We start from the raw sequence: 57,671 nt of genomic DNA on the forward strand, positions 1-57,671 counted from the left end.
CCCATGCCGAACTCAGAAGTGAAACGCCGTAGCGCCGATGGTAGTGTGGGGTCTCCCCATGCGAGAGTAGGGAACTGTCAGGCATCAAATAAGCAAGAACCCCAGTCTGACGACTGGGGTTTTTTGCGTTATGGCCCCTGAAAGCTGGTTAATACCAGCTATGCAGTATTTTTGCTGGGGCGGATGCAGCCAGTAGGTATCAGGACAAAAGACAGGAAGAATGGCGGTAGTGCGATAGTCCCGCAGCGCCATGCTGTACCCAGAAGTGAAACGCCCCGACGAAGGGCAGAGTAGGGTCTCCCCATGTGAGAACAGCGAACAATCTGGCATTATATAAGTAAGAACCCCGGTCGAAAGACCGGGGTTTTTTGCGTTATGAAGACATAGAATGCTCCAGATGGCTGTGCTGATACCCGTTACCGGGAAATATATTCAGCATCAGTATACGAAGCCAGCACAGAACCAGAGGACATCATGCATCAGATTAAGCAGAACCCCGGTCACAAGATAGTTTTTACATCTGGAATGAAATAATGGATGACTCACTCTGAACGTCATTCAGTCAGGTTTCACTGTTCGATACACATGAAATCAGGCGTCTGAAAATGACAGGGCTGGTTTGATGAAATACGTCATTATTCACCTGGCTGTCATCCTGTCCATAAGGGCGAGTGAATCGCTGAGAATGTCCTGTATTCTTGTTTTATTCCTCTTTCATAACAATTTAACACTGAGATGTGAAATTACTTTTATAAGAAAATGGCTATTTTTATCATAAAAAACATATTGATATAAATCATTCTTGTATTTATTCAATACGCTGAATTTGTGATGACTCAACTTTTAATGTGAAATTGTTATGAGTAGACTATTTAACCACAGAGAAGCAGTAGGCGGAGGGCCGTATGCTAAGTGCCAATGAGCGTCGGGATTTTATCTATCGATATGTTCATGAGAATCAGCTGGCCAGCTATAACGATCTTGCTGAACTGACCAATGTTTCTCACATGACTATCCGTCGTGATGTGCAAATACTGGAGCGTGAAGGGAAGATAATACGTGTCAACGGAGGGATTCAGTTAAGCGCATTATTAAGCCAGGAATTACCGTGGCAAGATAAATCCTATCTCAATCATAAAATTAAAAAAGAGCTTGGGAAATTTGCTTTCTCACGTATTAGTGAGGGTACCATTGTTTATTTAGATGCTGGCACGACAACATTTGAGATCGCTTGTTCGATTCCTGATAATTTCAGTGTAACTGTTGTCACTAATGATTTTTCAATCAGCAGAGTCTTGATGAATAAACCTGGTGTTGATTTGTTTCATGTTGGTGGGAAAGTAGATAAACGTAATTATTCTTGCGTAGGATTAAGTGCTGCAAATTTTATTAAAGCGCAAAATATAGATTTGGCTTTTTTGAGTACCAGTTCATGGGATCTGAAACATGGTATATCAACACCCTATGAAGGGAAAGCGATCGTGAAGCAAACCGTTATTTCTGTGGCAAATAGGAATATATTAGTTTCAGATAGCAGTAAATACGGAAAATATGGTTTTTATACCGCTTGCCCACTAAGTAGTGTCGATGAAATTATTACTGACAGTATTTCTGGTGAATGCAAAAAGAGTTTGAAAGATATCGACTCACCCAGAATAACCTTTGTTGATATATTCTAAATATGGAACGGTGAATGAACACTGAAAATAAAGTACGTGAAGAAATTTGTCGAGTGGGAGAAAGTTTGTTCCGCCGAGGATACACTGTGGGCACCGCTGGGAATATTAGTGCTAAATTAAATGATGGTTGGCTAATTACACCAACGGATGCATGCTTGGGAAATTTGATTCCAGAGAATATTGCCAAAGTTAATTTACAGGGAGAATGGATCAGTGGTGATAAACCTTCAAAAACATTACGCCTGCATCAGGGAATATATAAAAACAATGATAGCGTTAACTGTGTTCTACATACCCATTCTACGTGGTTAGTATTACTGACGCTGACAGGTGTCTGGTCAAATGAGGCAATATTACCGCCGATTGTTCCTTATCAAGTGATGAAAGTGGGGCGAATCCCGCTAATTGATTATGCAAAGCCTGGTGCACAACAGGTTGCAGAGCGTGTTACCGAATTAGCGACAAGTGTCAAAGGTGTCATGCTGGAGCGGCTTGGGCCAGTAGTATGGGGTGCATCTGTTTCTCAAGCCAGCTTCATCCTTGAGGAGCTGGAGGAAACGGCTAAACTTTGGCTTAACTCTGGAGCCAATATTCCTCCACTCTCTGATGAAGCGGTTAATGAATTATGTAATACATTTAATTGCCAGTGGTAGTCCCCTCTAACCCTAATATATAAAAAAGGTAACAATATGTCTGCATATGAAATTATGCCGCGCGTAGCGTATTTGATCGCGGTCGCAATGCTTGGCTGGTATACATCTAAAAAATTCAAAATAAGCTCTCAGGATATTTCTAAATTACTTATTTACATATTTTCACCAATAGTTTGTTTCGTTCTTATTTTGAATTCTCCGGCGCAAATTAACTATGCAATGTACTCTGTAGTATTTTATGTTGTATCGTGTATTGCCGCATTTATTGCATTATTCGTAGGGCGTTTACTGTGGAAAGATAATCGTGCAAACCTCTTTGGTGCCGCAGGTGGACAAGGTAATGTTGGTTATTTTGTTTTACCTTTAGCAATAGGGTTATTAGGTGGTAGCAGTGAAGGTGCTGCGGCTATCAGTATTGTTGTATTTGCTAAAGTTGCATCCAGTATTTATGAATTTACCGCCGCATATTACATTACTGCACGTGGCCGTTACTCAATAAAACATAGTCTGATGATGGTCATTAAGATGCCAACGTTGCATGCGGCATTGCTGGCGTTGATCCTCAAGTATTTTAACTTTGAATTACCTAATGTAGTAAAAAGCAGCGTTGATGGCTTTGTTGGTGGATATAGTACACTGGGTATGATGATTATCGGTATGTCATTGGCTCGATTTGATAAACTGGTTCCAGACTGGAAATTTGTTACCTCTTCTATTCTGTGGAAACAATTACTTTACCCGGTAGTTATTATCGCAATATTCCGTACCTTCAACTTGAATTCTTCAGAATATGTTGTGATGGTCATGTTAGCCTGTAACCCTCTTGCTGCAAATATGGCCGCGGTTGCTGCAAACTTGGATGTCCACCCAGAAAAAGCCGCATTCGCCATTATGGTGAGTACCATTCTGGCTATCATTACCGTGCCATTAACCATCGCATTCGCTATCTAACTTTACTTAACACTGAGGGAGTTGATGATGTCAAATTCCACAAAATTAAATGTGCATAGCGCACTGGTTGTCCGTTCACCTTTTGACGCATCATTGCTGGATGCCTATCGGCAAGATCATGGCAGCGTGGAGGCGACCTGGACACCGACAACGGTCTTAATGAAAAATATTGAAAGCGGCCTTGCTTGTGATGTGGTTATTGTAACCGATAGCGCCATGGACAAACTGATTACTGATGGCATTGTAGATGCTGCCACACGTCGACCACTCGTGATCTCCAGTATCGGGTTTGCTGTGAAAAAAGGCGAAGAACACCCCACTATTACGACGCCTGATACTTTGCGTGAAACTTTACTGAATACTCGTTCGGTATGTTATTCCATCGGTGGAGCAAGTGGGATCCACTTCAAAAATGTCATCCGTCAGTTGGGTATTGAGGAGCAGGTCGATGCAAAGGCTTGCCCTATACCTGAAGGGTTTACGGCGGAGAAACTGATCACTGGCGAAGCGAGTCTTGCTGTTCAGCAGATCAGTGAATTACTGGTCGTGCCGGGTATTGAAATTGTCGGTAGCCTGCCTGAGGAAGTGCAAAAAATAACATCCTTTTCTATTGCTCTTTTTAGAAATTCGCCATGTAAAGCACAGGGCCAGGCATTGATTGATATCGTCACAGCCCAAACAGCCAAGGCTGAGTATGAACGCTTTGGCCTGACCAGTCGCTTCTGACGGAAAATGAAATGACAAAGAAAATAGTACTGTTACATGCGACCCAAGTCGCTATGCAGCCTATCGCAGCAGCAATGGCGGAACGCTGGCCAGATGCTACAGCGATACACCTCCTTGATGAGGGGCTGTCCCTGGAGAGGGCCAAATCTCCGGCATTGACCCCGGCATTACTTGACCGCTTTGTTCGATTTGGCCTCTATGCCAGAGATATGGGGGCTGATGGGATTTTAGCGACTTGTTCCGCTTTTGGCGAAGCGCTGGATGTTCTTGCAGAGAAGGTGTCGATCCCAGTATTAAAGCCAAACGAGGCCATGTTCGCCCAGGCGCTTGAGACTGGAAATCGCATTGCTATGGTGGCGACCTTCAGTCCAGCAATCGCAGGGATGGAGCAAGAATTTTACGCTATGGCCGCGGCATATGGTCGGACAGCAACACTGACGACCCTTTGTGCGGAAGGGGCTTTGGAACAACTTCGCGCTGGGAACGATAAGGGGCATAACCAGCGAGTTGCCGAATGTGCCAGTCAGCTGGCTGACTATGATGCCATTGTGCTGGCACATTTTTCTACCTCACGTGCACTGAATGATGTTACGGAGGTAGTTTCCATACCCGTGCTGGCGGCCCCCCAGGCAGCGGTAGAACGAATGAAAATCCTGGTGCAGAAACAGGGAGGAGAACCGACATGCTTATAGGCGTCATTGCTGATGATTTTACCGGAGCCAGTGATATAGGTGTGACCCTGGCTAAGGGATTATTAAACGAAGGGGGATTAAATACCGCCTTATATATGGGGGTTCCAGATAGCCCGGCCGCGGATCATATTGGCGCAGGCGTCATTGCATTAAAAAGCCGTTCGCTACCTGTAGAGGAAGCTGTTGCTACTTCTTTAGCGGCCTGTGACTGGTTAATTGATCAAGGGTGTCAGCAAATTGTTTTCAAATATTGCTCAACCTTTGATTCTACGCCCGATGGTAACATCGGGCCTGTTGCTGAAGCACTGGCGGAGCGACTCAATGCCCGTGGCGTTGTAGTCTGTCCGGCGTTTCCTGATATGGGACGTACCTTATATCAAGGGCATCTCTTTGTAGGAGAAAAGCTGTTACATGAGTCTGGCATGGAGCACCACCCATTAACACCGATGACTGATCCTGATGTTCGTCGCTTGTTATCGCAACAGATTAAGGGATCACAAGGTTTCATTGCGTGGCAGACCGTGCAGAAAGGTAGTCAATCTCTGGTGGAAGCTTTAGAGCAGCAAGCTGCGGCCGGACATACGTTGGTGGTGGTCGATGCTATTACTAATGGTGATTTGATCACGATCGGTTCCGCTTGTATGGGTGCTAAGTTAGTGACAGGGGGATCTGCCGTCGCTCAGGCTTTGCCGCATAATTTTATTGCCCACGGTGATATCACTGGAAGTTTTCCTGAAGATCTTAGCCTCAGTGGGCCGGGAGCGGTATTAGTGGGGAGCTGCTCGCGAATGACCTTGCGTCAAATATCCAGGCATGAGCAAGAATACGCTGTTCTGCACATTGCTGCCGAGGATTTGCTGGCAGGTAAGGTATCATTACAGTCGGTTGTTGATTTTGTCTTCACGCAGCAGAGCCGTATTCCTCTGGTGACAACATCAGATGATGCGGGTAAGGTCAGTCAGCTACAGGCGCATTATGGGCGGCAGAAAGTCGCGTCAGCCATTGAGGATTTTTTTGCTACTCTGGCTGTTCGTTTAGCCGATGAGGGCATCACACGGCTGGTAGTCGGTGGCGGCGAAACCTCAGGGGCTGTAGTGAAAGGATTATCATTAAACTCTGTCGTGATTGGCGCAGAAATCAGCACCGGAATCCCTTCTTTACGGGCGGATCGCGGGGGAAGTTCAATGGTTCTGGCGTTAAAATCCGGTAATTTTGGCACTGAGGATTTCTTCCATCAGGCATTTCTCGCCCTGGATCAAAAAGTATCCTGACCTCATCGCGCTGGGCCAGTTTCATGGCCTGGCGCCATTTGCACTATGATTCATTGAGATAAAAGGATCCCTGTTTTGACTGCACTCCTCTACGTTACGTTGGGTGTCCTGGGTATTTTCTGTTATTTCATTAATAACAAAACAATGGCTATTTCCATTGCTTTTCTTTTGATAATGAAAGCGACACCCCTGCGTATTTACTTTCCTTATCTGGAAAGGCAAGGCCTCTCTCTGGGTATACTTATTTTGACGGTAGCAGTACTTTCCCCGTTGGTGAGCGGCTCCTTTCCTGTCAATGCCTTGTTGAAATCGCTGACTGACTGGCGCATGTTAGTGGCGATTATTGTCGGGATACTGGTTTCATGGTTAGGGGGGCGTGGTGTGGCGATGATGACGACACAGCCAGGAATGACGGGGGGATTGATCGTCGGTACGGTGATAGGTGTGGCATTGTTCCGCGGTGTACCCGTCGGGCCACTTATTGCCGCAGGAATTGTGTCATTATTGATTTTTACGCGTTAATAACTGGCAGATGTTTTCATCAGCCAGTACGATAATCTACGGATACTCTCCATATCCCCCATGTTTGTTCCCACTCATCTGATTACCGCCGTTCCGATATTTATTCCGATTATTTTAGACGACAGACATAACGTATCAGAGCAATACCCAGTTAAGTCTCCCTGCCGCTATTACCGGGGCTCTATTCTTTGCCTGCCCCGGTATGTCGTAACCTTATTCGCCATGCTTTTTGAGGTACTGCTTTCTTGACTGCTCGGCCTCTTTTTTGGCTTTTTCTGCCAGCGCTTCGGCTTCTTGTTCTGTGACCTGTTCACCGGCTTCATGCATTTTTGCCAGCCCTTCATTGACATCAGTAGTCAGGGGTTCTTTGCTCATATTTATCTCCTTGCCAGAAAAAATAGACCTTTTGATCATAGTCCAGTCATCCGGCATATTTTTGTTTTTTTGCGCTATGAGTAAAACGAGAAGGGATCAAAAAACCAGAGCGACTGGTCTTTTCCTTACCGTCAGTATCACTACCTGACGGTCAATAAAAACCAATGACTTTATCGTTATCAAGTAGAGTCACCGTCAGCGTGCTGTATATCTGGCTTTAATTCATTTTGTTGAATACTCAATGAACAGATCCCTTTTGTTGATGGGCGCACTGATACAAGGGAGTTGAGATTCCAGCCACAGACTGAATGAGAGCAGTTCAGCTTCACAGAATGCGTGCCCAATAAACTGAATGCCTATTGGCAGATATCTGCTGGAATAGCCTATGGGTAAGGTAATGGCAGGCAAACCTAAAAATGTCCAGGGGGCACAAAAAGAGGCATCGCCAGTATATGCCTGTCCCATCGGGGCGACTCCTGGCGCAGCCAGCGAGAGTATGACATCGCTGTCAGGGAAATAGTCATCTCGCTGCTCACGCGAATCTGTCAGTAACGTAATGGCTTGCTGATATTTTTCTTCAGGGATGCTACGCCCCCGTAGGATTAAGTCAGCAGTTTCTTTGCCTACACTCTCCAGTTGTTCTCCGACATCAGATGAAAGACACTGGTTAGCTTCATATGCCAGAATGATTTCCAGCGCAGCTAACCATTTTTCAGATAAATGAGAGGATTCCAGCCGCTGGCATTCAATTCCGTGTGATTCCAGCAGGGTCACTATCTCGAAGTAATGGGCTTTTAGTTCAGGCTCAACCTCTTTCCACTGTGCAGGAAGATACAGGCTGACTTTCCGTGGCATCGTGGCAACAGGTGCCGTGATTTCAGTACGCTGCTCGATAAAGAGCTGATGGCAAAGACTGGCATATTGGCAGTTTGTCACGATAAAGCCTAAGTGGTCCAGCGAGTGTGCCAGGGGGTGAATACCGGTCGTCGGTAGTAGTCCATAGGTGGGTTTGAAGCCTACGACGCCACAATAGGCGGCTGGACGAATAATCGAGCCGACGGTTTGTGTTCCTAAGGCGATATCAACCATACCCGCAGCTACAGCAGCAGCTGAACCACTGGATGAACCCCCGGGAGTGTGTTTCTGGTTCCAGGGGTTCTTTGTTCCCGTAGCATGACGCCATGCAAATTCCGTGGTCGCTGTTTTGCCAAGAACGATGGCCCCCATCTTTTTTAGCTGCTGCACAATCCAGGCATCCTGACTCGGAAGATATGTCGCAAATAAAGGACAGCCATAACTGGTAGGCATATCTTCAGTATCAATGAGATCCTTGACCGCGACAGGCAATCCCGACAGTGGCAGATCAGGCGATACAGTCTGATAACTTTCTGGAAGAAAGGTAAAAGCCTGTATCTGTGGCTCTCGTTGTTTTACCATTTCAATGGCTCGTTCCAGTCGGCTTATTTCTTTCATTATTCCTCCGGTTTATTCCTGAATCTGTCGGCTATTTTTGATAAATGTTATCCACGACATCGGCATAGGTAACCTGACCAGGCTTAATGTTGCCGATATATTCCTGAACACTGAGGGCATTATTGAATGCAGCTTCTGATATATATGGATTCACTGCATAAATATTATTGGCAGACAGCCGGTTAACGGCATCAGTGACAACTTTAGGGTCCAGGGTCGGGAACTCTTTAATCGCGACCTGGCGGGCAATATCCGGGGAGTTATGCACCACACTTTCAGCTTCTGCCAGTCCGGCAATGAAGTTTTTAACCATTTCGGGTTTATCGGTAATCGTAGATTTTAAGGTATTGATAGTGGAGAACATAAAATCCCCCTTATACTTGTCGTTAAACCCGTAAACTACTTCATTGCCACTGGCAAGCCCCTGGGATACCTGAGGTTCATACACCGCCGCGGCATCAGCACGACCGACACTGAGTGGTGAAAGTTCGGTTCCTATTTGCACGGTAGTCAGCCCGACATCAGGAATGGCTTTATCTTTGATTAATTGCTGAAATAAGTAAGTACTGGTACTGGGTGGCATGGCCGTGGAAACGGTTTTTTTCTGTAAGTCCTCAACCGATTTAATGTTGTTCTTCGGTGGTGCAATCACCCATACAGGCACGCCTGAAACGACCATACCAATAGTGGTTATTGGAGCACCTTTCAGATAAGCCAGTACTGCGGTCATTGGATCCTGGAGTGAGAAATCACTGTGTCCCCCAATCACGGCAGCAACGCCCTGGGATCCACTGCCTGCGGTCATCAGTTTTACGTCAACGCCGTGTTTGGCAAAAATACCCTGATCAATACCCACATATAAGGGTAAATATTGAATTGAGTGAAATGCTTCATAAATAACAGCGGGCTCATTTTTTTGTGCATAGCTGGCGGTGATGCCAGATGCACCAAACAGGACGACAACAGAAAGTAACGAAGGTAAAAGTTTCATTTTATGCTCTCCATTTAACGACTTTTTTCTCAATGTGTTGAATAAGTGCTGTCAATAATGCAGCCATGATAGTTAAGATAATAATGCCCAACCAGACCGTATTCAGATCGAATAGTGAACCTGCGACGAATATTAAATGACCTAACCCACTGTTTGATGAAATATACTCACCCACGACAGCACCAATGAGTGCAAACCCGACATTAATTTTGAGAATTGAAAATATCCATGGGATAGATGATGGAATAATCAATTTTTTGAATATCTGTGCATTTGATGCTTTAAATGATTTGAATAAATTCATCAGGTCACGATCAATGTCTTTCGCAACAGCACAGGCAGAGATCATTGCCACAGCAAAACAAGAAATAGCAGATAACCATATCTTTGATGACGTTTCAGAACCGAACCAGATGACAATTAATGGCCCCAATGCAATCTTAGGAATGCTGTTTAAAATTACGGAAAGCTGTTCACCAATTTGTGATATTTTTGGATAAAACCATAATCCGAGTCCTAATATAATCCCCAGCCCGCTACCAATAATAAGCCCCATGACGGTTTCATAAAATGTAATCCATGTGTCATAAAATATTGTACCCTGCTCGACACTGATAACGGCAGCATTATAAATACCGGCTGGTGAGCCCAGTAGCTGACTATTAATCCACTGTTGCTGGGCAGCTAGCCACCATAAGCAACCCAGTATAAATAGAATAAAAGCAACAATAATTGAGGCGTTGCGGCTATCTTGATTTTTCTTCAATTTCACAACTCCTATTTACCATGAGTAACATTATTCATTCTTAATCCATTCCATATTTGTGTGTGGTAATCATGGAATTCCGGTGCCCCCCTTGCGGAAACCGCCGTCCTTTCTCCTTGTGTTGTCAGGGTGATTGTTTGATTCATCACTATTTTTGCTGGCCGCCCGCCCAGTAGCACGACCCGGTTACTCATCGCGATAGCTTCATCAATATCATGGGTGACCAGAATGACGCTGGTATCCCCTGTTTTGGTGAGATTCATCACGTCGTCTTCAAGCATTAAACGTGTTTCATAATCCAGGGCAGAGAAGGGTTCATCGAGCAGGATAACCGTCGGGTCACATAGCAGGGTTCTGGTGAGTGCCACCCTCTGTTTCATCCCCCCTGACAGTGAGGCAGGATATGCATTTTCAACGGAAGAAAGTCCATATCGCGCAAGCATTTTGACAGCTCTTTGACGGTCATCTTCTGTTGTCTTACGGTATAATTCCACTCCCAACAGAGCATTGTCTAAAATAGTTCGCCAGGGCAATAACAAATCTTTTTGGAGCATATAAGCAATGCGTCCGGGAGCACCATTATGAGCATCACCTAATATCACCTGTCCTGCTGATGGTTTTAACAGGCCTGAAATGAGATTGAACAGCGTACTTTTCCCCGCACCACTTCTGCCGACCACTGCTACAATTTCACCTTTTTCCACCACAAAATTGAGAAACTGAAAAAGCCGCAGCTCCTCACCATTCTCAAGTACAAAATGGTGGCTTAATTGATTTATCTCCAGGGGACTGGAGGTTTCAACACGTTGCGAATTACTCATACCAGCTCTGCCTATTAGTTAAATGAAATTGTATTTTTTTGAATATTGCACGGATCGTGCCAACGCGTATTTTTTTTGAAAAAATGCGTTATCTTTTGAGGGGTGTTTTGAGGATATTTTTCCCATGATACAACGATAATGAGATGCTAATGCTATGTAATGTCAATGGTTTATTGTTATGAGTGCTAATGCCTGTTTTCTGGTTTTTATCGACAGAAGTCTATTCTCTGAATTACAGCCGTATGAGTGTGATAATAGTATGTGTCTGCATGGAATAAGGCATTTGCGCTCTAATATAGTGCAAATGAATGAGAGTGTTCATTTCTGGTAAAACATGCATCATTATAATGCAATCAGATATAAGAATTTATTATTATCCATCGTTTTTATTTTGTAATTACCATTGCTGATAGTGTATGAGATCAAGCGATAGTACAGGGTAAGAATTTTATTATATTACCACTGTCAGTGTGTTTTTTATTCAGGCTATGCTCTGAATGGATTTTGAAAATAAATGTTTCTGAGGCAGTAAGTTTTTATTTTTTAATAGTCCGATAGTGTGGCGTAGTTTGACATTATTATTAAATTTTTTTACGTGATATTCGCGGTCATTTTTAGCATGGCTGGTGGGCGACTTATGCTCCCAGTCATATGAGGAGAAAAGTGTGAATACTGAAGTGTTATCATCAGGTGTCGCGACTATAACTGATTATCGTATTAATGGTCAGCGTCTTTGGGACTCTTTAATGACGCTGGCTGAAATAGGTGCAACGGCGAAAGGGGGCTGTCGCAGACTGGCATTGTCAGAAGAGGATAAGCTGGGGCGGGACTTAGTGGTAAGCTGGGGTCAGGCTGCGGGGTTGAGCATTACCGTAGATAAAATAGGTAATGTATTCATGCGTCGCCCGGGTAAGAATCCACGTTTACCTCCAGTGCTTGCAGGCAGTCATATCGACACGCAGCCGACAGGGGGGAAATATGACGGCAACTATGGTGTACTGGCTGCTCTTGAGGTCATCCGGACGTTAAACGATTTCAATATTGAGACAGAGGCACCTGTCGAAGTGGTATTCTGGACCAATGAGGAAGGGTCACGTTTTACTCCTGTCATGATGGGATCTGGTGTTTTTACCGGGATGTTTTCGTTGGATGATATTTACATGACGACGGATACCGAGGGTAAAAGCGTTGGAAATGAACTAAAAAAAATAGGGTATCTTGGAGAAGAAGAACCCGGAGTTCACCCGGTCAGGGCCTATTTTGAAGCCCACATTGAACAGGGACCTATTCTGGAGGCCGAAAACAACACTATCGGTGTTGTGAGCGGTGCGCTGGGGGTTCGCTGGTATGACTGTACCGTCACCGGGCAGGATTCTCATGCCGGGCCAACACCGATGTCATTACGCAAAGATGCCTTACAGGTTGCTACCGTTATTATGCAGGCTGTGATTGAGATTGCGCGTAAAACACCTGAAGGGCGGGGAACCGTGGGCAGCGTCTACGTGCATCCGAACAGCCGTAATGTGGTGCCAGGTGAAGTTAAATTCTCCATCGATTTTCGGAATACAGACGATGAGAAAGTCGATGAAATGGATACATTACTGAGACAGTGTATTGCGCGTCTACAACAACAGACAGGCCTTAATATTGCTCTGACACAAGTAAGCCATTATTCTGCCAGTCGCTTTGATGAAGGGTGTCAGGCTGCGATTGCTTCGGCAGCAGAACAGCTTCATTTCCCTTTTCAGTCAATTGTCTCCGGCGCCGGGCATGACGCCGTCTTTATGATCAACAAAGCCCCTAGTGGTATGATTTTTATCCCTTGCAAAGATGGCATCAGCCATAATGAAAGTGAGTATGCCTCGCCTGAGCATGTGGCTGCTGGTGCGAATGTGCTATTACAGGTTATCCTTCAGTATGCACAATAAGTAGCGGCCAAAGAGCTTAACTGAGCGTGGTTATCCTGGTGGAGGATGTCAGTGGCAGGGGACTGGGCTTTCACATGAGTGTGATACCGGGAGTAGCAAGCCATGACTGACTGCAACCCGATGTGAAAAAAGGCGCAACCCCATAGCGAGTTGCGCCTTTTTTATCAATGGATTAACTGACTAGTATCAGTTCATGCCATATTTTTTCAGTTTCTTGCGAAGTGTACCGCGGTTGATACCCATCATTAACGCAGCACGGGTCTGGTTACCGCGGGTGTATTGCATCACCATGTCCAACAATGGCTGCTCTACTTCAGCCAAAACCAGCTCGTACAGATCGTTAACATCTTGACCGTTCAGTTGAGCAAAATAGTTCTTCAGTGCCTGTTTTACGGAGTCACGCAGGGGTTTTTGGGTTACTTGATCCTGAGAGTTCACGGTAGAAACGGTCAGTACGTCAGAATTTACGCGTTGTTCGAACATAGTTCTGTCAGCTCTTTATTTCTGTTTAGGCAAAATTTTCGAAGTATGCCTCCAACGCCTCCAGCTGTTCGCTGGCATCCTCAATGGCGTTGAATGTGCGCCGAAACTGGTCATTTGGAGCATGTTCCTGGAGATACCAGGAAACATGTTTTCGTGCAATTCGATAACCTTTAACCTGACCATAAAAGTCATGCAGGTCACGAATATGAGCACAGAGTAAGCGCTTAACCTCCGCCATAGGCAAAGACGGTAGCAACTCTCCAGTGTCCAGATAGTGCTGGATTTCCCGAAAGATCCAGGGTCTTCCCTGAGCTGCACGTCCTATCATTAGAGCATCAGCTCCAGTGTAGTCGAGCACAGCTCTGGCTTTAAGCGGGTCAGTAATGTCACCATTCGCGATTACCGGAATGGAAACCTTCTGCTTAACTTCCCGAATACTGTCGTATTCAGCATTGCCCTGAAATAAACAGGCGCGGGTGCGTCCATGAATTGTCAGTGCCTGAATGCCACAGTCTTCAGCCAGTTGGGCAATTTGTACACAGTTACGGTGCTCAGGATCCCAGCCTGTGCGAATTTTCAATGTGACCGGCACATCCACTGCATTGACCACCGTTGCCAGGATATCCTTGACCAGGCTTGGGTGTTGCAGCAGGGCGGAACCTGCCAATTTTCGATTCACTTTTTTAGCTGGGCAACCCATATTGATATCAATAATTTGGGCACCATTAGACACGTTAATACATGCTGCTGCAGCCATTTCATTCGGGCAGCTACCTGCAATTTGCACGGTACGAATACCCGGTTCATCCACATGAACCATCCGTAAACGGGATTTGTCACTGACCCATACTTCTGGATTAGAAGACATCATCTCGGAAACAGTTAAACCGGCCCCCATCTCGTAACACAGCGTTCTGAAGGGTCTGTCTGTAATACCCGCCATAGGTGCTGCAATTAGCCGATTTCTGAGCTGGTAATGTCCGATGCGCATGAGTTAAGAAATGACCATACTGTGCCTGCAAGGCGGCGTATATTACGCATTTTTTGCCTGAGATGAAAGGACAAACTTTGAGCAATGCGTTTAAAACATGTAAATGATACATGTGCTTGTCCAAGGTTAAGCTAAATTACACTTAAAAATCAAAAGATTACCATTAAAAGGTTGTTTTATGATCTATTGAATTTTCATTATAATTAGCACATCTCTGCCTCTCTGAAGCAGGCACATGTAAGGTAACTTGCTGTATTAATGAACACTTTTTCTTTTTATGTAAACGAGCTCTCATATTTTTGAGCTCGTTTATTGCTGCGCTTATCGTGATTACACCCCAGTCTTATAGCCGGTAATGCGACACCATTCCTCTTTTTCTGCAACGGGGTCAAGAGTGAATACCCCCTCATAGGCTTCACAGACTCCAGCAGCCTGGGATGCCAGTACGCCAGAAAGCCCAAGCAGACCGCCTTGCACGGGAAGGACACTAATCAAAGGGGCAAGTTCACGCAGCGGGCCTGCGAGGATATTGGCGACGACGACATCTGCCTGCATATCAGCAGGTTGATCCTGTGGTAAATAAAGCGCCAGTCTGTCGGATACGCCGTTACGTTCTGCATTATCCCTGCTTGCCTGAATAGCCTGTGGATCGATATCGATACCAATTGCCTTCTCTGCACCAAGCTTAAGCGCAGCAATGGCCAGGATACCGGAACCGCAGCCAAAATCGATAATTGTTTTACCCGTCAGATTGATGCTGTCCAGCCACTCAAGACACAGGGAGGTCGTTGGGTGGGTGCCGGTACCAAACGCCAGGCCCGGGTCTAGCATGACGTTAACCGCATCTTTGTCCGGGACGTCGCGCCAGCTTGGGCAAATCCATAACCGCTGGCCAAAGCGCATGGGGTGGAAATTATCCATCCACTCACGTTCCCAGTCTTTATCTTCCAGTTGTTCAATTTTATGCGTGAAGCCAGGGCGTAACAGCGGGCAGTATTCAAGCATTGCCACCACTGCTTTCATCTCGGTTTCTGCGTCATACAGGCCTATCACATCCGTGTCTCCCCACAGGCGTGTTTCACCTGGTAAGGGCTCAAATACAGGGGTGTCATGGGTATCCTGAAAGGTCACCGAAACAGCACCGCTCTCGATCAGTGCATCACCGAGTTCTTCGGCATTTTCACCCGTGGTGTTTATTTTTAGTTGGATCCATGGCATAGAAAAACTCTTTATTTATCAGTAGGTGAAACAATAGGATATTCAGCGACATCCTGACCAAAACGGTTACCGACTACGAATGCCAGTAAACTGAGTAGTAAGGACGGTATTATCGGGTGGAAGCCGAAAAATTGAATATTAAAACTGGCCAGCACAGCATACAGCAGCGCCCCGACGATCATTCCGCTCAACGCCCCTGCTGCATTGGCTCGTTCCCAATACAGGCCCAACACGAGTGGCCATAGGAATACCGCTTCAAGCCCACCAAAGGCCAGCAGATTAAGCCAAATTATCATTTCAGGAGGACGCCAGGCCGCCAGCAGGAGCAACGCTCCGAGGATTAAGGTGCTGGCGGAAGAAAGGAGTTTAAGCCGTCTCTCATTGTTTACCTGATCAGGACGAAAATTAAGGTAGAGATCTTTGACTATGGTTGCGGAAGACTGCAGCAACTGGGCGTTGATTGTCGACATGATCGCCGCCATCGGTGCGGCGAGGAAGATCCCTGCGGCAACGGGAGGTAACACGGTAATCATCAATGTGGGAATGACCAAATCAGGAACATTAAGGTCAGGAATAATCGCACGCCCCAATGCGCCCGCCAGGTGCATGCCGAACATTAAGATCGCGACGACAATGGTGCCAAGAACGATTCCACTATGCATGGCTTTACTGTCTTTGTAAGAGATGCAGCGAACCGCAGTGTGAGGAAGCCCAATCACGCCGAAACAGACCAGAACCCAGAAGGAGGTCATAAACGCCGGGGACAGAATATCATCAGCGCCCTGGGGAGAGACCAGTTTTGGATCAATATGCTGCAGTGTTTCTACGGCGTTATGCAAACCACCAGCAGCGTGCACAATCGCTATCAGTAGCAGGATGGTACCAATCAGCATCACCATCCCTTGCATTGTGTCGTTCAGTACACTGGCGCGGAAACCGCCGAAAGCGGTATAAAGTGCGATGCTGACACCAAATATCAGTAATCCTGTTTCATAAGGGATACCTGCGGCTGTTTCCAGCAAGCGCGCCCCGCCAATAAACTGAACCGTCATAGCGCCAATGAAAGCGACCAGCAGGCTAAAACTCGCCAGCCAAACGAGCAAACGACTACGATAGCGGGCATACAGCATATCGTTCAATGTGACTGCATTGTAACGGCGCGCAAGAATAGCAAACTTTTTCCCTAATACACCCAATGACAACCAGACCGCCGGTAGCTGAATCATTGCGAGTAATACCCACCCCAGCCCGTACTTATAAGCCGCACCAGGGCCACCGATAAATGAACTGGCGCTGATATAAGTCGCAGTCAGCGTCATTGCCAGGACAAATCCGCCCATGGAACGATTGCCGAGAAAGTACTCATTCAGGAAGTTCCCTGTACGGTTACGACGCATGGCATACACTGATATCCCAAACACCAGGAACAAATAGATGATTAAAGGCCAAATCACGTCATGATGCATGATCATCCTCCAGAGGCATATTGCGATAGATGACTCTGACCATTAACCAGCACAGTAAAATGAACAGGAGTGGGATAAGCAGACATGCCATTTCAAACCAATGGGGTAGGCCAGTCGGGCCCTGTGTATTATCGGGTATATAGGCAGCCAGCAGCCAGGCAGCCAAGTACAACAATGTTAGCCATAGCGCCCAGCGCGCTTCTTTACTGGCCTGAACAAATCGCTTGTCCATGATAGCCTCGTGGGTTGAGCACAGAGCGACACTTATGTACCGCTTTAGATGGATCATTAGAAAGGAAAGGGCCGGAAGCATCCGGCCCTTTTGTCACACCATTCATGTTCTATGTAAACTTAGTCCTGGAGACCCAGTTTCTTTTCCAAATAGTGGATATTAGCCCCACCTTTCTGGAAGTGTTCATCGTTCATGATCTTGGTCTGTAGTTCAATGTTGGTTTTTATACCATCGATAATCAGTTCAGCCAGGGCATTTTTCATGCGTGAGATAGCGATTTCGCGTGTCTCTCCGTAGCAAATCAGTTTACCAATCATTGAGTCATAGTAAGGAGGAACGGTGTAGCCAGCATAGATATGTGACTCCCAACGAACCCCAAAGCCACCAGGAGAATGGAAACGCGTGATTTTCCCGGGGCTTGGCAGGAAGGTATTAGGATCTTCTGCGTTGATACGGCACTCAATTGCGTGGCCCTTAACATGCACATCTTTTTGCTTAATGGACAGTTTCTTGCCAGAAGCAATCAGCAGCTGTTCTTTAATCAGGTCTACGCCAGTGATCATTTCGGTCACCGGGTGCTCTACTTGAATACGGGTGTTCATTTCAATGAAATAGAACTCGCCGTTTTCAAACAGGAACTCAAAAGTACCTGCGCCACGGTAGTTAATATCTACGCAGGCTTTGGCACAACGCTCACCGATAGCACGACGCAATTCTGGCGTGATGCCTGGTGCTGGAGCTTCTTCAACCACTTTCTGGTGACGACGCTGCATTGAACAGTCACGTTCAGCCAGGTAAATCGCATTACCCTGACCATCAGCCAGAACCTGGATTTCGATATGACGCGGGTTCTCAAGATACTTTTCCATATAGACCATATCGTTGTTGAAAGCTGCTTTTGCTTCCGCACGGGTCATATTAATGGATTGTTCCAGTTCACTGTCGCTGCGTACTACACGCATACCACGACCACCGCCGCCGCCAGAGGCTTTGATAATGACCGGGTAGCCTATGCGTTTTGCATGGGCACGGTTCTTGTCCATATCGTCGCCCAGTGGGCCATCAGAACCTGGTACACAGGGAACACCGGCTTTTTTCATGGCTTCGATAGCTGAAACTTTATCGCCCATCAGGCGGATAGTTTCAGCACGAGGGCCTATGAAGATAAAGCCTGAACGTTCAACTTGTTCAGCGAAGTTGGCGTTCTCGGATAAAAAACCATAACCCGGGTGAATGGCCACTGCGCCAGTAATTTCTGCTGCAGAGATGATAGCCGGGATATTTAAATAGCTTTTTACCGAAGGAGCCGGGCCGATACAGACCGTCTCATCTGCCAGTAATACGTGTTTCAAGTCGCGATCCGCAGTTGAGTGGACAGCAACAGTCTTGATGCCCAGCTCTTTACAGGCACGCAGAATACGCAGTGCAATCTCACCACGGTTGGCAATGACAATTTTTTCCAGCATGTTCGCCTCGTTATTCGATAACAACTAACGGCTCGTCAAACTCTACCGGCTGACCATTTTCAGCCAGAATGGCTTTCACCACTCCTGCCTTGTCCGCTTCGATCTGGTTCATCATTTTCATTGCTTCAACGATGAACAGAGTATCGCCCACATTCACTTGCTGGCCAACCTCAATGAAAGGTTTTGCCTCCGGTGTTGGGGTGCGATAGAAAGTTCCTACCATTGGAGAACGTACAATATGACCACTCATTTCCGCAGCAGCGGGTGCTTCTTTAGCTACGGGCGCTGCTGTCGGTGCGATAGCCTGAGACAGACCTGGTTGTGGTGCGTACATTGGTGCCGCATAAGCTTGTTGCATCACTGGGTTTCCAGCGTTAACTGGCGCACGACTGATGCGCACAGACTCTTCACCTTCAGAAATTTCCAGTTCAGAGATGCCAGACTCTTCAACCAGTTCAATCAGTTTTTTAATCTTACGAATATCCATGAGTGAGTTCCGTACTCTTGTTTAGATAGATTTTGACAAGCGTTTTACCGCTGTCTGAAGTGCATATGAATAGCCATCGGCGCCTAATCCACAGATTACCCCAACGGCTTTATCAGATAGGTATGAATGGTGGCGAAAAGGTTCACGTGCATGAACATTGCTGAGGTGAATCTCGATAAACGGGATGTCGACAGCCAACAAAGCATCACGCAACGCGACGCTGGTATGTGTAAAAGCGGCCGGATTAATCAGGATGAAGTCCACAGTACCTTTAGCCTGATGAATTCGGTCAATTAACACATGTTCAGCATTTGACTGCAGGTGGTCAAATCCAACCTCTAAAGCATTGGCCTCTGTCTCAAGTGTATTAACAATTTCTGATAACGTCCGACTGCCATACGTATCTGGCTCCCGGGTTCCTAACATATTTAGATTAGGACCATTCAATAGTAAAATGTTAAATTTACACGACATCGTGCCACCATCTCCTGCAATGTTGCCAGTAGCAGACAAAATATACTTAAGTTGTCTGATTGTCATCTCTTAAGCCAAAAAATGCGACCCAGAAAAAACAGAAGTCGCATATTATAACTATTTCGTGGCTTTTGGCAGCTAAATACTGGCCTTATCTGGGAAGATTATCAACCACTACCCTAAAATAGCCGATGGGTTGAATCCTGGCTGGAATGTGGTGAATGTGGTGTAACTAGTTCGTCTTGCAGCAGAATTTCTTATATCGCAGGGCCAGTAATACGAGTGCCACCAAAGCATACAGCAGAGGTTGGGGAGACAGTATTTTAACCGACCAGATAAAGTGAATTGATACCAGAATCAGTATCAAGTAGACGCTATTATGCAGTTTTTGCCAACGGGAACCTAAATATTTCATCGCGGAGCGGGTTGATGTCAGGGTCAGAGCAAATAACATGACCCAGCTTATCATCCCAAGGGTCAGATAGGGGCGAGTGACTAACTCTTGCCCCAGCAGACTGAGGTTACTTATTCCCAGTTCCAGTACCGAATAGCTGAGTAAGTGTAACGTAGCCCAAGTGAAACACCAAACACCGAGCAGGCGTCGGGTACGGATGAGTAATGGTTGCCTGATATAGCGAGCAAGGGGGGCAACAACTAAGGTTATCAGTAGCAATTTTAGCGCCATCAGGCCGGTAAAATGCTGAATATCTTTCACTGGATCGGCGCTGAGTTTCCCCTGGATAATGGCAAAAATTAACCATACCAGTGGTAAAAAAGCGGCCAAGTGTAGCAACGCTTTTAGCCATAAGATCCGGTGAGAGGTTAGACGCATTCAGAAGTTCTCCTTAAGATTCATACCTCGATAGAGAGAGGCAACCTGACTCGCATAGCCATTAAACAGCAATGTTGGCTGACGTTTCACATCAAGTATGCCACCGGAGCCAATAACTCTTTCTGAGGCTTGGGACCAGCGAGGGTGATCAACGTGTGGGTTCACGTTGGCATAGAAACCATATTCGTTGGGGGCAGCCATGTTCCAGGTTGTTGGCGGAAGTTCAGAAACGAGTCGAATACTCACGATCGATTTAATCCCTTTAAAGCCATATTTCCACGGTACGATCAGCCGTACTGGTGCCCCATTCTGCGGTGGGAGAGCTTTGCCATAAACACCGACTGTTATTAGTGTCAGGGGATGCATGGCTTCATCCAGACGTAATCCTTCCACATAGGGGTATGTCAGCCCACCACCGATAAAGCGATCTTTTTGCCCTGGCATTTGTTCCGGATCATACAGCGTTTCAAAAGCGACATACTTAGCGTTGCTGGTGGGTTCGACCAATGAGAGTAATTTGCTCAGAGGAAAACCGATCCATGGCACAACCATCGACCAGGCTTCAACACAACGCATACGATAGATACGCTCTTCCAGTGGAAAACGTTGGTGCAGTGCGTCGAGATCCAGCGTGAGGGGTTTAGCCACTTCTCCACTGATAGTCAGTTGCCAAGGATCGGTCTGAAGTTCCCCTGCATTGGCCGCAGGATCTGCTTTATCCAGACCAAATTCATAGAAGTTATTGTATCCCGTGACTTTATCTTCGGGCGTCAGACTTATAGTGGACTGCCATTGCTGTGGCTGGCTAAAAGTCAGAGGTTTTCCTGAGGGGGCGGGTGGTCTGTCGTTACCTTTAAACCAGGACAGAATATTTGCCCGAGCTGGTTGAGGCAGGGCTAAGGCTGCAGCACTAATACCCAGTGCTTTTAGTACCTGACGGCGCTTCATGATAAACACAGATTCAGCTGTAACATCAGCCTCAGTAAGATGGGGGACCTTTTTCATAGCGCTCTCCTTTATACGAGAGTGACAGCATGAATGAGATGACGCTGATTCGCGAATATGTCACAAAAAATTGAAATTTAGACCCGAGACAGAATTATCTCGAGTCTGACGGAAAGTATTAGTTGATTCTTACCAGTGTCCTGCCATGGCTCTTATTTTCCATAATAGCGCTGGCGTATTCAGGGGCCTGAGCGAGGGTTATTTCAGTTGCCGCTTGTTGATAGAAGCTCTCTGGTAGTTCCCGGGCAAGTCTGGCCCAGGCGGCAAAACGGCGGGATGCTGGAGTCATCACCGAATCAATGCCTTGCAGACGGACGTTACGCAGAATAAAGGGCATTACCGTGGTTGGCAGGGAAGCGCCGCTGGCTAAACCACAAGCAGCAACACAACCCCCGTAGTTCATTTGTGCCAGCACTGTTGCCAGTATCTGACCGCCAACAGTATCAATAGCACCGGCCCAAGTCTGCTTCTCCAGCGCTCGGGATTCGGTAAATGCCTGTCTGTCCAGAATGCGAGTGGCACCTAATTTTTTCAGATAGTCGTGAGTACTGGTTCTGCCTGAGACAGCAACAACCTGATAGCCTCGTTGGTGTAACAACGCGACAGCCGTACTGCCGACACCACCACTAGCACCTGTGACGACGACTTCACCGCTTTGTGGTGTGACGCCCGCTTCTTCTAGTGCCATAACACACAACATAGCAGTAAAACCGGCGGTACCAATGATCATGGCTTTACGTGCATTCAGCCCTTCTGGCATGGGGACTAGCCAGTCTGCATTGACCTGCGCCAGTTCCGCCAGTCCACCCCAGTGGTTTTCACCGACTCCCCATCCTGTTAGCAATACGGATTGCCCGATGTGATAGCGACCATCTTCACTGCTATGAACTTTACCCGCAAAGTCGATTCCTGGAATCATTGGGAACTGCCGGATGATTTTCCCTTTTCCTGTGATGGCGAGTGCATCTTTGTAATTTAATCCGGAGTATTCAATTTCGACCGTGACAGTATCGGCGGGGAGAGCTGACGTCTCTAATACTTTCACCGCTGCGTGGGTTTGACCTTCATCCTGTTCCAGAACTAATGCTTGCATGACAAATCCTCGAGTACTTACGTTTAAATTAACTTAGCAAACTATACTTAACGCCGTTGCATAAAAGCGATTAATCTCAATGAATGTGTCGATTGTTATCGTTATATTTGTAAACTTTTGGCGTTTAGTGTCGTGATGTATCTGAGATTATGAAGGATGATAATGAGATTTATGTTGACTGGCTGGAGTTAATATGAGGACGAAATTAACAGCAAAGCTTTCTGTTTTAATGACTTTATTAACCGGATTAACACTTATTGTTATCCTGGTTGGTTGTTCATTAAGCTTTCTCTATTTTACTCAGCAAAAAGTGGAGCAGCGCGTTATTACCATCGCATCGATGATTGATATTCACTTGGTTTCATCGTCACCTGAAATGTTAAGGCCCTGGCTGCGTGAGATGATGGTTTTGTCTGATATTAAAGGGATTAGCCTGATCAGCGACAATGGTGATGTTTTCAAATATACACTACATGGCAATGCTTTATCTGACCCATCACAAGATCATCTGAGTCAGATAACGGTGAGTTTAATCCATCATCCGGGCGCATATGTCACTCTGACTTATCAGAACATTATTGGTAGTTACTACAAATCAATGCTTCCTATTATTCCTCTTTCCGTGGGCGGTGGACTTGTCATTTTAATTCTACTGTTGTTCCTGCTTCTGTATCGGTTGAAAGCGTTTTTGATGGGGCAAGAATTACTTGAGAACCGCGCTCGTAAAATTGTTATCGGTGAGCGTGGCAGCGAAATGAAAGGTTCTGTGCAGGAGCATCCAACGGCCACCGGTAGGGCTCTGGATATATTACTCAGCGATTTACAAATAGCCAATGAACAACGAAATCGCCTGGATACATTAATTCGTGCTTTTGCTGCACAGGATGCAAAAACAGGACTCAGTAATCGGCAGTTTTTTGAAAATCAATTATCTACCTTACTGGATGAACATACCCAAGCCGGTGTCTATGGCATGGTGATGATTATTCGTCTACCTGATTTTGAACAGTTGCGAGATCTGTGGAGCAGTGAGCTGGTTGAAGACTATCAGTTTACCTTAATTAATCTGCTCTCTACTTTTGTTTTGCGATATCCCGGCGCAATACTGGCACGCTACGTTCGTAATGATTTCGCAGTACTCCTCCCATATCGCAGCTTGAAGGAGGCTAATGGGTTTGCCAGTCAGCTACTTAATGGGATTGATGCCCTGCCATCGACGCGTATGGTAGATAAAGAGAATATGCTGCATATTGGCATCTGTGCCTGGAGGAACGGACAAACTAAAGAGCAGGTGATCGAACAAGCGGAAATTGCTACCAGGAATGCGGTACTTCAGGGGGGGAACAATTGGTGCGTTTATGACGAAAACTTGCCTGATACTGGGCGTGGAAGCGTGAAGTGGCGTACTTTATTGGAGCATACGTTAAAACATGGGGGACTCAGGTTTTATCAGAAGCCGGCGGTAAACTTCCGGGGTGTGGTACTGCATCGTGATATCCAGTGCCGTATTTTAGATGGTGACCAGGAGATACTTCCTGCGGAGTACATGTTGTTAGTGGAGCAGTTTGGCCTGTCTGAACAATATGACCAGCTTGTGATCTCACGTTTACTGCCATTGCTGCGTTTATGGCCGGACGAAACATTTGCGATTCCGATTACGGTGACCTCCTTACTCTGTCGAACTTTTCAGCTCTGGTTACAAAATACGTTAATGCAATGTGAAAAATCACTGCGTTCACGGATTATTTTTGAACTTGCAGAGGAAGATGTGTGTCAACACATCAGTTCGTTGTCTTCTGTTGTGAGACTCATCGTTGCCCTGGATGGGCAGATTGCCGTGATTAATGCCGGGCTTACGGTCGTCAGCACCCCTTATATTAAGGCGCTGGACATTAATTTGGTTAAACTGCATCCGGCAGTAGTGAGAAATATCGGTAAGCAGGCTAAGAATCAGTTGTTCCTTCAGAGCTTAGTTGAAGCATGTAATGGAACTCGTGCTCAAGTCTTTGCCTCTGGCGTGAGATCGCTCAGTGAATGGCGAACGTTGATTGATAATGGTGTAGCCGGTGCGCAGGGTGATTTTATTGCTGCCGCCCAGTTGCTGGATAATGACGTGAAAAAATATTCGAAAAGATATTCGGTTTAACCTGCTGTTTGCCATTATTTCACGTAGAATAACGCCCGCTGCATCTTAAGGGGACATGCATGTTTGCCGATCAGATTATCGCAGCCGTTGTAAATCGGTTTGTTACTGTGAGCGAAACGTTTATCCCATCATGTTTGCTGCATTTTTGTGCACATCTTGTAGAGATGTTTCAGATGTGTAACAACTGTAGTGAACTGCACTATTTTTCACCGTTGTAGAACATTTTTCCGCCTTGTCGCTACAACGAGTGGTTGGTAAAGTAAGCGGGTTTTTATCCGCCCCAGCTTTCAGGATTATCCCTTAGTATGTTGAAAAAATTTCGTGGCATGTTTTCTAATGACTTGTCCATTGACTTGGGTACCGCGAATACCCTTATTTATGTTAAAGGACAGGGCATTGTATTGAATGAACCATCCGTCGTGGCGATTCGTCAGGACCGCGGTGGTTCCCCAAAAAGTGTGGCAGCTGTTGGTCATGAAGCCAAGCAGATGCTGGGTCGTACGCCGGGTAATATTGCGGCGATCCGTCCAATGAAAGATGGCGTTATTGCTGACTTTTTTGTGACCGAAAAAATGCTCCAGCACTTTATTAAGCAGGTTCATAGCAACAGTTTCATGCGTCCAAGTCCACGTGTGCTGGTGTGTGTTCCTGTCGGGGCAACTCAGGTTGAACGCCGTGCTATTCGCGAATCAGCCCAGGGCGCAGGTGCGCGAGAAGTCTTTCTGATTGAAGAGCCTATGGCAGCGGCTATCGGTGCAGGTTTACCCGTTTCTGAAGCAACTGGTTCGATGGTTGTGGATATCGGTGGGGGAACAACTGAAGTTGCGGTTATCTCTTTGAATGGCGTGGTGTACTCTTCATCGGTACGTATTGGCGGTGATCGCTTTGATGAAGCGATTATCAATTATGTCCGTCGTAACTATGGATCTTTAATTGGTGAAGCCACTGCAGAACGTATTAAACATGGTATTGGTTCTGCCTATCCTGGTGATGAAGTTCTGGAGATAGAAGTTCGTGGCCGTAACCTGGCAGAAGGTGTACCGCGAGGTTTTACCCTGAATTCAAACGAGATCCTGGAAGCATTACAAGAGCCTTTGACCGGTATCGTGAGTGCCGTCATGGTAGCCCTGGAACAATGTCCGCCAGAACTGGCCTCTGATATCTCTGAGCGCGGAATGGTGTTAACAGGTGGTGGTGCGTTACTGCGTAACCTCGATCGTTTGTTAATGGAAGAAACGGGGATCCCAGTAGTAGTTGCAGAAGATCCATTGACCTGTGTAGCCCGAGGTGGCGGCAAGGCTCTGGAAATGATCGACATGCACGGTGGCGACTTGTTTAGCGAAGAGTAACCGTCTCCGGTACAGGGAAGCCAGTGGGCTTCCCTTGCTTGTTGGTTTGGGAATACGCATAGCCTATGAAGCCCATTTTTAGCCGTGGACCGTCGCTACAGATTCGCCTTATTTTGGCAATCTTAGTGGCGATTGGTGTCATCATCGCCGACAGCCGTCTGGGTATGTTCAGTCAAATCAGAGCATACATGGATACTGCGGTTAGCCCTTTCTATTTTATCTCTAACGGTCCTCGTGAACTGCTCGATAATGTGTCTCAGACCATCACTTCACGTAACCAGCTGGAACGTGAGAATCGGGTTTTGCGTCAGGAATTGATCCTGAAGAATAGCGAACTGCTGATGTTAGGCCAGTATAAGCAGGAGAACTCTCGCCTGCGTGAGTTGCTCGGTTCCCCCCTGCGGCAGGACGAACAAAAAATGGTCACCCAGGTCATCTCGACAGTGAATGATCCTTATAGTGATCAGGTGGTCATTGATAAAGGCAGTGTCAATGGCGTTTACGAAGGACAGCCCGTTATCAGTGATAAAGGCGTTGTTGGCCAGGTCGTGGCTGTGGCAAAACTGACGAGTCGCGTTCTATTGATTTGTGATGCAACGCATTCGCTACCGATCCAAGTTTTGCGTAATGACATTCGTGTCATCGCCTCTGGTAATGGCTGTACTGATGATCTACAGCTTGAGCACCTTCCTGCGAATACTGATATTCGTGTCGGTGATGTGCTGGTCACTTCTGGCCTGGGGGGACGCTTCCCTGAGGGTTATCCGGTTGGGGTCGTTTCTTCCGTTAAGCTTGATACCCAACGTGCTTATACCGTCATTCAGGCTCGTCCAACGGCTGGATTACAGCGTCTGCGTTATCTGTTATTACTGTGGGGAGCCGACAAAGAAGGCCTGACCCCAATGCCGGCGCCTGAAGTACATCGGGTGGCAAATGAACGTTTAATGCAGATGATGCCACAGGTATTACCCTCTGCTGATGCCATGGGACCACCGGCCCCCGTCGCTTTACCCGCACCGACACCCGCCCCTGTGAATGGGGGAAGTCAGCCCCGAACAGCAGGGGAACACTAGTGGGACGTTATCGCAACCAGGGGCGTTGGGTTATTTGGATCTCTTTTCTCATTGCTTTGCTTTTGGAAGTGATGCCCTGGCCGGATGATTTAAAGTTATACCGGCCTGATTGGGTCTTACTGATATTGCTATACTGGATCCTGGCACTGCCGCATCGCGTCAATGTCGGGACGGTGTTTGTGATGGGCGCCGTCATGGATTTAATCAGTGGCTCCACACTGGGAGTGCGTGCGTTAGCACTAAGTATTATCGCCTATCTGGTCACATTGAAATACCAGCTTTTCCGTAACCTTGCCCTGTGGCAACAAGCATTAGTGGTGATGCTGCTTTCACTGATTGCCAATATAATCATATTTTGGTCAGCATTTTTAAATGCCAATGTCGCTTTTCAGCCAGAAGTTTTGTGGAGCAGTGTAGTGAATGGCATCCTGTGGCCGTGGATTTTCCTTCTGATGCGTAAAGTTCGCCAACAATTCGCTGTGCAATAAAGGTAATTATGGTTACGTTATATTTAGCCTCTGGTTCACCCCGTCGTCGGGAGCTCCTGACTCAGCTGGGAATTACTTTTGAACAGTTAATTCCAGATGTCGAAGAAAAACGACAACCCGATGAAAATGCAGAGCGGTATGTGCGACGTTTGGCGGGTGAAAAAGCCCGTGCAGGCGTGCAGCTGACTGAGCAGGATTTGCCAGTACTGGGTGCCGATACTATCGTTGTGCTCGACGGTGAAATATTAGAAAAACCACAGAGCTGCGAGCAGGCCGCTGATATGCTGCGTCGGCTATCAGGGCGGCAGCATAGCGTCATGACCGCGGTCGCTGTTGCTGACAGTAAGCAATGGCTTGATACCCTGGTCGTCACTGACGTGCTGTTTCGTTCTTTATCGGAACAGGATATTGCCGATTATATCGCGACTGGTGAGCCGATGGATAAAGCCGGGGCTTATGGCATTCAGGGGCTCGGTGGGGGTTTTGTCCGAAAAATTAATGGCAGTTATCACGCCGTGGTGGGGTTACCCCTGGTGGAAACAAATGAATTGCTGAGTGATTTTCACACGTTACGGGATCGACGAGGAAAAGATGACGGCTGAATTATTAGTCAATGTGACCCCTTCAGAAACACGGGTCGCATATATTGACGGCGGAATACTGCAGGAGATCCATATTGAACGTGAATCACGTCGTGGTATCGTCGGAAATATCTACAAAGGTCGCGTAAGCCGGGTATTGCCGGGTATGCAGGCGGCATTTGTAGATATTGGCCTGGATAAGGCCGCTTTTCTCCATGCATCCGATATTATGCCACACACGGAATGCGTGGCGGGAGAAGAGCAAAAAAACTTTAGTGTTCGTGATATTGCCGAGCTGGTACGTCAGGGACAGGATCTGATTGTCCAGGTGGTAAAAGATCCACTGGGTACCAAAGGTGCGCGGCTGACGACAGATATTACGCTGCCTTCGCGCTATCTGGTATTTATGCCGGGGTCGTCCCATGTTGGTGTTTCCCAGCGAATTGAAAGCGAACAAGAACGCGAACGTTTAAAGCATATTGTCAGCGAATACTGTGATGAACTTGGTGGCTTTATCATTCGTACCGCTGCTGAAGGGGTTTGTGAAAGTGATTTATCCTCTGATGCTGCTTATCTGAAACGTGTATGGACTAAGGTCTGCGAGCGTAAAAAACGGAATAAAACCCGCTGCCAGCTCTACGGCGAACTGGCATTGGCTCAACGTGTATTACGTGATTTTGCAGATGCCGCGCTGGACAGAATACGTGTTGACTCCCGTTTAACGTATGACCTTTTACTGGAATTTACTGCGGAGTATATGCCGGAAATGACCAGTAAAATTGAGCATTACGGCGGCCGTCAGCCCATATTCGATCTTTATGATGTGGAAAATGAAATCCAGCGGGCGTTGGAACGCAAAGTGGAGCTGAAGTCTGGTGGCTACCTGGTTATCGATCAAACGGAAGCAATGACCACGGTAGATATCAATACCGGAGCCTTTGTTGGGCACCGCAATCTTGACGACACCATTTTTAATACCAATATTGAAGCGACTCAGGCTATCGCCCGTCAGCTACGTTTGAGAAATCTTGGCGGAATTATCATTATTGATTTCATTGATATGAGTAATGAAGATCATCGACGCCGAGTTTTGCACTCACTTGAGCAGGCCCTGAGTAAAGATAGGGTGAAAACCGGAATTAGTGGTTTTTCTCAGCTTGGTTTGGTCGAGATGACCCGTAAACGAACACGCGAAAGTGTTGAGCATGTACTGTGCAATGAATGCCCAAGTTGTCATGGACGGGGGACGGTAAAAAGTGTTGAAACCGTCTGTTATGAAATCATGCGTGAAGTCGTACGTGTGCACCATGCCTACGATTCAGACCGTTTCCTGGTTTATGCTTCACCTTCAGTTGGTGAGGCGTTAAAAAGTGATGAATCTCATGCTTTAGCTGAGGTCGAAATCTTTGTCGGTAAACAGGTGAAAGTACAGATAGAACCGCTCTATAACCAGGAGCAGTTTGATGTGGTGATGATGTAAATCTCTTGGCGAGATTTATCTCATTCACCACAGAACTAGCAAGGAGAAAGATGTGAGGCGACTGCCAGGCATATTGTTGCTCACGGGTGTGGGACTGATCGTGATTGTCGCACTACTTGTGAGCGGCCTACGGCTAGTGCTGCCGCATCTTAATGCGTGGCGTCCGGCGCTATTAGAAAAATTAGAGAGGGTCACCGGCGTTCCTGTTGAGGCGAGCCATATTGAAGCCAGCTGGCAAAGCTTTGGGCCGACTCTGAATGTGGAAGATATCCATGCATCCCTGAAAGAGGAGGGATCATTAAGTATCAAGCGTGTGACGTTAGCCCTTGACGTCTGGCAAAGCATATTGCATGCCCGCTGGCAGTTCCGCGATTTAACCTTTTATCAACTGCAAATGCACATCAATACGCCGATCAGTACTGCTGGTGGCGGTGATGGGCTGGAAGCCAGTCAGGTCAGTGATCTTTTTTTACGCCAGTTTGATCATTTTGATCTCCGCGATAGCGTTTTTAGTTTCCTGACACTTTCAGGACAACGTGCTGAACTGTCGATTCCGCAGCTAACCTGGCTGAATAATCAAAGTCGCCACCGCGCTGAAGGGACGGTAAGCCTGTCGAGTTTTAATGGGCAGCACGGCGTCGCGAATGTGCGACTGGACCTGCGGGATGAAAATGGTCTGCTGGATAGCGGTAAAATCTGGTTACAAGCGGATGATGTTGATGTGAAGCCTTGGTTCAGTCGTTGGATGACTGACAACCTCGATTTACAGAGCGCGCGTTTCAGTCTTGAAGGCTGGATGGACATTAAAGCAGGGGGGATCCTGGGTGGCAACGTCTGGCTGAAGCAGGGGGGAGCTAGCTGGGCAAGTGACGGGAGCACTGCACATCATCTTTCTGTTGATAACCTGATGGCTCAGATAAGTCGAGAACCGTCGGGCTGGCAGCTGATTATCCCTGATACCCGCATTACACTCGATGACCATGCATGGCCTAAAGGGCGCCTGGAGCTTGCCTGGTTAAATGCCTCCGGCGAAGCACTCGGTGATGAAGTCCGTGTGCGTGCCAGCAATATGGAGCTGGTGAACTTTAATGGTTTGTTGCCTATTGCTGCACGTTTTTCCCCTGAGTTAAGTGACATATGGAAAACCATGCAGCCACAGGGGCATATTGATTCAGTTGCGCTGGATATTCCCCTCGACCACCCAGATAAAACACGTATGCAGGCACGCTGGGATAATGTCAGCTGGCAACAGTGGAAACTATTGCCGGGGGTGGAGCATCTGTCTGGAAGTATTGAAGGTAGCCTGCCTGATGGTAAGCTGAGTGTTCAGGTTGCTGATGGCAGAATGCCTTATGAAAAGGTTTTCCGTGCACCCTTGGAAATAGCAAAAGGCAGCGCTAGCCTGGGGTGGAAAAAAGATGAAAAAGGGTTTGAACTAGAAGGAAAAAATATCGATGTCCAGGCTATCGGTGTCTGGGCTCGCGGAGATTTTCGTTATCTGCAACCGGCGCAGGGTGAGCCCTGGTTAGGGATTCTGGCAGGGATTAAGGCGAGTAATGGCGGCGAAGCCTGGCGTTATCTTCCGGAAAATTTAATGGGGAAAGATCTGACAGATTACCTGAGTGCTGCCATTCAGGGAGGGCAGGCAGATAATGCGACGCTGACTTTTGGTGGTAATCCTGATTTATTCCCCTTTACCCATAATGAAGGTCAATTCCAGGTCTACGTTCCATTACATCATGCTGTTTTTGCTTTTCAGCCAGACTGGCCAGCGCTGAAAAACTTTGATATCACACTCGATTTCATTAATCAGGGATTATGGATGAAATCGGATGCTGTCGCGTTAGGTGGTGTAACCGCCCACCATTTAGCTGCATCTATTCCAGATTATGAAAAAGAGAAATTACTCATTGATGCCGATATCAATGGCCCTGGTGCAGCGGTGGGGCCTTATTTTAAAGATACCCCACTTGATAACTCTCTTGCCGCAGCACTCGATGACCTGCAGATCAGCGGCGATGTGAATGCCCGCTTACATCTCGATATTCCGTTAAATGGCCAGCAGACCCTTGCTTCTGGTGAGGTGACCCTCGATAACAACACACTGTTGATTAAACCCCTGGAGAGTACTCTGCACCATTTAAGTGGCAAGTTCAGCTTCATGAACGGTGACTTACGCAGTGAACCCTTGCAGGCAACGTGGTTCAGTCAGCCTGTTGCGCTCAATTTTTCCACACAAACGGGGCCAAAAGATTATCAAATTGACGTCAGTCTTAATGGTGACTGGCAGCCGAATAAGATGGATATCTTTCCCGATAGTATAAATAAGATGCTCAGTGGCAGTATGGGCTGGACAGGTCAGGCTGGAATCTCATTACCCTATAGTGGAACCCCCCATTATGAGGTCAGTCTGTCAGGCAATTTGAAGAATGTGAGCAGTCACTTACCTGCGCCGCTGAATAAAACCGCCGGAGAAGCATTACCCTTAAATGTGGCGGTGAAGGGGTCATTAAAAGAATTTACTTTGAGCGGTAATCTGGGGGCAACCGATCATTTTGCCAGCCGCTGGTTGTTGCATAAAAAACTGACGCTGGACAGGGCCATTTGGGCCACTAATAGCAAAAATGTGCCAGCATTACCGCCATCGAACAGTGTTGAGCTCCATTTACCGGCTATCGCTGGGGAGCAATGGCTGGGGCTGGGGGGGCAAAATAGCGCACATGCGGACAATAATTTATTAGTATTACCGACTACTGTAACACTACATACCCCGGTTTTATCATTAGGTGGGCAACAGTGGCATGATTTGATGCTGATGACGCAATCCACTTTAAATGGTGCACAGTTGGTTGCCAAAGGGCGTGAGATTAATGCCACCCTTGATATACACAAGAATGCGCCCTGGCAAGCGGCTATTAGTTATCTCTATTTCAATCCTGACTGGGCTGCAAAGGGGGATCAACACCATGAGGATAGTGGGCTGTTTTCAACGTCTGAGCTCAACTTCCGTGACTGGCCAAGTTTGAGTCTGCGCTGTGCTGAGTGCTGGTTACTGGGGCAAAAATATGGCCGTATTGACGGTGATTTTATTGTCAAAGGGGATGTCCTTGAACTGGATAATGGATTGATAGATGCAGGATTTGCTCGTTTAACGGCGGCAGGTGAGTGGGTGAATAAGCCGGGCGGTGTCCGTACTGCGCTAAAAGGGCAGTTAACAGGTAAAAATATTGGTGAGGCGGCTAATTTCTTTGGTTTCAGCATTCCGCTACAAGAGTCCCCTTTTGATGTAAACTACGACCTGCATTGGCGTAATGTGCCCTGGTTACCTGATGAAAGCTCGCTGAGTGGTATTTTGAAAACACACCTGGGCCGAGGAAAAATCGAGTCAGTGGGGACGGGGCGTGCAGGGCAGTTATTACGTCTGGTAAGCTTTGATGCCCTGTTGCGAAAATTACGCTTTGACTTCAGGGATACTTTCGGCAGTGGTTTCTACTACGATAGTATTAATAGTACTGCCTGGATAAAAGAGGGTATCTTCCATACAGATGATACCTTGGTTGATGGCCTGGAAGCGGATATTGCCATCAAAGGCGAAATGAATTTGGTACGGCGTGAACTTAATCTGGAAGCTATTGTTGCACCTGAGATCTCTGCAACTGTGAGTGTAGCGACCGCTTTTGTGGTGAATCCTATTATTGGGGCTGCGGTATTCGCGGCGAGCAAAGTGCTGAGTCCGCTGTGGAGTAAGGTTTCTATCCTGCGTTACAGCATCACAGGCCCAGTGGATAAACCGCAGGTTAATGAAGTATTGCGTCAGGCGGCAGCCAGTGAAGTGAAGTAATGCTGGTGGATGCCGTCACGAGATTATCGTTTGAACTTCAGGCATGTTAGTCATTTTCGCATCACCTTAGGGGCTGACATGAGTCTGCAAGGTGGTTTTTGCGTTGCGGCCTTTCTGAAGTTTGATCATTGAGCACCTGTATTTATTATATTTCAAACAGACAGGTCCGTTCTTAACGGCTGAGTCCCTTTAGCGTATCAGGGACGTCAGAGTCGTTTATCCTGGCTATCTGCGAGTTGAATTATCTAGAGTTCCACCTTTTTTCGCCTCAGGCGAGAAGTAATAAGAGTAGCGAAGCGATGAGTCTGAACCTGGTAAGTGAGCAGTTGCTGTCTGCAAATGGCTTAACCCATCAAGATCTGTTTTCCATTCTTGGACAGTTATCCGAGCGTCGTCTTGACTATGGCGACCTTTATTTTCAGTCCAGCTATCATGAATCCTGGGTCCTGGAAGACCGTATCATTAAAGATGGCTCCTATAATATCGACCAGGGGGTTGGTGTCCGGGCCATAAACGGTGAAAAAACAGGGTTTGCTTATGCTGACCAAATTAGTTTGCTGGCGCTTGAACAGAGTAGCCATGCGGCACGCAGCATTGTGAGTGAGCAGGGCACTGGACGTACGAAAACACTGGGTGCAATTCAGCAGAGTGCGTTGTATACCCATGTTGACCCCTTAACCAGTATGACCCGCGAAGAGAAGCTCGATATTCTTAAGCGTGTGGACAGTGTGGTACGTGCCACTGATAGTCGTGTCCAGGAAGTGACCGCGAGTCTGACTGGGGTGTACGAACTAATCCTGGTTGCGGCAACTGATGGCACTTTAGCTGCGGATATTCGACCATTAGTGCGTTTATCTGTCAGTGTTCAGGTTGAGCATGAAGGTAAACGTGAACGTGGTTCGACGGGAGGAGGTGGTCGGTTTGGTTATGAATACTTCCTGGAAGACGTCAATGGTGAAGTCCGTGCCGATGCCTGGGCCAAAGAAGCTGTGCGTATGGCCCTGGTTAACCTGTCAGCTGTAGCAGCACCCGCGGGTATGTTACCAGTAGTATTAGGTGCGGGCTGGCCTGGGGTGTTACTGCATGAAGCTGTTGGCCATGGTCTGGAAGGTGATTTTAACCGTCGTGGAACATCCGTGTTCAGTGGACAAATGGGGCAACTGGTAGCATCAGAGCTCTGTACTATTGTTGATGATGGTTCGATACCTAATCGTCGTGGCTCTATTGCCATTGACGACGAGGGCGTGCCAGGACAGTACAATGTACTGATTGAAAATGGTATTCTGAAAAACTACATGCAGGACAAGCTAAATGCTCGCCTGATGGGTGTCCCACCAACAGGCAATGGCCGTCGTGAGTCCTATGCCCACCTGCCGATGCCACGTATGACTAACACCTATATGTTGCCAGGGCAGTCAACACCGCAAGAGATAATCGAGTCAGTGGAATATGGTCTCTATGCTCCAAATTTCGGTGGTGGCCAGGTTGATATCACTTCCGGGAAGTTTGTCTTCTCAACCTCCGAAGCGTATTTAATTGAAAACGGTAAAGTGACAAGCCCTGTGAAAGGGGCCACCTTGATAGGATCAGGCATCGAAGCTATGCAACAGATCTCCATGGTGGGTAATGACCTGGCTCTGGATCATGGGGTTGGGGTTTGTGGTAAAGAAGGGCAAAGTTTGCCCGTAGGTGTCGGGCAGCCAACCCTTAAGGTCGATAATCTGACTATTGGTGGTACCGCCTGACTTGAGGCAAACGGGGCGGGATAATTCCTACCCCGTTTGTAGATGATGAAGAATAAAAACTGCCCTTAAGTTTCTTGATGACGGCAGCGTTAAACTGTTTTCATTGTCTTTGACCTGCTGTTCCCGTTTTCTGTCTACAAGTGGCATAAAAAGCGATTTTGAATCTACCCTCTGGATAACTCGCTTGCAGTTACGCTACTATATTGGCATCAACACTTCATGCAGAATATTGACCCTGTTTTAAGTTTTTTTTTGCTGTTAAATGCTGTCTGATGCTCCGTCTTTAGTTCTATATTTCAGGATTAAAATGAGTCTGTTTCCTGTCATCGTGATATTTGGCCTCTCTTTTCCGCCAATATTTTTCGAGTTAGTTTTGTCCATGGCTCTGTTTTGGCTGGTTCGTCGATTACTGGCTCCAACGGGGATCTATGATTTCGTCTGGCATCCGGCATTATTTAATACTGCGTTGTATTGCTGCCTTTTTTATTTGATTTCGCGTTTGTTCGTTTGAGGTTGCTGTGAAAATACTGGTAAAAAATATCACTCGTCCTGCGATAACTGTTGTGCTGGTCATTCTGGCATGTATCGCTATCTTTCGAGCATGGGCGTTTTATACCGAATCGCCCTGGACGCGGGATGCCCGTTTTTCCGCAGATATTGTCGCCATTGCCCCGGATGTATCAGGCTTAATTAGCGAAGTGAATGTTCGTGATAATCAGCTGGTGAAGAAAGATCAGGTACTCTTCATCATTGACAGGGAACGCTATCAAAAAGCGTTAACAGAGGCTCAGGCTGATGTGGACTACTACCAGGCTCTGGTGTCAGAAAAACGTCGAGAAGCAGGACGTCGTAATAGCCTTGGTAGCAATGCAATATCCCGTGAAGAGATAGACCAATCCAATAACGTATTACAAACGGCTGTTCATCAATTATCCAAATCTGAAGCGTTACGGGATGTTGCCGATTTGGATCTGCAGCGAACAGTTATCCGGGCTCCTGCTGATGGTTGGGTCACGAATCTTAATGTCCATACGGGGGAGTTTATTACCCGTGGTTCTACTGCAGTCGCCTTGGTTAAACAGGACTCTTTTTATATTCAGGCCTATATGGAAGAGACCAAACTGGAAGGTATTCGCCCGGGGTATCGGGTGCAAATCACCCCGCTTGGGAGTAACCAAATTTTGCACGGTACGGTGGACAGTATTTCCGCCGGGGTTGCTAATCCAAGCAGCACCAATGACGCTAAAGGCATTGCCAGCATTGACTCTAATCTGGAATGGGTGCGTTTAGCCCAACGCGTGCCAGTGCGTATTCACCTGGATGAGCAGCCAGGTATCATCTACCCGGCAGGAACAACAGCGACGGTCGTGGTCACTGGGGAACAAGATCGCAGTGCAGAAAAAGATTCTCTGTTTATGAAGCTGATGCACCGTATCCGTGAGATCGGCTGAGTTAGGCGTTTATGTATCATATATCTAGGCTGCATGTTCGTTTTGCCATTAAGCTGGCTTTTGCCATCGTGCTGGCACTTTTCATCGGTTTCCATTTCAACCTGGAAACCCCTCGTTGGGCTGTTCTGACTGCCGCTATCGTAGCGGCGGGGCCTGCTTTTGCCGCAGGCGGTGAGCCTTATTCAGGCGCTATTCGCTATCGGGGAATGCTGCGTATTATCGGCACCTTTATTGGGTGTGCCGCAGCGTTGATGATCATCATTTCCTTTATCAGAGCCCCTGTGGTGATGTTACTGGTATGCTGCTTATGGGCGGGTTTTTGTACCTGGATGTCCTCCCTGGTTCGAGTGGAAAACTCCTATGCCTGGGGATTGTCGGGATACACGGCATTAATTATTGTTATTGCCATCCAGGCGGCGCCATTAACCACACCGCAGTTTGCCATTGAACGCTGCAGTGAAATTATTATCGGTATTGTCTGTGCCATTGTCGCGGATCTGTTATTTTCACCACGATCAATTAAACAAGAGATCGATAAAGAGCTGGATAGCCTGTTGGTGGAACAGTATCGACTGATGCAGGTTTGTCTTGCCCATGAAGATAAAAACGAAGTAGATAAAACCTGGGGTAATTTGGTGCGCCGCGTCACCGCTTTAAACGGTATGCGTAACAATCTGAATATGGAGTCTTCCCGCTGGGAACGTGCTAACCGTCGCCTGAAGGCGATTAACACGCTTTTATTGACGCAAATAACCCAGGCCTGTGAAACCTTTTTGATGCAGAACTCTCGCCCGCCCTATATTCACCCGATTATCAGGCAGATTCTGGCGACCAATGCCGAAACTCCAGCAGATGTGCATAAGCAGCTGAAAAAGCTCCGTCGTGTTATTTCAGCACTGGGGGAAAAATCGACCCCTGTATCCATCAGCCGCTGGGTGGGGGCATCGACCCGTTATCTATTACTGAAACAGGGAGTGATTACACATGCCCCGATCAGTGCAGTAGAAGAGGAGATTTTACAGGACGAAGTGGTGATTAAAGTCGAGTCTGCCGAAGGGCATCACGCGATGATTAACTTTTGGCGTACCACTATTTCCTGCATGCTGGGGAGTCTTTTTTGGTTATGGACGGGCTGGCTTTCCGGCAGTGGGGCTATGGTGATGATAGCGGTGGTTACTTCACTGGCTATGCGTCTGCCAAACCCGCGCATGGTTGCGCTGGACTTTCTTTATGGGATGTTGATGGCTTTGCCGATAGGCGCATTTTATTTCCTGGTTATTATGCCATCGACCCAGCAAAGTTTCCTGTTGCTCTGTATCAGTCTGGCGCTACTTGGGTTCTTTATCGGTATTGAGGTGCAAAAACGTCGTCTTGGATCACTGGGTACATTAGCGGGAACTATCAATATTATCGTGCTGGATAATCCTATGACTTTCCATTTTAATGTCTTCCTCGACAGTGCGCTGGGGCAGATTATTGGCTGTTTCCTGGCGTTAATGGTTATCTTGCTGGTTCGTGACAACTCGAAAGAGAGAACTGGACGCACGCTGCTCCATCAATTTGTTTCTGCTGCGGTCTCTGCATTGACGACGAATAAAACCCGTCGCAAAGAGAACCACTTGCCTGCACTATATCAACAGTTGTTTTTGTTACTGAACCGTTTTCCGGGAGATATAGATCGTTACCGCCTGGCTCTGACATTGATTATATTGCACCAACGTCTGCGAGATGCTCCCATTCCGGTGAATGAGGAACTATCGGCTTTCCACCGCCAGTTACGTAAAACGGCGAATCGCGTACTTTCAGAAAGTAACGACAGTAAACGACAGCGCGAGTATTTACAGTTACTGGCTGAACTGGAAGTCTACCAGGACAAATTACAGCGATGGTCGGCATCTCCACAGACTGTCGAGTCGGTAAAGCGGCTGGCTGAAATACTGCATAAATATAAACACACACTCATTAATGCGTAGGATGATGACAGGGGACAGGGGCGATGAATACGATGCTTCCCGTCATGGAAGATGACGGGAACAGCAATGTGATTATAGCTCTTGTTCAAAGAGTGCCAGAATCGCTTCGTAAAGTTGTTTAACCGTGAAACTGCGGGTTGGTGTCGTAAAGATAGTATCATCCCCGGCAATGGTGCCGAGAATCCCTTCGGATTTACCCAAAGAATCCAGCAACCGTGCGATGAGTTGAGCGGCTCCAGGGCTTGTATGAATGACGACAACGGCATTGTTATAGTCTATATCCAGCACCAGATTCTTCAGTGGACTGGAGGTCGTTGGCACCCCTAATTCCGCGGGTAAACAGTAAACCATCTCCATTTTGGCGTTACGTGTCCGTACTGCACCAAACTTGGTCAGCATACGTGACACTTTTGACTGGTTGATATTTTCAAAGCCATCATTCTGCAGGGCCTGAACTATCTCTCCCTGAGAACTAAACTTCTCTTCTTTCAGCAATGCCTTGAAAGCTTTAACGAGTTCTTCTTGTTTTGAAGGAATACGCATTATTCACCTATCAAAGGGTGATGTGGGAGATTATTATGCACTTCAATGAATTTTTATGCAAATGGACTGTGCGGGAACGGGCTGAAATACTCTTTCAGGAACGGGTAATAATATCAGATTTTATTATTGACGAACATGCACAGCTCACGACTTCAAAATAAGCATTAAAGTAAATGAAATGTTATTAAATTGATGTTGTTTTGATGACTCCAGACGGGTAATGTAACCGCGGTTGATGTAAACCACATCATGTCATTACCTGTCGTTTTGGTGTTGTACCACCTGGTAAGCCAATGCTGTATATTGCAATGCAACGATTATAATAATCGTATCTCAGGACTATGGTCGCCAACGCATGAAGTTACGGCATGATTTAGCTACCTATAATAAGGAGTTTCAGGATGAAAGTTGCAGTCCTCGGCGCGGCAGGTGGTATTGGCCAGGCGCTTGCCCTTCTACTCAAGACCCAGCTGCCTTCAGGTTCAGAACTCTCTCTGTATGATATTGCACCAGTCACCCCTGGGGTGGCGGTTGATCTGAGCCATATTCCCACTGATGTAAAAATCCAGGGATTCTCTGGTGAAGATGCTACCCCAGCTTTAGTCGGCGCTGATGTCGTCCTGATTTCTGCAGGTGTTGCGCGTAAGCCAGGTATGGATCGTTCAGACTTGTTTAACGTGAATGCGGGTATTGTAAGAAATCTGATTCAGCAAGTCGCCAAAACTTGCCCAAAAGCCTGCATCGGTATTATCACCAACCCGGTCAACACGACGGTAGCGATTGCTGCCGAAGTACTGAAAAATGCGGGTGTATATGACAAACGTAAACTGTTTGGCGTAACCACCCTGGATATCATTCGCTCCAATACTTTTGTTGCTGAGTTGAAAGGTAAGAAACCTGCTGAGATAGACGTTCCCGTCATTGGTGGTCACTCAGGTGTGACCATTCTGCCTTTACTGTCTCAAATCCCGGGCATTACCTTTACGGAGCAGGAAATTTCTGACCTGACTAAACGTATCCAGAATGCAGGTACTGAAGTAGTTGAAGCGAAAGCAGGTGGCGGGTCTGCAACGCTCTCTATGGGACAAGCGGCTGCACGCTTTGGCTTATCTCTGGTCCGTGCATTGCAGGGTGACGATAATGTGGTTGAATGTGCTTATGTTGAAGGTGATGGCAAATATGCCCGCTTCTTCTCTCAGCCACTGTTGTTAGGCAAAGAAGGTATTGCTGAGTACAAATCGATTGGTGCTTTGAGCGCTTATGAGCAGCAAGCGTTGACGAGTATGCTTGATACCCTGAAGGCTGATATCAAACTGGGTGAAGAGTTCGTTAAGTAGCCTGATGGCCATCTAAAGGGAAACAGTCGTTCCCCTTTAGATGGCAGAAAGCACGACCATGTGTAAAACAAAAGTGATCCGGAATGTTTATCTGTTGCCGACATAGCGGTATTAATGAGTAAGCATTCTTGATGCTATCTTCCCCCCTGTATATCACTTGATACATACTGACATCCTCACCTTCCTGGCAGTATTCACCAACCATAAATCCTGGCTGTCGTTCACCAGAGCCTTGCCCATTGTAATTTAAAGGCTGGGACATTCTGGCCTGTAATGATCGATACATGGCGAAATATGTGTTAATTTACGGGGCACAACAGTATTTTATCGGGTCTCACGGATGGGTATTCTATGTTAAAGGATATAATTATATTAAATAAAAGCATTAATAACGTATATGTTTTAATCAGCTCGATGGGTTATTAAATATATTGAAATTATTGCTATGTAAATAATATTCGATAAATTTATTGTGAATGATTTATAGCGAATAGTTTTCATATAAATCAAAATATTATTTTTAATGTATGATGTTCTTTCGATGTTCTATAATGGGATGGTTATAATGTTACGTTCGGTTGCTCTTTTATCTGTCATTTTTTTAGCTGGTTGCTCCTCCAATGTGGTGAAGAATACTACGACTAAGCCAGTTTCTGCTGCTCCTGCCACCAACTACGCTCAAAATAATAGCCGTATTGTGCCGGTCAATTCTGTGGTATCAAGCAATAATCCATGTGTGGACCGCTTTAATTTCCTGCGTCTGGCAGGCAATGAGAAATACCAAAAATACTCTAACGACTATACTCGGATTGGAGATGGCTATAACTTCCTTAATACCAATAAAAACATTATGAACAGCGACGCCAGGCGTGTTTATACCAATACACTGGAAATGAAGATGGATACACTGTGCTCTGAAGTAAACTATGCTGGGTTCCAAGTGATCCAACAAAAAATCAGTGCACTGAGCAATATCTAGCTTTAAACACCTGGCTGGAATGACAAGAGATAATGTGAATATTTTTGTGACCATTATCTCTTTTCAGACGTTCTTGCTTTAACTGGAATAATTAACTGTTAATTTCCTGTTGGCCTTTCTGGCCACGCATTACCGTTTCTCTTACATATGGTGATACCCATATAAGACCGACACTGAACGCGCTTGTTGAGTTTTTAATCCTGAGCACAGGATAAAAGGCTGCTTTTTTTCTGTCTTAAGAAAGTGGAGTCAGTACCGGGGAGACTGATTACTGGCTGGCGGATATCACAGTACGTGAGGTCAAAATCTTTAAGTCGTGTGATTCCAGAAGCATGCCGGTTAATCACTAACACGCAGATAAATCGTGAAAAATTTTTTGTAATATGAAGGTATTGAATTTATTTTTTACGGTGATGCGATTATAGAGTGAAGATCCCTCCACTCTATAATTAATTGATTCTAGATATTGCTAAGATCTTTGATTTTCTTCTGAATCAACTGATAGCTTGCATAATTTACTTCTGAACAAATGGTATCAAGTTTCATGTTTAAATTCATGGTGTAGATACGCTTTGCATCTTCGCCCATAATATTTTTATTGACTCTCAAGAAATGGAATCCATCATTAACTTTTATATAATTACTTGAAAGTCTTTCATATTGAGAATCGCCGGCACGACGCAAGAAGTTAAAATTATCAACACAAGAATTACTGGTCGATTCAATTGAATTTACAGGAACAATAGTACTATTTTCTCTCGCGTATTGAACTACGGGTTTGTCTGCTGTGCGGGTAACGGTGTTGGATGAACACGCGGTCAGAAAAAGAACAGAAACTATGAAGAGAGATTTCAAATACATTATGACTCCTAAGTCTTGAAGACGCTATTATTTTTGGAAAGGGGATAGATGGCACGAGTATATTGAAAATTTTTTTACTGGGCAAAGACTAAACAAGGTACAGGCATACTATACAAAAAATGCGGGATGAACAAAATTTTTCTACTGTCTATAGGCATATGCCGAAGCGAGTATCGGCCCTTTACAAAACTGGGCGACTTATACTTAATCTAGCCGACGCCCTTGGTTATCCTGGCTGTTCGCCCCCTCATGGCTGATTAATCAGACAGAGGGGGTAATGATCCTGACACTATTCAACAGCGGGGTACTCCTGGATGGTAACAGGCAAGCTGAGTTTCTTATCTTCACGCATTACCTCAACATCCACCACTGAACCCGGGCGAATTTCTGCTACCTGGTCCATGGTCTCCAGCGCTGAAATAGCCGGTTTATGGTTGACTGACAGAATTACATCATTAACCTGAATACCCGCAGCAGCAGCTGGCCCGTTAGGGGATACTTCATTAACAACAATACCTTGCAGCTGCTCAATACCCGCTGATGTGCCATTCGCTGGCATGATATCCCGGCCACCAATACCGATATAACCACGAATCACCCGACCATCACGAATGAGTTTTTCCATTATTTTGGTAGAAAGAGGGGTGGGAATCGCAAAACCAATTCCTTCAGGTGTTTCACCGTCGTTACTCTTATCAAATGACAACGTGTTAATCCCTATGAGCTCTCCCAGTGAGTTGACCAGCGCACCACCGGAATTACCACGGTTAATTGAGGCATCAGTTTGTAAAAAGGATTGCCTACCGGATGGGCTTAAACCGATTCGGCCTGTTGCACTGATTATCCCCTGGGTGACGGTCTGACCGAGGTTATAAGGATTCCCTATTGCCAGTACCACATCACCAATATGCGGGGCCCGTTTGGTATTGATTGGGATGATTGGCAGGTTAGTTGCACTGATTTTTAATACCGCAAGGTCTGTCAGGCTGTCAGAACCAATTAGCAGTGCTTCAAAGATTCGCCCATCCTGAAGGGCTACAATGATCTGCTCGGCATTGTTGATAACATGCTTATTGGTAATGATGTAACCGCGGCTGTCCATAATAACGCCGGAACCGAGGGTTTTTATCTGTAATTGCGACTGGCCATTGGTTCCGGCACTGCGGTTGTAAACGTTGACGACAGCCGGAGCAGCACGGCGTACTGCTGAGTTAAAACTGAGTGGTGTGTCATCAGCGCCATCAAATTTTGACGGGGTCAGTGGCAGAATGGTCTGCCGTAAAGAGGGGACTGCAAGTAATAATATCCCAGCAACGACGATCCCTATCACCACTGAACGAAGTATCTTTAGAAGCATAGCGTTTTATTAGGTCGTTTTATTATTTCGTGAAAGTGGATAATAGAGGCGCGTTTATAAAACGGGCAGCCAGTGACTGGTATGCCCGTTTTTTGACTAACTTAACGCACTAATATATAGAGGCTGTTATCGCCACGTACAACCTGTAATGCAACAATCGCAGGTTTGGTGTCCATGATTTTACGCATATCAGCCAGGTTTTGCACTGGGGAGCGGTTCACCGCGATGATAACATCATCTTTCTGTAAGCCTGTCAGCGCAGCGGGTGAGCCTTTCTCTACATTCTCCAGTAAAATCCCTTTGGTGCCTTCTTTTGTCTGGCTATCAATGAATGATGCCCCTTGCAATGCTGGCAGAATGGAGGTCATATTCGCCGTGGTTTCCGGGCTTTTATCCAGCGTAACGTTGGTACTGATTGATTTTCCATCACGTAGCAGACCCAGTTTGACGATGGTGCCTGGTTCCGTGGTGGCAATTTTACTACGTAATTCTGCAAAGCTTTGGATTGCTTTATCATTCAGGCTGGTGATGACATCGCCGGCTTTAACGCCTGCTTTTGCAGAGGCCGAGTCAGGAATCACCTCACTAATAAACGCGCCTCGCTGAGTATTGAGATTCAGCGCATTAGCGATATCTGCATTCAGCTCGGTTCCTTTAATGCCGAGCAGGCCTCGTTTGGCCTCTCCGTACTGGATAAACTGTTTAACCAGGGTTTGTGCCATATTGCTCGGGATGGCAAAACCGATACCAACGTTCCCCCCTCCCGTTGCCAGCATGGCAGTATTGATCCCAATCAGTTCACCATTAAGGTTAACCAGTGCTCCACCTGAGTTTCCCTGATTGATGGAGGCATCTGTCTGAATAAAGTTTTCCAGCCCTTCCAGATTCAAACCACTACGACCAAGGGCGGAGATAATACCGGAAGTGGCTGTTTGCCCTAAACCAAACGGATTACCGACAGCAACAGTGAAATCACCCACTCGCAAAGCGTCAGAGTCTGCAATCTTAATTTCGTTTAAATTTTTGGCATCATGAAGTTGCAGTAAAGCAATATCCGTTTGTTTATCACTGCCAATGACTTTGGCATCAAACTCTCGCCCATCATTGAGTTTGATTTTGATTTTATCAGCTTGGTCGATGACGTGATTATTCGTCAGAATGTAACCATTCTTCGCATCAATGATGACACCTGACCCGAGTCCCCCAGTGGCACGTGGTGAATTGCCTTTAGGAATGTCAGAGGCAGCGGCTGAGGCACTGCGTTCCACTTGAACACTGACCACGGCAGGCAGTACTTTTTCAAGCATGGGCGCGAGGCTCGGCAATACGTGCTGTTGCGCAGGGATATCCGTTGATGTTGAGGCTTTGGCTAGAGACGACGCACTGAGTGTCACACCGATGCTTAATGCTAATACACTTAATAGCCGTACTTGTTTGTTCATTAGATGCAGGCTCTCATAAGATAAGAAAAGGGGACACAACGTTTATTGTGGTGGTGTTTGCATATTGACCTGTTCACAATATTTGTATGCATAATGACCAGACAAATAATCAGAACGTTCTCAGCAAAAATATCCGGGATATACCAATAATACCCCGGAGAAACAGAGCGGTATCGATCAGTCTCGTTTTGCGCCACCACGTAGCAAACCTGAAGCGCCTTCTGAATAATCACGCGGCATCTGAACCGGGGCTTGATCATTGTTGGCTTCTGACTCCGTCAGGCGCGTGCGAAATGGGTTAGCATCCGCAGACATACCCGGCAACAAGCTACTCGAGCTTTTCGCCATATGCTGGTAAAGCTGACGATAGTCATTAGCCATTTTATCTAACAATTCAGCACTATGGGCGAAATGGCTGACCAGCTCTTCGCGATACTCTTCAAGCTCTTTTTTACTTGCTTCCAGTTCATACTGCAGGGTTTGTTGTTGACGCAATTTACGATTACCAAAACGCATCGCAATGGCGCCAATAATCAGGCCTACAACTAATCCAATAAGCGCATATTCCCAAGTCATGAACATCTCCCGTTGTCTTGTGATTCCATAGGGTAGTCTTGCCACTATAACCGTTAATTTAAGAGAAGTGGAATCTTGCCGCAGCTTCGCTTAGGGTAGAACGGCCTTTTTTCGACAACTGTAGTAAACAGCCATACGATTTTAAAGGAAAAACTAGGATACCATGCAAAATATCTCTCCCCTATTATGCTACCAGCAAACCCTGTCAAAAGAGGACTATCAGCCTGATGATGTCCAGCTCGATGCGATCACCAGACTGGATACAATATGGCGGCAGTTTATCTCACAGAAGTCAGTGCCATCTTCTCTGAGCATGCGTGAAAGGCTTGGCAAGTTGCTTGGCAAGAAACCCCCTTTAGCGCCCCAGGAGCCCATCAGAGGTTTATACATGTGGGGAGGGGTAGGACGTGGTAAAACTTGGTTAATGGATATGTTTTTTCAGAGTTTGCCTGGCGATCGTAAGCTAAGACTGCATTTTCACCGTTTTATGTTGCGAGTGCATGACGCGTTAACCCAGCTACAAGGGCACAGTGATCCACTGGAAAAAGTGGCAGACAGCTTTAAAGCTGAGACTGATATTTTATGCTTTGATGAATTTTTTGTCTCAGATATTACTGATGCCATGTTGTTAGGGGCATTGATGAAGGCGCTTTTTGCCCGAGGGATCACACTGGTCGCAACCTCCAATATTCCTCCGGATGAACTTTATCGTAACGGTTTACAGCGTGCACGTTTCCTGCCTGCCATTGAGGCAATTAAGCAGTACTGTGATGTGATGAATGTGGATGCGGGTATTGATTACCGTCTGCGGACGCTGACTCAGGCCCATGTCTGGCTGTCGCCCCTAAATCAAGATACGACCCAGAAGATGGCGACGCTCTATACCGCGTTAAGTGGTATCGCGCTTGGGTCCGGACCGGTACTCGACATTAATCATCGGCCATTGGCGACTCTCGGTGTTGCTAACCAAGTCCTGGCGGTGGATTATGTGACACTCTGCGTTGATGCCCGTAGCCAGCATGACTATATAGCGTTATCGCGGCAGTTTCATACGGTGATGTTACTGCATGTCCCGGTGATGAAAACCAGCAACGAAAATGAAGCCCGGCGCTTTATTGCGTTAGTGGATGAGTTTTATGAACGCCATGTCAAACTTCTGGTTTCTGCTGAAACAGATCTTCCATATATTTATCAAGGTGAAAGACTCTCTTTTGAATTTCAGCGTTGCTTGTCACGCTTGCAAGAAATGCAAAGTGAAGCGTATTTACGACGGGAACATTTGCCTTAAATCTTTATTTCGTGGGTAAAAGAGAAATTAGGGTCGATTTTTGAGAGTGACTTCTCTATAATCTTGCGACCCCACGTTACAACCAAAGTTTTTTTCCCAAAACTTTTGTCGTGCCGGCATAGGCTATTCGAAGGGGTAGGTTTGCTGGACAATGTCGCGTGAACCTCAACTGATTTTAAGCGTTTGGGTGTTCACCAACGTGTAACTATATATTGGGTAAGCTTTTAATGAAAACTTTTACAGCTAAACCAGAAACTGTACAGCGCGACTGGTATGTTGTTGACGCTGAAGGTAAGACCTTAGGTCGTCTGGCTACTGAACTGGCTCGCCGTCTGCGCGGTAAGCACAAAGCGGAATACACTCCGCACGTTGATACTGGTGATTACATCATCGTTCTGAACGCAGAAAAAGTTGCTGTAACTGGTAACAAGCGTAACGACAAAGTGTATTACCATCACACTGGCCACATCGGTGGTATCAAACAAGCGACCTTCGAAGAAATGATTGCTCGCCGTCCTGAGCGTGTGATTGAGATCGCGGTTAAAGGCATGTTGCCAAAGGGCCCGCTGGGCCGTGCTATGTTCCGTAAACTGAAAGTTTACGCAGGCACCGAGCACAACCACGCGGCACAGCAACCGCAAGTTCTTGACATTTAATCGGGATTATAGGCAATGGCTGAAAATCAATACTACGGCACTGGTCGCCGCAAAAGTTCCGCAGCTCGTGTTTTTATCAAACCGGGCAGTGGTAAAATCGTTATCAACCAACGTTCTTTAGAGCAATACTTTGGTCGTGAAACTGCCCGCATGGTAGTTCGTCAGCCACTGGAATTGGTTGAGATGGTTGAGAAGCTGGATCTGTACATCACTGTTAAAGGTGGTGGTATCTCTGGTCAAGCTGGTGCTATCCGTCACGGTATCACCCGTGCGCTGATGGAATATGATGAGTCTCTGCGTTCTGAACTGCGTAAAGCTGGTTTCGTTACCCGTGATGCTCGTCAGGTTGAACGTAAGAAAGTCGGTCTGCGTAAAGCACGTCGTCGTCCTCAGTTCTCCAAGCGTTAATTGTTCTCTGCAATATTTGCAGAACAACAATGGACAGCAAACAAACACCGAAGAGCTTCTCTTCGGTGTTTTTTTTATCTGCCAACCCTGCGGCCTTATCCTCATTGTTTTATTCTTTCGATTATTCTGAACCCGTCATTTCTCTAATTCCCCTGTCACGTTGAGGTTTGTCGTCTGCAACGGTGGGAAAAATACTAAATGCCTTTTTATTCAAAGTGATATGAGTATTTATTCGCCTTTAAACCACAGCGGCAAGAACCGCATCATATTGTGATGAATCTGCTACTCCGCAGATTTTTGTGCTACTAATTTATATTATCGCTTCTAACGTAATGAAATTAATGTGTTTTTCCGTAAATTGAGAGTGTAGCCCCCACAAGGTCAGTAAAATCTGGTAAACTAACGGACAATTTTCTGCCCAAATGTTGAGATCTGTCGCACGCTTGCTCTTCAGTGATGGTGATGTTTCGTCGAATGTTGGGCAATAAACGATCAGGTTAGTCACCATCGGTGACTATACGAAGTAATTTTCTGGATAAACTTGGAGGTTTTCATGGCTGTCGCTGCCAACAAACGTTCGGTGATGACGCTGTTTTCCGGCCCGACTGATATCTACAGCCACCAGGTACGCATTGTACTGGCGGAAAAAGGTGTTAGCGTTGAAATTGAGCACGTGGAAGCGGATAACCTGCCTCAGGATCTCATCGATCTCAACCCGAATCATAGCGTACCGACCCTGGTCGATCGTGAGCTGACTTTGTGGGAATCACGTATCATTATGGAATATCTTGATGAGCGTTTCCCACACCCTCCGCTGATGCCCGTTTATCCGGTTGCTCGTGGTGAAAGCCGTCTGTATATGCATCGTATTGAGAAAGACTGGTATACCCTGATGAACGTTGTCATGAACGGTTCTGCTCATGATGCCGATGTTGCACGTAAACAGCTGCGGGAAGAGTTACTGGCTATTGCCCCGGTATTCACTCAAAAACCTTTCTTCCTGAGCGATGAATTCAGTTTGGTTGACTGCTATCTGGCTCCGTTACTGTGGCGTTTACCGCAGATGGGGATTGAGCTCACAGGTGTTGGTTCGAAAGAGATGAAAGGGTATATGACACGCGTCTTCGAGCGTGATTCTTTCCTGGCTTCATTGACCGAACCTGAGCGTGAAATGCGTCTACAAACCCGAGGTTAATGGATGGAAATGTCGCAACTGTCTCCGCGTCGTCCTTATCTGTTAAGGGCTTTTTATGAATGGTTGCTCGATAACGAGTTAACACCACACGTCGTTGTGGATATCACGTTACCAGACGTACAGGTTCCAATGGAATTTGCACGTGACGGGCAAATCGTTCTTAATATTGCCCCTCGTGCAGTGGGTAATCTTGAGTTAACCAATGACGCCGTGCAGTTTAGTGCACGCTTCGGTGGTGTTCCACGTCAGGTGTACGTACCTATGGCTGCTGTCATGGCTATTTATGCCCGTGAAAATGGTGCGGGGACGATGTTTGAACCCGAAGCCGGTTACGAAGATGACGTGGAAAGCGATAACGATGATGATGTATCAGTGGGCTCTGAACCAGTGATGCAAGTTATTGATGGTGCTCGGGATGATCAGGATGATTCAGATAATGGCCCTGATGATGAACCGCCACCACGTGGTGGTCGTCCGACCCTGCGAGTCGTTAAATAGCCGTTGTGAATGAGTCAGACAGCGAATAGAAAAGGCCTGATAACGGTGTTATCAGGCCTTTTTTCGACTTAGACTTCGAGGTAGTTCAGGATACCATCTGCTGCTTTACGCCCCTCCGCAATAGCTGTGACGACCAAATCAGAACCGCGAACTGCATCCCCGCCAGCAAAGATTTTTGGATTGCTCGTCTGGAAGGCATTATCACTCCCTTCAGGAGCAATAATACGGCCCTGGTTATCCAGCTCAACGCTGTGAGCTTCAAGCCAGCTCATACTATGTGGACGGAAACCAAAAGCAGTGACGACGGCATCTGCGGGCAGAATATGCTCTGAGCCTGGGATGATTTCCGGGCGACGTCGACCATGAGCATCTGGCGCACTCAGTTCGGTACGGGCGACTCTCACGCCACAGACATTACCGTTACCATTCACCTCAACACCTAATGGCTGCAGGTTAAATTGGAACTCAACGCCCTCTTCTCGGGCATTTTTGACTTCACGACGTGAGCCGGGCATGTTCTCTTCATCACGGCGATAAGCACAAGTGACGTGGGTTGCTCCCTGGCGAATTGAGGTGCGAACACAGTCCATGGCGGTGTCTCCACCCCCCAGGACGACCACACGTTTACCCGCCATATTCACGTAAGGGGAGCCATCTGCTTCACCAAAGCCCATAATCTGACGAGTATTGGCGATAAGAAATGGCAGCGCTTCATACACTCCCGGGGCGTCTTCGTTGTCCAGCCCACCGCGCATTGACTGGTATGTACCAACGCCAAGGAAGACCGCATCGAAGTCATTCAGTAGTGTTTCAATCTGTACATCACGGCCCACTTCGGTATTGAGCATAAACTCAATGCCCATACCGCTAAAGATTTCACGGCGTTTGCTCATGACTTCTTTTTCCAGCTTGAAAGCGGGAATACCGAAGGTCAGCAGACCACCGATTTCAGGGTGGCGGTCATAGACTACGGCTTTAACGCCATTACGGGTCAGAACATCGGCACAAGCCAGTCCTGCTGGGCCAGCACCGATAATCGCCACGCGCTTACCGACTGACTTAACACCGGTTAAGTCAGGCTTCCAGCCCATCTCAATGGCTTTATCGTTGATATAACGTTCTATATTACCAATGGTGACCGCACCGAACTCGTCATTCAGGGTACAGGAACCTTCACACAGACGATCTTGTGGGCAAACACGCCCACACACTTCTGGCAAGCTGTTAGTTTGGTGTGATAATTCAGCCGCCTCAATGATACGGCCTTCATTCGCCAGTTTTAACCAGTTCGGAATGTAGTTATGAACCGGGCATTTCCATTCACAGTATGGGTTACCACAGGACAGGCAGCGATCCGCCTGTGCCTTAGCCTGACCTTCTGAGAAAGGCTCGTAAATTTCAACAAATTCAATTTTACGAATCTTTAACGCTTTCTTTGGCGGATCAACACGTTGTAAGTCGATAAATTGATATACGTTCTGACTCATCTTGACCCCTTACTGCGCCTGCACCCGCAGCTCAGCTGCGGAACGACTACGGTGACCCAATAATGCTTTAACATCACTGGACTTTGGTTTGACTAAGGTAAATTTAGTAGCAAAATCAGGCCAGTTAGCCAGGATTTCTTCACCACGCAAAGATCCGGTTAACTGAACATGTTCAGTTATCAGACCGCGCAAGTGTTCTTCATGAATAGCTAAATCCTCTACCTGTAACAGCTCGACCAGCTCTGGGTTAACCCGTTTAGCGAACTCACCGTCTTCATCCAGAACATAGGCAAAGCCCCCGGTCATCCCGGCACCAAAGTTCACCCCGGTGTGTCCCAGTATGCAGACGATGCCACCCGTCATGTACTCACAACCGTTATCGCCAATGCCTTCAACGACAGTGATAGCACCTGAATTACGTACAGCGAAGCGTTCACCCGCACGACCTGCAGCAAATAATTTACCCCCGGTCGCACCATACAGACAGGTGTTACCGATGATGGTTGCTTCATGGGCCCGGAAAGCCGAACCCACCGGTGGACGCAGGGAAAGTAAGCCCCCCGCCATGCCTTTACCCACGTAGTCGTTGGCATCGCCGGTCAGGTACAGTTCAACACCGCCAGCATTCCATACGCCAAAGCTCTGGCCCGCAGTACCGTTAAAGTGTGCTTTAATCGGGTCAGCCGCCAGTCCTTGGTCACCATGTCGTTGAGCAATATAGCCAGACAGGGATGCACCTACAGAACGGTCGGTATTACGGATATCAAACCAAAATGTTTTGCTTTGTTTTTCATCTATATAGGGTTTAGCCTGGCTTAACAGTCGCTGGTTCAGCTCACCCTTATCGAAGGGAGGGTTATGCTCTGTACAATAGACGGCTTTACCCGGTGCCGGTGTCGCTGTTTCTAACAGCGCGGACAAATCTAAACGTTGCTGTTTAGCGGTAAATCCTTCCAGCTCTTTTAACAAGTCAGTGCGACCGATCAAATCTACCAGACGTTTTACACCTAACTTCGCCATCAGCTCACGAGTCTCACGGGCGATAAATTCAAAGTAGTTGGTTACTTTGAAAGGCAGGCCATGGTAATGGTTCTTGCGCAGTTTATCGTCCTGAGTTGCCACCCCAGTGGCACAGTTGTTCAGGTGACAAATACGCAGATATTTACAGCCCAGAGCAACCATTGGCCCAGTACCAAAGCCGAAGCTTTCAGCCCCAAGGATCGCCGCTTTGATGATGTCCAGCCCTGTTTTTAAGCCGCCATCAACTTGCAGGCGAATTTTATGACGTAACCCATTAGCGACTAAGGCTTGCTGTGTCTCAGCGAGCCCCAATTCCCAAGGACAGCCTGCATATTTTACTGAGGAGAGCGGGCTTGCCCCGGTACCGCCGTCATAACCGGCGATAGTAATCAGGTCAGCATAAGCTTTGGCCACACCTGTCGCGATGGTCCCAACACCTGGCTCAGAAACCAGTTTTACCGAGATCATTGCTGTTGGATTGACCTGTTTGAGGTCAAAAATCAACTGAGCTAAGTCTTCAATCGAATAGATATCATGATGTGGTGGCGGTGATATTAAAGTAACACCAGGTACGGAGTAACGCAGTTTAGCGATATAAGGTGTGACTTTATCACCAGGAAGCTGACCTCCTTCCCCGGGTTTTGCCCCCTGAGCCACTTTAATTTGGATGACATCGGCACTCATCAGATAAGCGGGGGTCACACCGAAACGCCCTGATGCCACCTGTTTGATACGGGAAACTTTATTGGTACCGTAGCGAGCCGGGTCTTCACCCCCTTCACCAGAGTTAGAGTTTCCACCAATTCCGTTCATGGCTTCGGCCAGCGACTCGTGGGCTTCCGGGCTTAGAGCACCAATGGACATCGCTGCGCTATCAAAGCGTTTGAACAGCTCCGTTGCTGGCTCAACCTCTTCAATGGCTACTGGGGCATCCTGCGGGTTGAGGGCGAACATATCACGTAATGTTGCCACAGGACGTTCGTTAACCAGTCTGGCGTAAGCTTGATAGTCACTGTAGTCAGCACTTTGTACTGCTTTTTGCAGGGTCTGAACTACATCAGGGTTGTAGGCATGGTACTCCCCGCCATGGACGAACTTCAGCAGTCCGCCTTGTTCCAGTGGTTTACGAACCAGCCAGGCTCGTTTAGAGAGGTTCAGCAAATCTTGCTGGAAGTCGGCAAAACTGGCACCACCAATACGGCTGACCACGCCCTGGAAGCAAAGATCGACCACGCTATCGTGCAGGCCGACCGCTTCAAACAGTTTTGAGCAACGGTAAGAGGCGATGGTAGAAATGCCCATTTTGGACATTATCTTGTACAACCCTTTATTGATACCATTACGGTAATTCTGCATCACCGCCCGGTAGCTTTTATCGATGGTGCCGTTATCAACCAGTTTGCCCAATGTTTCGTAGGCCAGGTAAGGGTAGATAGCGGTCGCCCCAAAACCAAGCAGTACGGCAAAGTGATGGGGGTCACGTGCACTGGCGGTTTCAACGATAATATTGGCGTCACAACGCAGGCTGCGTTCTACCAGACGCGTCTGGATGGCACCGACTGCCATTGGGGCCGGAACTGGTAGCCTATGTTTAGCAATACCCCGATCAGATAACACCAGCAAAACGGTACCATTACGTACCATATTTTCCGCGTCATCACACAGCGCTTTCACTGTTTCTTCGAGGGAGCGTTCGTCAGGGTTGTAGGTAATATCAAGGGTACTGGCCTGATAATATTGTTCTTCTAATGATGTTAATTGCTGGAAATCAGACCACAGTAGAATTGGCGATTTAAAACTCAGGCGATGAGCCTGGCCTTCGGCTTCGCAAAACACATTCATCTCACGGCCAATACTGGTTGCCAGTGACATGACATGGGCTTCACGCAATGGGTCAATGGGTGGATTGGTGACTTGGGCAAACTGCTGACGGAAGTAGTCGTAAATAATCCGCGGCTGGCTGGAGAGTACGGCAAATGGAGTGTCATCCCCCATTGAACCAACGGCCTCCTGGCCATTCTCACCCAGAACACGAATAATAGTATCCAGCTCTTCATTGCTGTAGTTAAACTGTTTCTGGTAGCTTGCCAGGGTGTCATCATCCAGTGAACGAGCACCGACCTGATCGTCAGGCAGGTCTTCCAGCGATACCAGACGGCGAACATTTTTATCCATCCAGGCTTGATAAGGATGGCGGCTCTTCAAATCGTCATCCGTTTCGGCTGAATGGAGAATGCGGCCCGCACGGGTGTCAATCACCATCAGTTCACCTGGGCCGACACGTCCCTTTTCTACCACTTCATCTGGCTGATAGTCCCAGATACCTACTTCAGATGCACAGGTAATGAGTTTATCTTTGGTTATCACATAGCGAGCCGGGCGCAGACCGTTTCTGTCGAGGTTACAGGCTGCAAAACGACCATCTGACATGACAATACCCGCTGGGCCATCCCAGGGTTCCATATGCATGGAGTTGAAGTCAAAGAAGGCGCGTAGCTCCGGGTCCATATTCGGGTTATTCTGCCAGGCTGGTGGTACCAGTAAACGCATGGCACGGACAATATCCATCCCGCCAGCCAGCAGTAACTCCAGCATATTATCCAGCGAGCTGGAGTCTGAACCTGTTTCGTTGACGAACGGGGCAGCAGCCTGCAGGTCAGGAATTAATGGCGTCTGGAACTTATAAGTACGTGCTTTGGCCCACTGGCGGTTGCCGGTAATGGTGTTGATTTCGCCATTATGTGCCAGGTAGCGGAACGGCTGGGCTAATGGCCAGCGTGGTACTGTGTTGGTTGAGAAGCGTTGGTGGAACAGGCAGATGGCTGACTCCAGACGCAAATCAGCAAGATCCAGATAGAAGCGCGGCAAGTCAGCCGGCATACACAGACCTTTATAGATATTCACTACATTGGACAGGCTGCAGACATAGAAGTCTTTATCATCCAGCAGGCGTTTTTCGATACGGCGGCGTGCGATAAAAAGACGTCGTTCCATATCACGCGGGCTCCATCCAGCAGGAGCATTAACAAAAATTTGTTCGATACGCGGCAGAGAGGAGAGGGCGATTTCACCCAGTACGCCTTCATTAGTTGGCACTTCACGCCAGCCAACAATCGACAGGGTCTCATTTTGCAGTTCTTCCTCAACCACATGGCGAGCGGCAGTGGCCAGAACAGGGTCTTGATTCAGGAAGAGCATACCCACGGCATAATTTTTCGCCAGGCGCCAGCCACGTTCTTCAGCAACAATACGGAAGAAACGGTCTGGTTTTTGCAGCAACAGGCCGCAACCGTCACCGGTTTTACCGTCGGCAAGAATAGCACCACGGTGCTGCATACGCGCGAGTGCATGAATCGCAGTACGCACGACTTTATGGCTTGGTTCGCCTTCTATATGGGCAATCAGACCAAAACCACAGTTATCCTTCTCAAGGGATTTATCGTACAACATTTCAGTGAACCTCCCCAGGCTCTGCGTGATCTCTCTGTTGGGTAGTGCTTAGGCACAGCAAGGGTGGGGCGACGGGGTGGGGGTCTGGATACCTGCCTCGTGTGTCGCCCTCTTATTGGCCAACCTATCCGGTTTAGCAAGGGGTAAACTTGCTTCAGAGGGAATCTCAATTACTGCATAAAGATGATGAGTGGATGACTCATCCAGAAAGCTTCCAGCGGATAATCACGTTATCGGGAAAGCGCATACACGTCAAATGGCATGTCTTTGTTAGGTGAATGACCAGTTTTCTTTTAATGCAATGAAAGTAAATGATTTTTTGTTTTTTTTAACGTGTGTTGGGTTAGGTTAACACATAGGATAATGTGATCAGGCTCACTGTGTACGGCCGGGTTTATCTAATTATTACGCTGAGATATTTGTTTTTTTCGATATAAAAGACTGCTGACGATATTAATTGTGAATTAATTGGCTGTTTTTTAGGGTTTTATAATATTTTAACCAGTTAAAAGTTCAGATATAAGAAAAAGTTATTACGCCTGGTGTGGTTAAAAATGCGAATTATTTGCATTTATATGCGAGGAGGGTAAAGCTCCGCCACGACGCTTGATCTACGTCATCGTCAAAGGTCATGCAGAAATGGAAAATGGGCCTCATTTATCAGAGGCGGTCTATCAGGTTATTCTCTTCAATAAATTAGTCAATAAATTTATTAGCTAATCTATATATCTGTTAAATGAGGTTAGATATTGCAGGCTCAGAATGTGAGGGGTAAACGCGAATATGGGTTTAAGCCTGAGCCATCGTAAATTTTGCGGTATATTTAATGTCTCTATGGTGAAGGAAAACTTCCATGAAACAACTCAGAAGATTAGCGCAGTATTACGTTGATTTAATGGTAAAGCTCGGGCTGGTTCGCTTCTCCTTGCTGTTAGCCTCAGCTTTAGTCCTGACGGCAATGGTGGTACAGATGGCGGTGACGCTGGTGCTGCGCGGGCAGGTTGAAAGTATTGATGTCGTACGCTCTATTTTCTTTGGTTTGTTGATAACACCATGGGCTGTTTACTTCTTATCTGTGGTGGTTGAGCAACTTGAGGAGTCCAGGCAGCGGTTATCGAATATGGTCGATAAGCTAGAAGAGATGCGCAAGCGAGACTTAAACCTTAATGTGCAACTCAAAGACAATATTAACCAGCTCAACCTGGAAATTGCCGAACGTGTTAAGGCAGAGCAAGAACGCCAGAGCATGCTGGAACAGCTCAAGATCGAAATGGAAGAGCGTGAAGTCACGCAAATCAGACTGGAGCAGCAATCTTCTTTTTTACGATCTTTTCTTGATGCATCCCCTGATTTAGTTTTTTATCGTAATGAAAATAAAGAATTTTCTGGCTGTAACCGGGCAATGGAGTTGCTGACGGGTAAAAGTGAGAAGCAACTGGTGCAACTTAAGCCTGAGGATGTTTACTCCCAGGATGCCGCGCTAAAAGTGAATGAGACGGACGAGAAAGTCTTCCATCACAATGTTTCTCTGACCTATGAACAGTGGCTTGAGTACCCTGATGGGCGTAAAGCCTGCTTTGAAATTCGTAAAGTACCCTATTATGACCGTGTGGGAAAACGCCATGGCCTGATGGGATTCGGGCGTGATATTACTGAGCGTAAACGCTATCAGGATGCACTGGAACGAGCCAGTCGGGATAAAACGACCTTTATTTCGACTATCAGTCATGAATTGCGTACCCCACTGAATGGGATCGTCGGCCTGAGCCGCATTTTGCTGGATACGGAACTGACAACCGAGCAGACCAACTATTTAAAAACTATCCATGTTTCTGCTATTACGCTGGGTAAT

General features: G+C 46.9%; 50 protein-coding genes (1 of these 50 running past the window's edge). 27 read left to right on the forward strand and 23 right to left on the reverse strand.

The genetic code is table 11. The features are described 5' to 3' along the window. Window positions 1-905 precede the first annotated feature (905 nt). The 7 genes from JK154_RS14305 (at window position 906) to JK154_RS14335 (ending at window position 6,494) form a co-directional block, all read left to right on the forward strand. Complete coding sequence (locus JK154_RS14305) at window positions 906-1,679, forward strand: DeoR/GlpR family DNA-binding transcription regulator (RefSeq protein WP_211993237.1); 774 nt, start codon at window positions 906-908, stop codon at window positions 1,677-1,679. A gap of 14 nt (window positions 1,680-1,693) precedes the next feature. Beyond that, window positions 1,694-2,332, forward strand: coding sequence for an aldolase (locus JK154_RS14310; protein WP_211993238.1), 639 nt, complete (start codon window positions 1,694-1,696; stop codon window positions 2,330-2,332). Window positions 2,333-2,368: 36 nt separating this feature from the next. Continuing rightward, a complete protein-coding gene (locus JK154_RS14315; RefSeq protein ID WP_211993239.1) occupies window positions 2,369-3,283 on the forward strand; it encodes an AEC family transporter in 915 nt (304 codons plus the stop codon). Between the two features lie 24 nt (window positions 3,284-3,307). Further along, complete coding sequence (locus tag JK154_RS14320; protein WP_249215938.1) at window positions 3,308-4,009, forward strand: substrate-binding domain-containing protein; 702 nt, start codon at window positions 3,308-3,310, stop codon at window positions 4,007-4,009. 11 nt (window positions 4,010-4,020) lie between these two features. Continuing rightward, window positions 4,021-4,701: an aspartate/glutamate racemase family protein gene (locus JK154_RS14325; RefSeq protein ID WP_211993240.1), complete on the forward strand. Its 681-nt coding sequence runs from the start codon at window positions 4,021-4,023 to the stop codon at window positions 4,699-4,701. Continuing rightward, window positions 4,692-5,972 carry a 3-oxo-tetronate kinase gene (gene otnK, locus JK154_RS14330; RefSeq protein WP_211993241.1) on the forward strand — a complete coding sequence of 427 codons (1,281 nt, stop codon included), beginning with the start codon at window positions 4,692-4,694 and terminating at the stop codon, window positions 5,970-5,972. The genes JK154_RS14325 and otnK overlap by 10 nt, the downstream gene beginning before the upstream one ends. A 75-nt stretch (window positions 5,973-6,047) precedes the next feature. Next, window positions 6,048-6,494 carry a DUF441 domain-containing protein gene (locus JK154_RS14335; RefSeq protein ID WP_249215939.1) on the forward strand — a complete coding sequence of 149 codons (447 nt, stop codon included), beginning with the start codon at window positions 6,048-6,050 and terminating at the stop codon, window positions 6,492-6,494. A 213-nt stretch (window positions 6,495-6,707) separates the two neighbouring features. On the opposite strand, the gene JK154_RS14340 is transcribed toward JK154_RS14335, so the two are convergent. The 5 genes from JK154_RS14340 to JK154_RS14360 form a co-directional block, all read right to left on the reverse strand. Beyond that, the gene (locus tag JK154_RS14340; RefSeq protein WP_211993242.1) at window positions 6,708-6,869 is read right to left on the reverse strand and encodes a hypothetical protein; all 162 of its coding nucleotides are present in this window, start codon (window positions 6,867-6,869) and stop codon (window positions 6,708-6,710) included. Window positions 6,870-7,091: 222 nt separating this feature from the next. Continuing rightward, window positions 7,092-8,342 carry an amidase gene (locus tag JK154_RS14345; RefSeq protein ID WP_211993243.1) on the reverse strand — a complete coding sequence of 417 codons (1,251 nt, stop codon included), beginning with the start codon at window positions 8,340-8,342 and terminating at the stop codon, window positions 7,092-7,094. A 31-nt stretch (window positions 8,343-8,373) separates the two neighbouring features. Then, window positions 8,374-9,333 (reverse strand): ABC transporter substrate-binding protein, encoded by a 960-nt coding sequence (locus JK154_RS14350; protein WP_211993244.1) that lies wholly within the window; start codon window positions 9,331-9,333, stop codon window positions 8,374-8,376. 1 nt (window position 9,334) lies between these two features. Next, on the reverse strand, window positions 9,335-10,105 hold the full coding sequence (locus JK154_RS14355; RefSeq protein WP_211993245.1) for an ABC transporter permease: 771 nt from the start codon (window positions 10,103-10,105) through the stop codon (window positions 9,335-9,337). A 5-nt stretch (window positions 10,106-10,110) separates the two neighbouring features. Beyond that, entirely contained in the window at window positions 10,111-10,920 is an 810-nt protein-coding gene (locus JK154_RS14360) for an ABC transporter ATP-binding protein (RefSeq protein ID WP_211993246.1), read from the reverse strand. Window positions 10,921-11,585: 665 nt separating this feature from the next. Here JK154_RS14360 and JK154_RS14365 point away from each other — a divergent pair. Continuing rightward, on the forward strand, window positions 11,586-12,848 hold the full coding sequence (locus tag JK154_RS14365; protein WP_211993247.1) for a Zn-dependent hydrolase: 1,263 nt from the start codon (window positions 11,586-11,588) through the stop codon (window positions 12,846-12,848). A gap of 186 nt (window positions 12,849-13,034) precedes the next feature. On the opposite strand, the gene fis is transcribed toward JK154_RS14365, so the two are convergent. The 11 genes from fis to JK154_RS14420 form a co-directional block, all read right to left on the reverse strand. After that, a complete protein-coding gene (gene fis / locus JK154_RS14370) occupies window positions 13,035-13,331 on the reverse strand; it encodes a DNA-binding transcriptional regulator Fis (RefSeq protein ID WP_000462905.1) in 297 nt (98 codons plus the stop codon). A gap of 25 nt (window positions 13,332-13,356) precedes the next feature. Beyond that, window positions 13,357-14,322 carry a tRNA dihydrouridine synthase DusB gene (gene dusB / locus JK154_RS14375; RefSeq protein ID WP_211993248.1) on the reverse strand — a complete coding sequence of 322 codons (966 nt, stop codon included), beginning with the start codon at window positions 14,320-14,322 and terminating at the stop codon, window positions 13,357-13,359. Window positions 14,323-14,652: 330 nt separating this feature from the next. Beyond that, complete coding sequence (gene prmA / locus JK154_RS14380; RefSeq protein WP_211993249.1) at window positions 14,653-15,540, reverse strand: 50S ribosomal protein L11 methyltransferase; 888 nt, start codon at window positions 15,538-15,540, stop codon at window positions 14,653-14,655. An 11-nt stretch (window positions 15,541-15,551) separates the two neighbouring features. Continuing rightward, window positions 15,552-17,006, reverse strand: a complete 1,455-nt coding sequence (gene panF / locus JK154_RS14385; RefSeq protein WP_211993250.1) for a sodium/pantothenate symporter — start codon at window positions 17,004-17,006, stop codon at window positions 15,552-15,554. After that, the gene (locus tag JK154_RS14390; RefSeq protein ID WP_211993251.1) at window positions 16,996-17,238 is read right to left on the reverse strand and encodes a DUF997 family protein; all 243 of its coding nucleotides are present in this window, start codon (window positions 17,236-17,238) and stop codon (window positions 16,996-16,998) included. The genes panF and JK154_RS14390 overlap by 11 nt, the downstream gene beginning before the upstream one ends. A 119-nt stretch (window positions 17,239-17,357) precedes the next feature. Then, on the reverse strand, window positions 17,358-18,704 hold the full coding sequence (gene accC, locus JK154_RS14395) for an acetyl-CoA carboxylase biotin carboxylase subunit (RefSeq protein ID WP_211993252.1): 1,347 nt from the start codon (window positions 18,702-18,704) through the stop codon (window positions 17,358-17,360). A 10-nt stretch (window positions 18,705-18,714) separates the two neighbouring features. Then, window positions 18,715-19,191 carry an acetyl-CoA carboxylase biotin carboxyl carrier protein gene (gene accB / locus JK154_RS14400; protein ID WP_211993253.1) on the reverse strand — a complete coding sequence of 159 codons (477 nt, stop codon included), beginning with the start codon at window positions 19,189-19,191 and terminating at the stop codon, window positions 18,715-18,717. Window positions 19,192-19,212: 21 nt separating this feature from the next. After that, on the reverse strand, window positions 19,213-19,665 hold the full coding sequence (gene aroQ, locus JK154_RS14405; RefSeq protein ID WP_211993388.1) for a type II 3-dehydroquinate dehydratase: 453 nt from the start codon (window positions 19,663-19,665) through the stop codon (window positions 19,213-19,215). Window positions 19,666-19,897: 232 nt separating this feature from the next. Further along, entirely contained in the window at window positions 19,898-20,497 is a 600-nt protein-coding gene (gene msrQ / locus JK154_RS14410; RefSeq protein WP_211993254.1) for a protein-methionine-sulfoxide reductase heme-binding subunit MsrQ, read from the reverse strand. Continuing rightward, entirely contained in the window at window positions 20,498-21,502 is a 1,005-nt protein-coding gene (msrP, locus tag JK154_RS14415; RefSeq protein ID WP_211993255.1) for a protein-methionine-sulfoxide reductase catalytic subunit MsrP, read from the reverse strand. Between the two features lie 118 nt (window positions 21,503-21,620). Beyond that, complete coding sequence (locus JK154_RS14420) at window positions 21,621-22,595, reverse strand: MDR family oxidoreductase (RefSeq protein WP_211993256.1); 975 nt, start codon at window positions 22,593-22,595, stop codon at window positions 21,621-21,623. A 193-nt stretch (window positions 22,596-22,788) separates the two neighbouring features. On the opposite strand from JK154_RS14420, the gene csrD reads away from it, so the two are divergent. The 11 genes from csrD (at window position 22,789) to aaeB (ending at window position 38,722) form a co-directional block, all read left to right on the forward strand. Continuing rightward, entirely contained in the window at window positions 22,789-24,741 is a 1,953-nt protein-coding gene (csrD, locus tag JK154_RS14425; RefSeq protein WP_211993257.1) for an RNase E specificity factor CsrD, read from the forward strand. A gap of 305 nt (window positions 24,742-25,046) precedes the next feature. Then, a complete protein-coding gene (gene mreB / locus JK154_RS14430) occupies window positions 25,047-26,090 on the forward strand; it encodes a rod shape-determining protein MreB (RefSeq protein WP_211993258.1) in 1,044 nt (347 codons plus the stop codon). 65 nt (window positions 26,091-26,155) lie between these two features. Continuing rightward, window positions 26,156-27,163 (forward strand): rod shape-determining protein MreC, encoded by a 1,008-nt coding sequence (gene mreC / locus JK154_RS14435; RefSeq protein ID WP_211993259.1) that lies wholly within the window; start codon window positions 26,156-26,158, stop codon window positions 27,161-27,163. After that, complete coding sequence (gene mreD / locus JK154_RS14440) at window positions 27,163-27,651, forward strand: rod shape-determining protein MreD (RefSeq protein WP_211993260.1); 489 nt, start codon at window positions 27,163-27,165, stop codon at window positions 27,649-27,651. The genes mreC and mreD overlap by 1 nt, the downstream gene beginning before the upstream one ends. Window positions 27,652-27,659: 8 nt before the next feature. Continuing rightward, a complete protein-coding gene (locus JK154_RS14445; RefSeq protein ID WP_211993261.1) occupies window positions 27,660-28,253 on the forward strand; it encodes a Maf family protein in 594 nt (197 codons plus the stop codon). Then, window positions 28,243-29,712, forward strand: a complete 1,470-nt coding sequence (rng, locus tag JK154_RS14450; RefSeq protein WP_211993262.1) for a ribonuclease G — start codon at window positions 28,243-28,245, stop codon at window positions 29,710-29,712. The genes JK154_RS14445 and rng overlap by 11 nt, the downstream gene beginning before the upstream one ends. Before the next feature lie 52 nt (window positions 29,713-29,764). Further along, entirely contained in the window at window positions 29,765-33,553 is a 3,789-nt protein-coding gene (gene yhdP, locus JK154_RS14455; protein WP_211993263.1) for an AsmA2 domain-containing protein YhdP, read from the forward strand. Between the two features lie 299 nt (window positions 33,554-33,852). Next, complete coding sequence (gene tldD, locus JK154_RS14460) at window positions 33,853-35,298, forward strand: metalloprotease TldD (protein WP_211993264.1); 1,446 nt, start codon at window positions 33,853-33,855, stop codon at window positions 35,296-35,298. Between the two features lie 307 nt (window positions 35,299-35,605). After that, window positions 35,606-35,809: a p-hydroxybenzoic acid efflux pump operon protein AaeX gene (gene aaeX, locus JK154_RS14465; protein ID WP_211993265.1), complete on the forward strand. Its 204-nt coding sequence runs from the start codon at window positions 35,606-35,608 to the stop codon at window positions 35,807-35,809. 7 nt (window positions 35,810-35,816) lie between these two features. Continuing rightward, window positions 35,817-36,749, forward strand: coding sequence for a p-hydroxybenzoic acid efflux pump subunit AaeA (gene aaeA, locus JK154_RS14470; protein ID WP_211993266.1), 933 nt, complete (start codon window positions 35,817-35,819; stop codon window positions 36,747-36,749). Window positions 36,750-36,760: 11 nt separating this feature from the next. After that, window positions 36,761-38,722 (forward strand): p-hydroxybenzoic acid efflux pump subunit AaeB, encoded by a 1,962-nt coding sequence (aaeB, locus tag JK154_RS14475; RefSeq protein ID WP_211993267.1) that lies wholly within the window; start codon window positions 36,761-36,763, stop codon window positions 38,720-38,722. A 72-nt stretch (window positions 38,723-38,794) separates the two neighbouring features. Here the strand turns inward: aaeB and argR are convergent, their stop codons facing one another. Then, window positions 38,795-39,265 carry a transcriptional regulator ArgR gene (gene argR / locus JK154_RS14480; protein ID WP_211993268.1) on the reverse strand — a complete coding sequence of 157 codons (471 nt, stop codon included), beginning with the start codon at window positions 39,263-39,265 and terminating at the stop codon, window positions 38,795-38,797. A gap of 401 nt (window positions 39,266-39,666) precedes the next feature. Here argR and mdh point away from each other — a divergent pair, with 401 nt between their 5' ends. Together mdh and JK154_RS14490 are read left to right on the forward strand one after the other, a co-directional pair. Next, window positions 39,667-40,602 (forward strand): malate dehydrogenase, encoded by a 936-nt coding sequence (mdh, locus tag JK154_RS14485; protein ID WP_211993269.1) that lies wholly within the window; start codon window positions 39,667-39,669, stop codon window positions 40,600-40,602. A 565-nt stretch (window positions 40,603-41,167) separates the two neighbouring features. After that, the gene (locus tag JK154_RS14490) at window positions 41,168-41,581 is read left to right on the forward strand and encodes a hypothetical protein (protein ID WP_249215940.1); all 414 of its coding nucleotides are present in this window, start codon (window positions 41,168-41,170) and stop codon (window positions 41,579-41,581) included. Window positions 41,582-42,040: 459 nt separating this feature from the next. On the opposite strand, the gene JK154_RS14495 is transcribed toward JK154_RS14490, so the two are convergent. From JK154_RS14495 to zapG, 4 genes are all read right to left on the reverse strand, one after another. Further along, on the reverse strand, window positions 42,041-42,442 hold the full coding sequence (locus JK154_RS14495) for a hypothetical protein (RefSeq protein WP_211993270.1): 402 nt from the start codon (window positions 42,440-42,442) through the stop codon (window positions 42,041-42,043). Between the two features lie 289 nt (window positions 42,443-42,731). Further along, the gene (gene degS / locus JK154_RS14500; protein WP_211993271.1) at window positions 42,732-43,799 is read right to left on the reverse strand and encodes an outer membrane-stress sensor serine endopeptidase DegS; all 1,068 of its coding nucleotides are present in this window, start codon (window positions 43,797-43,799) and stop codon (window positions 42,732-42,734) included. 101 nt (window positions 43,800-43,900) lie between these two features. Beyond that, window positions 43,901-45,241, reverse strand: a complete 1,341-nt coding sequence (locus JK154_RS14505) for a Do family serine endopeptidase (protein ID WP_211993272.1) — start codon at window positions 45,239-45,241, stop codon at window positions 43,901-43,903. A 177-nt stretch (window positions 45,242-45,418) separates the two neighbouring features. After that, window positions 45,419-45,817 carry a Z-ring associated protein ZapG gene (gene zapG, locus JK154_RS14510; protein WP_211993273.1) on the reverse strand — a complete coding sequence of 133 codons (399 nt, stop codon included), beginning with the start codon at window positions 45,815-45,817 and terminating at the stop codon, window positions 45,419-45,421. 163 nt (window positions 45,818-45,980) lie between these two features. Between zapG and zapE the strand changes: the two genes are divergently transcribed. The 5 genes from zapE (at window position 45,981) to sspB (ending at window position 49,862) form a co-directional block, all read left to right on the forward strand. Then, a complete protein-coding gene (gene zapE, locus JK154_RS14515; RefSeq protein WP_211993274.1) occupies window positions 45,981-47,105 on the forward strand; it encodes a cell division protein ZapE in 1,125 nt (374 codons plus the stop codon). A gap of 227 nt (window positions 47,106-47,332) precedes the next feature. Then, window positions 47,333-47,761, forward strand: coding sequence for a 50S ribosomal protein L13 (gene rplM / locus JK154_RS14520; RefSeq protein ID WP_211993275.1), 429 nt, complete (start codon window positions 47,333-47,335; stop codon window positions 47,759-47,761). A 15-nt stretch (window positions 47,762-47,776) separates the two neighbouring features. After that, window positions 47,777-48,169 carry a 30S ribosomal protein S9 gene (gene rpsI, locus JK154_RS14525; RefSeq protein ID WP_211993276.1) on the forward strand — a complete coding sequence of 131 codons (393 nt, stop codon included), beginning with the start codon at window positions 47,777-47,779 and terminating at the stop codon, window positions 48,167-48,169. 553 nt (window positions 48,170-48,722) lie between these two features. Further along, window positions 48,723-49,364 (forward strand): stringent starvation protein SspA, encoded by a 642-nt coding sequence (gene sspA / locus JK154_RS14530; RefSeq protein ID WP_211993277.1) that lies wholly within the window; start codon window positions 48,723-48,725, stop codon window positions 49,362-49,364. Window positions 49,365-49,367: 3 nt separating this feature from the next. Continuing rightward, entirely contained in the window at window positions 49,368-49,862 is a 495-nt protein-coding gene (gene sspB / locus JK154_RS14535; RefSeq protein ID WP_211993278.1) for a ClpXP protease specificity-enhancing factor, read from the forward strand. A 68-nt stretch (window positions 49,863-49,930) separates the two neighbouring features. Here sspB and JK154_RS14540 read toward each other — a convergent pair whose 3' ends face one another. Then, window positions 49,931-51,349: a glutamate synthase small subunit gene (locus JK154_RS14540; RefSeq protein WP_211993279.1), complete on the reverse strand. Its 1,419-nt coding sequence runs from the start codon at window positions 51,347-51,349 to the stop codon at window positions 49,931-49,933. Between the two features lie 9 nt (window positions 51,350-51,358). Further along, window positions 51,359-55,819, reverse strand: coding sequence for a glutamate synthase large subunit (gene gltB / locus JK154_RS14545; protein ID WP_211993280.1), 4,461 nt, complete (start codon window positions 55,817-55,819; stop codon window positions 51,359-51,361). 853 nt (window positions 55,820-56,672) lie between these two features. Between gltB and arcB the strand changes: the two genes are divergently transcribed. Next, window positions 56,673-57,671: the 5' end (the start) of an aerobic respiration two-component sensor histidine kinase ArcB gene (gene arcB, locus JK154_RS14550; RefSeq protein ID WP_211993281.1), read on the forward strand. 1,341 nt of this gene lie beyond the right edge of the window; 999 of the gene's 2,340 nt are visible here — the first part of the coding sequence; the start codon lies at window positions 56,673-56,675; its stop codon lies off the right edge, out of view.

The sequence above is a fragment of the Citrobacter sp. JGM124 genome, assembly GCF_018257795.1.
Lineage (GTDB): Bacteria > Pseudomonadota > Gammaproteobacteria > Enterobacterales > Enterobacteriaceae > JGM124.

Excerpts from the sequence above, each read along its gene's own strand:
- msrQ (WP_211993254.1), bottom strand. The coding sequence starts at position 20,497 with ATGCGTCTAACCTCTCACCGGATCTTATGGCTAAAAGCGTTGCTACAC.
- degS (WP_211993271.1), bottom strand. The coding sequence starts at position 43,799 with ATGCTTCTAAAGATACTTCGTTCAGTGGTGATAGGGATCGTCGTTGCT.
- aaeB (WP_211993267.1), top strand. The coding sequence starts at position 36,761 with ATGTATCATATATCTAGGCTGCATGTTCGTTTTGCCATTAAGCTGGCT.
- tldD (WP_211993264.1), top strand. The coding sequence starts at position 33,853 with ATGAGTCTGAACCTGGTAAGTGAGCAGTTGCTGTCTGCAAATGGCTTA.
- dusB (WP_211993248.1), bottom strand. The coding sequence starts at position 14,322 with ATGCGCATCGGACATTACCAGCTCAGAAATCGGCTAATTGCAGCACCT.
- JK154_RS14350 (WP_211993244.1), bottom strand. The coding sequence starts at position 9,333 with ATGAAACTTTTACCTTCGTTACTTTCTGTTGTCGTCCTGTTTGGTGCA.
- JK154_RS14390 (WP_211993251.1), bottom strand. The coding sequence starts at position 17,238 with ATGGACAAGCGATTTGTTCAGGCCAGTAAAGAAGCGCGCTGGGCGCTA.
- JK154_RS14315 (WP_211993239.1), top strand. The coding sequence starts at position 2,369 with ATGTCTGCATATGAAATTATGCCGCGCGTAGCGTATTTGATCGCGGTC.
- JK154_RS14320 (WP_249215938.1), top strand. The coding sequence starts at position 3,308 with ATGATGTCAAATTCCACAAAATTAAATGTGCATAGCGCACTGGTTGTC.
- argR (WP_211993268.1), bottom strand. The coding sequence starts at position 39,265 with ATGCGTATTCCTTCAAAACAAGAAGAACTCGTTAAAGCTTTCAAGGCA.
- JK154_RS14420 (WP_211993256.1), bottom strand. The coding sequence starts at position 22,595 with ATGCAAGCATTAGTTCTGGAACAGGATGAAGGTCAAACCCACGCAGCG.
- zapE (WP_211993274.1), top strand. The coding sequence starts at position 45,981 with ATGCAAAATATCTCTCCCCTATTATGCTACCAGCAAACCCTGTCAAAA.
- JK154_RS14490 (WP_249215940.1), top strand. The coding sequence starts at position 41,168 with ATGTTACGTTCGGTTGCTCTTTTATCTGTCATTTTTTTAGCTGGTTGC.
- panF (WP_211993250.1), bottom strand. The coding sequence starts at position 17,006 with ATGCATCATGACGTGATTTGGCCTTTAATCATCTATTTGTTCCTGGTG.
- JK154_RS14360 (WP_211993246.1), bottom strand. The coding sequence starts at position 10,920 with ATGAGTAATTCGCAACGTGTTGAAACCTCCAGTCCCCTGGAGATAAAT.
- msrP (WP_211993255.1), bottom strand. The coding sequence starts at position 21,502 with ATGAAAAAGGTCCCCCATCTTACTGAGGCTGATGTTACAGCTGAATCT.
- csrD (WP_211993257.1), top strand. The coding sequence starts at position 22,789 with ATGAGGACGAAATTAACAGCAAAGCTTTCTGTTTTAATGACTTTATTA.
- sspA (WP_211993277.1), top strand. The coding sequence starts at position 48,723 with ATGGCTGTCGCTGCCAACAAACGTTCGGTGATGACGCTGTTTTCCGGC.
- prmA (WP_211993249.1), bottom strand. The coding sequence starts at position 15,540 with ATGCCATGGATCCAACTAAAAATAAACACCACGGGTGAAAATGCCGAA.
- otnK (WP_211993241.1), top strand. The coding sequence starts at position 4,692 with ATGCTTATAGGCGTCATTGCTGATGATTTTACCGGAGCCAGTGATATA.
- JK154_RS14505 (WP_211993272.1), bottom strand. The coding sequence starts at position 45,241 with ATGAACAAACAAGTACGGCTATTAAGTGTATTAGCATTAAGCATCGGT.
- JK154_RS14445 (WP_211993261.1), top strand. The coding sequence starts at position 27,660 with ATGGTTACGTTATATTTAGCCTCTGGTTCACCCCGTCGTCGGGAGCTC.
- mreC (WP_211993259.1), top strand. The coding sequence starts at position 26,156 with ATGAAGCCCATTTTTAGCCGTGGACCGTCGCTACAGATTCGCCTTATT.
- JK154_RS14305 (WP_211993237.1), top strand. The coding sequence starts at position 906 with ATGCTAAGTGCCAATGAGCGTCGGGATTTTATCTATCGATATGTTCAT.
- rng (WP_211993262.1), top strand. The coding sequence starts at position 28,243 with ATGACGGCTGAATTATTAGTCAATGTGACCCCTTCAGAAACACGGGTC.
- rplM (WP_211993275.1), top strand. The coding sequence starts at position 47,333 with ATGAAAACTTTTACAGCTAAACCAGAAACTGTACAGCGCGACTGGTAT.
- aroQ (WP_211993388.1), bottom strand. The coding sequence starts at position 19,665 with ATGTCGTGTAAATTTAACATTTTACTATTGAATGGTCCTAATCTAAAT.
- gltB (WP_211993280.1), bottom strand. The coding sequence starts at position 55,819 with ATGTTGTACGATAAATCCCTTGAGAAGGATAACTGTGGTTTTGGTCTG.
- JK154_RS14540 (WP_211993279.1), bottom strand. The coding sequence starts at position 51,349 with ATGAGTCAGAACGTATATCAATTTATCGACTTACAACGTGTTGATCCG.
- zapG (WP_211993273.1), bottom strand. The coding sequence starts at position 45,817 with ATGACTTGGGAATATGCGCTTATTGGATTAGTTGTAGGCCTGATTATT.
- JK154_RS14345 (WP_211993243.1), bottom strand. The coding sequence starts at position 8,342 with ATGAAAGAAATAAGCCGACTGGAACGAGCCATTGAAATGGTAAAACAA.
- mreB (WP_211993258.1), top strand. The coding sequence starts at position 25,047 with ATGTTGAAAAAATTTCGTGGCATGTTTTCTAATGACTTGTCCATTGAC.
- accB (WP_211993253.1), bottom strand. The coding sequence starts at position 19,191 with ATGGATATTCGTAAGATTAAAAAACTGATTGAACTGGTTGAAGAGTCT.
- fis (WP_000462905.1), bottom strand. The coding sequence starts at position 13,331 with ATGTTCGAACAACGCGTAAATTCTGACGTACTGACCGTTTCTACCGTG.
- accC (WP_211993252.1), bottom strand. The coding sequence starts at position 18,704 with ATGCTGGAAAAAATTGTCATTGCCAACCGTGGTGAGATTGCACTGCGT.
- sspB (WP_211993278.1), top strand. The coding sequence starts at position 49,368 with ATGGAAATGTCGCAACTGTCTCCGCGTCGTCCTTATCTGTTAAGGGCT.
- JK154_RS14340 (WP_211993242.1), bottom strand. The coding sequence starts at position 6,869 with ATGAGCAAAGAACCCCTGACTACTGATGTCAATGAAGGGCTGGCAAAA.
- aaeX (WP_211993265.1), top strand. The coding sequence starts at position 35,606 with ATGAGTCTGTTTCCTGTCATCGTGATATTTGGCCTCTCTTTTCCGCCA.
- JK154_RS14495 (WP_211993270.1), bottom strand. The coding sequence starts at position 42,442 with ATGTATTTGAAATCTCTCTTCATAGTTTCTGTTCTTTTTCTGACCGCG.
- JK154_RS14310 (WP_211993238.1), top strand. The coding sequence starts at position 1,694 with ATGAACACTGAAAATAAAGTACGTGAAGAAATTTGTCGAGTGGGAGAA.
- JK154_RS14325 (WP_211993240.1), top strand. The coding sequence starts at position 4,021 with ATGACAAAGAAAATAGTACTGTTACATGCGACCCAAGTCGCTATGCAG.
- mdh (WP_211993269.1), top strand. The coding sequence starts at position 39,667 with ATGAAAGTTGCAGTCCTCGGCGCGGCAGGTGGTATTGGCCAGGCGCTT.
- rpsI (WP_211993276.1), top strand. The coding sequence starts at position 47,777 with ATGGCTGAAAATCAATACTACGGCACTGGTCGCCGCAAAAGTTCCGCA.